This window comes from Pontibacter sp. 13R65, from assembly GCF_047525655.1.
Taxonomy (GTDB): domain Bacteria; phylum Bacteroidota; class Bacteroidia; order Cytophagales; family Hymenobacteraceae; genus Pontibacter.
On sequence record NZ_JBLIQL010000006.1, the window covers coordinates 230,687 to 288,357 of the forward strand.

At 45.5% G+C, this 57,671-nt stretch carries 52 protein-coding genes and 1 tRNA gene (2 of these 53 running past the window's edge); 23 read left to right on the plus strand and 30 right to left on the minus strand.

Annotated features, from left to right (window positions below; translation table 11 throughout):
- Positions 1-58, minus strand: the start of a protein-coding gene (locus ACMA1I_RS10100; protein WP_337068198.1) for a GMC oxidoreductase. 1,379 nt of this gene lie to the left of the window's left edge; 58 of the gene's 1,437 nt are visible here — the first part of the coding sequence; it begins with the start codon at positions 56-58; its stop codon lies off the left edge, out of view.
- A 327-nt stretch (positions 59-385) separates the two neighbouring features.
- Positions 386-1,405, minus strand: a complete 1,020-nt coding sequence (locus ACMA1I_RS10105; RefSeq protein ID WP_337068199.1) for a UbiA family prenyltransferase — start codon at positions 1,403-1,405, stop codon at positions 386-388.
- Between the two features lie 672 nt (positions 1,406-2,077).
- Between ACMA1I_RS10105 and ACMA1I_RS10110 the strand changes: the two genes are divergently transcribed.
- Positions 2,078-2,764 (plus strand): HAD family hydrolase, encoded by a 687-nt coding sequence (locus tag ACMA1I_RS10110; protein ID WP_337068200.1) that lies wholly within the window; start codon positions 2,078-2,080, stop codon positions 2,762-2,764.
- Between the two features lie 196 nt (positions 2,765-2,960).
- Here the strand turns inward: ACMA1I_RS10110 and ACMA1I_RS10115 are convergent, their stop codons facing one another.
- Complete coding sequence (locus ACMA1I_RS10115) at positions 2,961-6,209, minus strand: PQQ-dependent sugar dehydrogenase (protein WP_337068201.1); 3,249 nt, start codon at positions 6,207-6,209, stop codon at positions 2,961-2,963.
- Positions 6,210-7,069: 860 nt separating this feature from the next.
- Between ACMA1I_RS10115 and ACMA1I_RS10120 the strand changes: the two genes are divergently transcribed.
- Positions 7,070-8,290: an S-adenosylmethionine:tRNA ribosyltransferase-isomerase gene (locus tag ACMA1I_RS10120; protein WP_337068202.1), complete on the plus strand. Its 1,221-nt coding sequence runs from the start codon at positions 7,070-7,072 to the stop codon at positions 8,288-8,290.
- A gap of 288 nt (positions 8,291-8,578) precedes the next feature.
- Here ACMA1I_RS10120 and ACMA1I_RS10125 read toward each other — a convergent pair whose 3' ends face one another.
- Entirely contained in the window at positions 8,579-9,976 is a 1,398-nt protein-coding gene (locus ACMA1I_RS10125; RefSeq protein ID WP_414703895.1) for a M20/M25/M40 family metallo-hydrolase, read from the minus strand.
- Positions 9,977-10,430: 454 nt separating this feature from the next.
- Positions 10,431-11,387, minus strand: a complete 957-nt coding sequence (locus ACMA1I_RS10130) for a DUF1028 domain-containing protein (protein WP_337068203.1) — start codon at positions 11,385-11,387, stop codon at positions 10,431-10,433.
- 208 nt (positions 11,388-11,595) lie between these two features.
- Between ACMA1I_RS10130 and ACMA1I_RS10135 the strand changes: the two genes are divergently transcribed.
- A complete protein-coding gene (locus ACMA1I_RS10135) occupies positions 11,596-12,396 on the plus strand; it encodes an NYN domain-containing protein (RefSeq protein WP_337068204.1) in 801 nt (266 codons plus the stop codon).
- 567 nt (positions 12,397-12,963) lie between these two features.
- Entirely contained in the window at positions 12,964-14,148 is a 1,185-nt protein-coding gene (locus ACMA1I_RS10140; protein WP_337068205.1) for a proline dehydrogenase family protein, read from the plus strand.
- A gap of 364 nt (positions 14,149-14,512) precedes the next feature.
- Here the strand turns inward: ACMA1I_RS10140 and ACMA1I_RS10145 are convergent, their stop codons facing one another.
- Positions 14,513-14,707, minus strand: coding sequence for a hypothetical protein (locus tag ACMA1I_RS10145; RefSeq protein WP_337068206.1), 195 nt, complete (start codon positions 14,705-14,707; stop codon positions 14,513-14,515).
- Positions 14,708-14,850: 143 nt separating this feature from the next.
- Between ACMA1I_RS10145 and ACMA1I_RS10150 the strand changes: the two genes are divergently transcribed.
- The 6 genes from ACMA1I_RS10150 (at position 14,851) to ACMA1I_RS10175 (ending at position 19,969) form a co-directional block, all read left to right on the plus strand.
- On the plus strand, positions 14,851-15,423 hold the full coding sequence (locus tag ACMA1I_RS10150) for a sigma-70 family RNA polymerase sigma factor (protein WP_337068207.1): 573 nt from the start codon (positions 14,851-14,853) through the stop codon (positions 15,421-15,423).
- 49 nt (positions 15,424-15,472) lie between these two features.
- On the plus strand, positions 15,473-16,564 hold the full coding sequence (locus ACMA1I_RS10155) for a serine protease (RefSeq protein WP_337068208.1): 1,092 nt from the start codon (positions 15,473-15,475) through the stop codon (positions 16,562-16,564).
- 568 nt (positions 16,565-17,132) lie between these two features.
- Positions 17,133-17,831: a fasciclin domain-containing protein gene (locus tag ACMA1I_RS10160; RefSeq protein WP_337068209.1), complete on the plus strand. Its 699-nt coding sequence runs from the start codon at positions 17,133-17,135 to the stop codon at positions 17,829-17,831.
- A gap of 197 nt (positions 17,832-18,028) precedes the next feature.
- Positions 18,029-18,559: a hypothetical protein gene (locus tag ACMA1I_RS10165; protein WP_337068210.1), complete on the plus strand. Its 531-nt coding sequence runs from the start codon at positions 18,029-18,031 to the stop codon at positions 18,557-18,559.
- Positions 18,560-18,880: 321 nt separating this feature from the next.
- The gene (locus ACMA1I_RS10170; protein WP_337068211.1) at positions 18,881-19,309 is read left to right on the plus strand and encodes a hypothetical protein; all 429 of its coding nucleotides are present in this window, start codon (positions 18,881-18,883) and stop codon (positions 19,307-19,309) included.
- Between the two features lie 48 nt (positions 19,310-19,357).
- Positions 19,358-19,969: a DUF4142 domain-containing protein gene (locus ACMA1I_RS10175; RefSeq protein WP_337068212.1), complete on the plus strand. Its 612-nt coding sequence runs from the start codon at positions 19,358-19,360 to the stop codon at positions 19,967-19,969.
- A gap of 51 nt (positions 19,970-20,020) precedes the next feature.
- On the opposite strand, the gene ACMA1I_RS10180 is transcribed toward ACMA1I_RS10175, so the two are convergent.
- Entirely contained in the window at positions 20,021-20,572 is a 552-nt protein-coding gene (locus tag ACMA1I_RS10180; RefSeq protein WP_337068213.1) for an arylesterase, read from the minus strand.
- 163 nt (positions 20,573-20,735) lie between these two features.
- A complete protein-coding gene (locus ACMA1I_RS10185; protein WP_337068214.1) occupies positions 20,736-21,188 on the minus strand; it encodes a PA2169 family four-helix-bundle protein in 453 nt (150 codons plus the stop codon).
- Positions 21,189-21,496: 308 nt separating this feature from the next.
- On the opposite strand from ACMA1I_RS10185, the gene ACMA1I_RS10190 reads away from it, so the two are divergent.
- Positions 21,497-23,578, plus strand: coding sequence for a carboxy terminal-processing peptidase (locus tag ACMA1I_RS10190; RefSeq protein ID WP_414703896.1), 2,082 nt, complete (start codon positions 21,497-21,499; stop codon positions 23,576-23,578).
- 267 nt (positions 23,579-23,845) lie between these two features.
- Here ACMA1I_RS10190 and ACMA1I_RS10195 read toward each other — a convergent pair whose 3' ends face one another.
- From ACMA1I_RS10195 to ACMA1I_RS10205, 3 genes are all read right to left on the minus strand, one after another.
- A complete protein-coding gene (locus ACMA1I_RS10195) occupies positions 23,846-24,244 on the minus strand; it encodes a hypothetical protein (RefSeq protein ID WP_337068216.1) in 399 nt (132 codons plus the stop codon).
- Positions 24,245-24,633: 389 nt separating this feature from the next.
- The gene (locus ACMA1I_RS10200; RefSeq protein ID WP_337068217.1) at positions 24,634-28,080 is read right to left on the minus strand and encodes a T9SS-dependent choice-of-anchor J family protein; all 3,447 of its coding nucleotides are present in this window, start codon (positions 28,078-28,080) and stop codon (positions 24,634-24,636) included.
- Between the two features lie 595 nt (positions 28,081-28,675).
- Positions 28,676-29,866, minus strand: a complete 1,191-nt coding sequence (locus ACMA1I_RS10205) for a trans-sulfuration enzyme family protein (RefSeq protein ID WP_414703897.1) — start codon at positions 29,864-29,866, stop codon at positions 28,676-28,678.
- Positions 29,867-30,074: 208 nt separating this feature from the next.
- On the opposite strand from ACMA1I_RS10205, the gene ACMA1I_RS10210 reads away from it, so the two are divergent.
- Positions 30,075-31,103, plus strand: coding sequence for a hypothetical protein (locus ACMA1I_RS10210; RefSeq protein WP_337068219.1), 1,029 nt, complete (start codon positions 30,075-30,077; stop codon positions 31,101-31,103).
- 227 nt (positions 31,104-31,330) lie between these two features.
- Here the strand turns inward: ACMA1I_RS10210 and ACMA1I_RS10215 are convergent, their stop codons facing one another.
- Both ACMA1I_RS10215 and ACMA1I_RS10220 read right to left on the minus strand, forming a co-directional pair.
- A complete protein-coding gene (locus ACMA1I_RS10215) occupies positions 31,331-31,831 on the minus strand; it encodes a hypothetical protein (RefSeq protein ID WP_337068220.1) in 501 nt (166 codons plus the stop codon).
- 18 nt (positions 31,832-31,849) lie between these two features.
- A complete protein-coding gene (locus tag ACMA1I_RS10220; protein ID WP_337068221.1) occupies positions 31,850-32,326 on the minus strand; it encodes a hypothetical protein in 477 nt (158 codons plus the stop codon).
- Positions 32,327-32,644: 318 nt separating this feature from the next.
- On the opposite strand from ACMA1I_RS10220, the gene ACMA1I_RS10225 reads away from it, so the two are divergent.
- Together ACMA1I_RS10225 and ACMA1I_RS10230 are read left to right on the plus strand one after the other, a co-directional pair.
- Positions 32,645-34,558, plus strand: a complete 1,914-nt coding sequence (locus ACMA1I_RS10225; RefSeq protein WP_414703898.1) for a peptidylprolyl isomerase — start codon at positions 32,645-32,647, stop codon at positions 34,556-34,558.
- Positions 34,559-34,723: 165 nt separating this feature from the next.
- Complete coding sequence (locus ACMA1I_RS10230) at positions 34,724-35,686, plus strand: NAD-dependent epimerase/dehydratase family protein (protein WP_337068223.1); 963 nt, start codon at positions 34,724-34,726, stop codon at positions 35,684-35,686.
- A gap of 77 nt (positions 35,687-35,763) precedes the next feature.
- Here the strand turns inward: ACMA1I_RS10230 and ACMA1I_RS10235 are convergent, their stop codons facing one another.
- Both ACMA1I_RS10235 and ACMA1I_RS10240 read right to left on the minus strand, forming a co-directional pair.
- Entirely contained in the window at positions 35,764-36,228 is a 465-nt protein-coding gene (locus ACMA1I_RS10235; RefSeq protein WP_337068224.1) for a small multi-drug export protein, read from the minus strand.
- A 245-nt stretch (positions 36,229-36,473) separates the two neighbouring features.
- Positions 36,474-37,496, minus strand: coding sequence for an AraC family transcriptional regulator (locus tag ACMA1I_RS10240; protein WP_337068225.1), 1,023 nt, complete (start codon positions 37,494-37,496; stop codon positions 36,474-36,476).
- Between the two features lie 103 nt (positions 37,497-37,599).
- Between ACMA1I_RS10240 and ACMA1I_RS10245 the strand changes: the two genes are divergently transcribed.
- Together ACMA1I_RS10245 and lysS are read left to right on the plus strand one after the other, a co-directional pair.
- The gene (locus tag ACMA1I_RS10245; RefSeq protein ID WP_337068226.1) at positions 37,600-37,986 is read left to right on the plus strand and encodes a DUF6334 family protein; all 387 of its coding nucleotides are present in this window, start codon (positions 37,600-37,602) and stop codon (positions 37,984-37,986) included.
- 297 nt (positions 37,987-38,283) lie between these two features.
- Positions 38,284-39,810 (plus strand): lysine--tRNA ligase, encoded by a 1,527-nt coding sequence (lysS, locus tag ACMA1I_RS10250; protein ID WP_337068227.1) that lies wholly within the window; start codon positions 38,284-38,286, stop codon positions 39,808-39,810.
- 77 nt (positions 39,811-39,887) lie between these two features.
- Here the strand turns inward: lysS and ACMA1I_RS10255 are convergent, their stop codons facing one another.
- From ACMA1I_RS10255 to ACMA1I_RS10265, 3 genes are all read right to left on the minus strand, one after another.
- Positions 39,888-40,340: a YtxH domain-containing protein gene (locus ACMA1I_RS10255; RefSeq protein WP_337068228.1), complete on the minus strand. Its 453-nt coding sequence runs from the start codon at positions 40,338-40,340 to the stop codon at positions 39,888-39,890.
- Between the two features lie 248 nt (positions 40,341-40,588).
- A complete protein-coding gene (locus ACMA1I_RS10260; protein ID WP_337068229.1) occupies positions 40,589-41,044 on the minus strand; it encodes a YtxH domain-containing protein in 456 nt (151 codons plus the stop codon).
- A 170-nt stretch (positions 41,045-41,214) separates the two neighbouring features.
- Positions 41,215-41,604, minus strand: coding sequence for a CsbD family protein (locus tag ACMA1I_RS10265; protein WP_337068230.1), 390 nt, complete (start codon positions 41,602-41,604; stop codon positions 41,215-41,217).
- Positions 41,605-41,835: 231 nt separating this feature from the next.
- Between ACMA1I_RS10265 and ACMA1I_RS10270 the strand changes: the two genes are divergently transcribed.
- A complete protein-coding gene (locus ACMA1I_RS10270; protein WP_337068231.1) occupies positions 41,836-42,060 on the plus strand; it encodes a Kazal-type serine protease inhibitor family protein in 225 nt (74 codons plus the stop codon).
- Between the two features lie 324 nt (positions 42,061-42,384).
- Here the strand turns inward: ACMA1I_RS10270 and ACMA1I_RS10275 are convergent, their stop codons facing one another.
- From ACMA1I_RS10275 to ACMA1I_RS10315, 9 genes are all read right to left on the minus strand, one after another.
- Positions 42,385-43,197 (minus strand): enoyl-ACP reductase, encoded by an 813-nt coding sequence (locus tag ACMA1I_RS10275; protein ID WP_337068232.1) that lies wholly within the window; start codon positions 43,195-43,197, stop codon positions 42,385-42,387.
- A gap of 140 nt (positions 43,198-43,337) precedes the next feature.
- Positions 43,338-45,017 (minus strand): DNA repair protein RecN, encoded by a 1,680-nt coding sequence (gene recN, locus ACMA1I_RS10280; RefSeq protein WP_337068233.1) that lies wholly within the window; start codon positions 45,015-45,017, stop codon positions 43,338-43,340.
- 3 nt (positions 45,018-45,020) lie between these two features.
- On the minus strand, positions 45,021-45,251 hold the full coding sequence (locus ACMA1I_RS10285; protein ID WP_337068234.1) for a hypothetical protein: 231 nt from the start codon (positions 45,249-45,251) through the stop codon (positions 45,021-45,023).
- Between the two features lie 71 nt (positions 45,252-45,322).
- Positions 45,323-46,228 (minus strand): DUF4835 family protein, encoded by a 906-nt coding sequence (locus tag ACMA1I_RS10290; protein ID WP_337068235.1) that lies wholly within the window; start codon positions 46,226-46,228, stop codon positions 45,323-45,325.
- Positions 46,221-46,880 (minus strand): bifunctional phosphopantothenoylcysteine decarboxylase/phosphopantothenate--cysteine ligase CoaBC, encoded by a 660-nt coding sequence (gene coaBC / locus ACMA1I_RS10295; protein WP_337068236.1) that lies wholly within the window; start codon positions 46,878-46,880, stop codon positions 46,221-46,223. Before coaBC ends, ACMA1I_RS10290 begins: the two co-directional genes overlap by 8 nt.
- Positions 46,864-47,424, minus strand: coding sequence for a flavoprotein (locus ACMA1I_RS10300; protein WP_337068237.1), 561 nt, complete (start codon positions 47,422-47,424; stop codon positions 46,864-46,866). Before ACMA1I_RS10300 ends, coaBC begins: the two co-directional genes overlap by 17 nt.
- 9 nt (positions 47,425-47,433) lie before the next feature.
- Positions 47,434-47,760 (minus strand): DNA-directed RNA polymerase subunit omega, encoded by a 327-nt coding sequence (locus ACMA1I_RS10305; RefSeq protein ID WP_147920104.1) that lies wholly within the window; start codon positions 47,758-47,760, stop codon positions 47,434-47,436.
- 10 nt (positions 47,761-47,770) lie between these two features.
- A complete protein-coding gene (locus ACMA1I_RS10310; RefSeq protein ID WP_337068238.1) occupies positions 47,771-48,601 on the minus strand; it encodes an outer membrane protein assembly factor BamD in 831 nt (276 codons plus the stop codon).
- Positions 48,602-48,852: 251 nt separating this feature from the next.
- Positions 48,853-50,463: an OstA-like protein gene (locus ACMA1I_RS10315; RefSeq protein WP_337068239.1), complete on the minus strand. Its 1,611-nt coding sequence runs from the start codon at positions 50,461-50,463 to the stop codon at positions 48,853-48,855.
- Between the two features lie 225 nt (positions 50,464-50,688).
- Between ACMA1I_RS10315 and tilS the strand changes: the two genes are divergently transcribed.
- Positions 50,689-52,014 (plus strand): tRNA lysidine(34) synthetase TilS, encoded by a 1,326-nt coding sequence (tilS, locus tag ACMA1I_RS10320; RefSeq protein WP_337068240.1) that lies wholly within the window; start codon positions 50,689-50,691, stop codon positions 52,012-52,014.
- A gap of 237 nt (positions 52,015-52,251) precedes the next feature.
- Here tilS and ACMA1I_RS10325 read toward each other — a convergent pair whose 3' ends face one another.
- The 3 genes from ACMA1I_RS10325 to ACMA1I_RS10335 all read right to left on the minus strand — a co-directional run bounded on the left by ACMA1I_RS10325 (position 52,252) and on the right by ACMA1I_RS10335 (position 54,171).
- Positions 52,252-52,821, minus strand: a complete 570-nt coding sequence (locus tag ACMA1I_RS10325; protein ID WP_337068241.1) for a histidine phosphatase family protein — start codon at positions 52,819-52,821, stop codon at positions 52,252-52,254.
- 452 nt (positions 52,822-53,273) lie between these two features.
- A tRNA-Leu gene (locus tag ACMA1I_RS10330) sits at positions 53,274-53,355 on the minus strand.
- Positions 53,356-53,448: 93 nt separating this feature from the next.
- Positions 53,449-54,171, minus strand: a complete 723-nt coding sequence (locus ACMA1I_RS10335) for a phosphatase PAP2 family protein (RefSeq protein WP_337068242.1) — start codon at positions 54,169-54,171, stop codon at positions 53,449-53,451.
- A gap of 113 nt (positions 54,172-54,284) precedes the next feature.
- On the opposite strand from ACMA1I_RS10335, the gene thpR reads away from it, so the two are divergent.
- From thpR to ACMA1I_RS10360, 5 genes are all read left to right on the plus strand, one after another.
- Positions 54,285-54,830 (plus strand): RNA 2',3'-cyclic phosphodiesterase, encoded by a 546-nt coding sequence (thpR, locus tag ACMA1I_RS10340; protein ID WP_337068243.1) that lies wholly within the window; start codon positions 54,285-54,287, stop codon positions 54,828-54,830.
- A 68-nt stretch (positions 54,831-54,898) separates the two neighbouring features.
- Positions 54,899-55,390, plus strand: coding sequence for a CinA family protein (locus ACMA1I_RS10345; RefSeq protein WP_337068244.1), 492 nt, complete (start codon positions 54,899-54,901; stop codon positions 55,388-55,390).
- Positions 55,391-55,612: 222 nt separating this feature from the next.
- Positions 55,613-56,191 (plus strand): class I SAM-dependent methyltransferase, encoded by a 579-nt coding sequence (locus tag ACMA1I_RS10350; RefSeq protein WP_337068245.1) that lies wholly within the window; start codon positions 55,613-55,615, stop codon positions 56,189-56,191.
- Positions 56,192-56,435: 244 nt separating this feature from the next.
- A complete protein-coding gene (locus ACMA1I_RS10355; RefSeq protein WP_337068246.1) occupies positions 56,436-57,092 on the plus strand; it encodes a hypothetical protein in 657 nt (218 codons plus the stop codon).
- Positions 57,093-57,462: 370 nt separating this feature from the next.
- Positions 57,463-57,671, plus strand: the 5' end (the start) of a protein-coding gene (locus tag ACMA1I_RS10360) for an MBL fold metallo-hydrolase (protein WP_337068248.1). Its footprint extends 811 nt past the window's final position; 209 of the gene's 1,020 nt are visible here — the first part of the coding sequence; its start codon is at positions 57,463-57,465; the stop codon falls past the right edge of the window.

Here is a 57,671-nt window from a genome sequence, read left to right on the forward strand (position 1 = left end):
AAAATGTTGATGCGAAACCAGTACCAACCACTACTAAATCGTAAGACGTATGCTTCATTGAAAAGAGTATAATTCTACAAATGTGTAACTGCCAATTAATTAAAATAATCAAAGGCCTTGTGAAACATGTGCGTCAACTAGGGATTACTGTACATAGGCTCAAAACCTAAAATGCATGGTTAAAATTATTCTAATAAAATTGGCCTTCCAGAGGCTTCATCATACTTACATCCCCTAGATTTTTATCTAATAAAAAACCAGAGAAAGCCTATCGCAATAAAGCCTTGTAATTCTATTGCGACATTTTAGCTCCGGATCTTTAAATAATTACCTTCTAGTCAATAGAACCATGGCTCGACCTATAATTCGGCACATATATCCCTTGTTAAAACGACTGCTTCAGAAACCAGTTGAGCTCCGGAATATTCACATACACTAGCCCCATGAGCAAAAGAGTAAACAGAATTACGTACAGCATAAACGACTTTTCTTTATGCAGCTTTTCAGGGCCCTGTACTACCGAATCTTTGCGTAGCCCTATCTTAAGATACCAGGCAAACAGCAGCGCAAAGAATGGGAAGCTAATCAGAAGCTCAATTTTGTTTTTGATAAGGAAAATACCTAAAAAAAAGGCAGATGTAATAGCGTAGAAGAACATCGAAATAAGCAGATTGTTCTCGGTGTACCGTTGAAAAGATTTGCGGTACAAACCAGCCAGTTCAGGGTTGTTGATATAACGGTATTCCGCAAAACGTTTTGTCGCCATCAGAAAGGCACCTCCCATCCAGTAAGCCAGTATAATGCTGCTTGGCGGAATAAAGGCCCATGCCGGATCTAAGAGGCTGGCAGGCAGCAAAGAAGCAGGCACAAATATAAACCAGCCCAAAGCAAGCCTGATCGGGTTATTTACTGATTCAGAAAGCACATCGAGGTACACACGCTCTTTGGTGCGGAACGGCCTAACATTGTACATGATGCCCATAAAAAGCAGAAATGCCTCTAACACCAGAAACTGCATCGAAATAAAATACGATAGAGCCAGACCAAGAGCAGCCAGCAGAATATACTCAGAATAAACGACCAGCGGGTTCAGCACAGTTACAACAGCCGATCGTTTCTTTTTTTCCGGATGGAAGCGATCGAATTCGGCATCCAGGTATTCGTTTATAGTATAATTTGCAGAAGCAATAAGGCAGGTACTAATAATACCCACCACAATTCGTAAAAGTAAAGTGGCATCCAGGGCAGTATTATATACCAGCAGAGCAAACAGCATTCCCGGAAACATAAAGATGTTCTTAAACCAATGATCGGGACGGGCTATAGCCACGTATTCTTTTACGCCAGCAGGCTTAAGAACTAATTTCTGCGCAGAGGGTTTAGGCAACCCAATAACTGTTTCCATGCCATTATAAATATTAGTTATCGTTTATTTTGATTCTTCTACCTATATCGTCGGTTCTTCCGGCTAGAGCGCAACATGATATTTACCCATAAAAGAATCAAAATCATGCCAACACCCTATATATTATAAAACAAATACATAAATACTTGTGATTAGCGTATTTTAGATTGTACTTAATCCTATAGTAATATCAAGCTTGAAATATTTATGCTTACTTACAATCGCAGCATTCCCATTCTGGCTCTATCTTTCCCATAATGATCCATTCTATTAGTAGAGTACATGTCTGTTCGTAACTAAATTCTTGGCTGGAGTTGCGACTAAACCTAAAGCCGCTCTTAACAAAAGGCTATTACTATACTAAACGATACGAAGTAAATTGCCATTTCCAATTGGTCTGTGGCAAATTAAACCATGAACCATTTGGTAAGTCGTAAGGCTAAAGCTGCGTTAATGAAGCTTAGAGTAACATTCAGGCTACATTTCGCCACCTAAAATACCTATAAGGCAACGGAATGGCTAAATACAGAACTGTCGTAAAGGCTATGTACTGAAGATGGGCTACCTGCAAAAATTAAGTTTGTTTTAAGGTGATGCTAATATTTGTACAGTACTTGCATAGACCTATACAATACCTATCTTCTTTATTAGAGGCCTATTATTTACAAGTTCATGGAATCCAGAATTGATTTACAAAAAACGAAAGCAGTGATCTTCGATGTAGATGGCACCTTGTATACTCAATCGAGGTTAAGGAAAAAAATGCTGTTCGCTTTGTTAAGATATTATGCAAAAAGGCCATGGCGTATAAATGATTTAGCAATTCTCCACCATTTCAGGGCCGAAAGAGAAAAAAGAGCAGGTTATGCAATTGGTAACCTGGAGCAAGCCCAGTATGAGTGGTGTGCCGACAAAGGAGATTATACAATTTCGAGAATCAAGCAGGTTGTAGACTTCTGGATGTTTAACTTTCCGAATAAATACCTGCACGCTTGTATGTACCCTGGTGTAAAGGCTTTTATAGACACCCTACGGCAGCATCAAATTAAAATAGGGATTTACTCAGACTATAAGGCTGCAGACAAACTCAAAGCCATGCATATAGAGGCCGACATTGTGGTATGTTCTACAGATGAAAAAGTAGATCAGCTAAAGCCTAGCCCTGAGGGCTTGTTACATATCGCACAGAAGCTTGGCCTGAAGCCGGAAGAATGTCTTTTTATCGGTGACCGGCAGGAACTGGATGGTGAGTGCGCCATAAGAGCTAACATGCCTTACCTTATTGTAGATAAAAAGCCTTTCAGTAAATTTGATTTTTACCATAAACTGACATTGCCTTTAGCCCAACTGGTAGCATAAGTTAGCCTCAACTTAAGAAGGCCTGTTTCTTGCACGGATGCAAGAAACAGGCCTTCTTAAGTTGAGGAACGCTTACATTTGAGCTAGCTGGTTACATAAACAATAGCATTTATTTATCAGAGCACAACAGATATAAACCCCGGTTCTACCATTGCAACAATGGGAAGATTAGCTGCATTGCCACTCAGGGGCCTGCTCATAAACTGGCCACGTACCCACCGGCCTTTTTCTGATGAAATTCTATCCATCGTAAGCGTAGCAGGTTATCTTTTACTTGTGTTTTACTGCCAAAAACAAAATATAAGTCATGCTTACCCGTTGGGTCATTTATGGAAGCGTGCGAAGATTTCCAGCTATTCCAGTTACCGGTAGGTTTCAATTCAATCCGACTCAACACTTTGCCCTTCAAGGAACCTACCCGCACTTCTACGTAGCCCTCCTTCTCCATTGCCGCATAACTCAATGACAGCTGCCTTACCGTACGGAGATCTATTTGCTTTAAAACAAGATAATCGCCATGGTTGATCTGGCTTAAATAATGCACACCTTCTCCTGCTGGAACTTTGTCTAATCCATGGTATTCATCAAACTCGAGGGCTCCAATGCGAGGGTGCCGCAGCACAATTTTACCTGCCCCAGTTAATGCATCAACCTTTGGTCCGCCTTTGTCGGTATAAGTAGCTTTAAACAGATATTTCCCATCAGTTCCATTTCCGTGATGCCTGTTCAGGACAAGGCTACCTGTGGCCGGCAACGAACGCACTTTTGGTGTAGTTTTATTTAACGACAGTATGTACTGAACAATGGTAGTAGCATCTTGCTTTGTAAGCCGCGGATGCGCATTCATTGAAATATCTCCCCAGGCTCCCCCTCCACCCTTTATAACTTTAACAGCTAATTTTTCGACGGTGGCATCGTTTACCTTATATTTTTTCGCCACATCTAAAAATGCAGGGCCAATGGCTTTGTGATCCAGGGTGTGGCACGACATGCAATCGTTCTCGTTGATTAATTTGTTGGCAAGTCCTGCCCCCAGATCCTCTAGTTGCTGGTTTTCTATTAACAAACCTGGCAAGTCATTGCCCTGAGGCAGGTAATCGAGGCTAACAACTAACCTGTTTACATCCACCTCTTTGTCTTCGTGGTCGGTTACTGAAACCTGGTAGTCAAAAGCCTGGTTATCCTGCCAATAAAACGACTGGTTAGAAGAAGACATAATCTTAACCACAGGTGCAGAATTGCCTACCTGTAATTTAAGTGCACGCTGTGAACTCATTCCCTTCTTATCGGTAACTGTAAGTACTGCCATGTATTGCCCAGGCTCAGTAAATGTAAACTCAGGATCAGGAGATTTCTGGCCAAATGGCTTTCCATTCAGTGTCCATTGTATTTTTAAGACATCACCATTATCATAATCAAAAGAACCTTTGCTGGAAAACTTTACAGTTAATGGTACACCACCTATCGTTTCGCTGGCTGAAGCCACGGCAACCGGAGGCCTATTGCCTTTGTTATACTCGATACGAGCCAACTTTCCACCTTTTTTTAACATGCCCCAAGGGTCGCCAAACTCCAGCACATATAAGGCTCCGTCGGGGCCAAAATCCATATCTATCGGGTTATCGAAAGCTACTTTGGGCATAAACGCTTCTATTCGTTTATAGCGGTAATCTCCGTCCATGTAAACTGCCTTTATCCAGTTGCGGGACCAGTCCCCTATAAAAAGCACCTTGTCATAGTATTCCGGAAATTTTATACCGGAAGTTGAGGCTGCATCATAATGGTACACAGGCCCGCCAAGGGCGCAACGTGCTCCTTCCCCCAACTCAGGAAACTCTTGTGACGGCGTGTAAGGGTAGTAAATAAATGCCGGTGCTGCAGGCGGAAGATTTCTGGCACCTGTATTATTGACAGATTTGTTTATGGGTGCCCCCGGATCAAATAAGGGTCCGATTTTACCAGTAGCAAAATCAAAAGCCGCGTACGGGTAGTTATCGCCTATAAAGTACGGCCAGCCGTTATTACAAGCTTGTTTAACCTGATTTATCTCGTCATAACCCTGTGAACCACGCGTGCTGTCTTTACCGGCATCAGGGCCTACTTCTCCCCAATATAAAATACCTGACGGCTTGTCTACTGCAATTCTAAAGGGATTCCGGCAACCCATCACATAAATCTCTGGCCGCCCCTCTGATCCATCTTTCGGAAACAGGTTATCGTCAGGGATCGAATATGAGCCATCAGGCTGAGGAGTGATGCGCAGAATTTTTCCTCTTAAATCGTGGGTATTAGCGGCAGATCGTTGTGCGTCGTTAAAATTATGTCCGGGCCGCTCATCTATAGGGGCATATCCGCCGGAATGAAGCGCTACCGAATTGTCGCCAGTACTTATGTAAAGATTACCTTTGGCATCAAATGCAAGAGATCCGCCCAAATGGCCACTTTGATTTATCTCCAACGGCACTTTCAAGAGCACTTTTTCTGAGGACAAGTCGACACCTCCGGCTACCATCGTAAACCGAGACACAAACATGACAGCCCCTCTTGACTTGGGTGGTGTATAAAAAAGATAAATTTGTTTATTATCTGCAAAATCAGGATCGATTGCAAGCCCCTGTAAGCCATGTCCAGACTCTGTGGCGTCTACAGGCAGTCTGGCTATTTTTTTAGTTACTTTTGAGGCAGGATCAAATTCAAAAATATTTCCTTCACGTTCTATAACCAGCACAAGCCCTGTACTGGAAATAGCCAGTTCCATGGGCTCTTTCAGATCATCGTACAGCACGGCATAATGGTAGCGGCTTAGTTCCTGCAGATGCTTTGAATCTGCACCAGCACCACCAAGTACAAAACGAATAACGGCAGCAAGTTGCTCCTTAAATTTTTGCCCATCCGCAGCCTCCTTGTTTATTTTGGCATTTAATATCGATACTCTGCCACCGGTGTAGGTAAAGCTTCTGAAAAAGTCTCCAGCACTATCTTCCGGATTGCTTATGGAAGCTAACATTACATCCGGCCCGGAAGATTCTTTACCAGTTTCATACATACCGGCATACCAGCGCCAGCTACTCGTATCAGTTGGCTCAGCCTGTATGCCAATAAACCCTCCACCATGCTCAAGGTAGCTTTTAAAGCTGCTTTGTTGCTCCTCACCTAAGATAAAGGTTCGCATATCTAGAAAAATTACAGCACCGTACTCCTGCAGCTTAGCTGTATTCAAAACGGAAGGGTCGCTTGTAAACTCTACCAAAACTGACTGTTGTGATGCCTGCTCCTGAATTTCTTGCAGGTAAAACTGGCTCTGTTCATGCTTGCTGAAATCTGCCGAATGCAATACCAGTATCTTTTGCTGTTGCGCTTGCTGTGTACAAGATAAGAGGCACATTAACATCAGAAAAGCCAGTAGCCGTGGCATGAAAATTGACTTGAAATGTACTGATTTCATTAGGTGGGTGTGTAAATGAAATGTTATTAGATTTATAGATATTAGCCAATCAGACCTCTAATTATGCCTTTCAACTTATTTTGCAGGTAATAAACTATCTGATAGAGCTCTTATTAAATTTTTTGAGCAGCAGATCAGCACTAAGGAGTAGAATAAAGTGGAGAAAGCTTTTGTAAAGAGCAATCTCCAATGCAAGGATAACTGTAGTTTGACACTAACATAATGATAGCCTTCTTACATTTTCATCAAAAAAGAGTAGAGCAGCATGTACACTTGCTTTATTTGGCTATAGTTAAAGATTCATTTTGATAAAAATTGGTCGAGTAAAAAGCTTCCAAGCTCATATAAGACTATAGTGAATAATAACTAGAAAAATTAATGTCAGACAAAATAGGAGAAAGCTCTACCTATCCTCTTTATCCGGGTTCAAGTCATTCCATCTCCCCCCCTTCTCCCAGCTCTGCACCAGATTCTAAATTCTAGCACAAAGCTCTTTTGAAGTTTGTACAAAGGAATTTATTACATAATAAATTATTGGGGCATTAGTAGTAGGCAGGTTAAATTGGAGATTAGGAACTGCGGTAATTCTAAACCACACGAAAAGCAGCTACAATAGTTAAGAGCGAATTGTAGCAAAATTAATGACTATTTAAATTATAATCTTTATCCAATAAAATTTAAACCTCATTTTTTAATAAAACAATACAATTATAGTATATATTTTTTAATTATAATATATACCACCCATCATTTAATTAAATTTTTAATTTAGCCAAATCTAAAATATTTGCCCTGTCTTTCCCTTACTAAAAATATGAGTAGTAGTAGCTACCTTTGCAAATAACTATTACCATAATTGCATGATTAACCCAAAACAGCTGGCCATTAAAGATTTTGTGTATGAGCTGCCAGAAGAACGCATTGCCAAGTTTCCGCTTCCGCAGCGCGACCAGTCTAAACTGCTGCACTACCAGGGCGGCCAGATAACCGATTATAAGTTTACAGACATTCCGCAACTACTGCCGCAGCAAACCCTGCTGGTTTTTAACAACACTAAAGTAGTGCAGGCAAGGCTGCTGTTTCAGAAAGAAACGGGAGGGTTGATCGAAATCTTCTGTCTTGAACCAATTGCTCCGCACCGCGAAATACAGAGGGCCATGCAGCAAACCAGCCAAAGTACCTGGAAGTGCTTGGTAGGCAATAACAAACGCTGGAAAGGCGAAAAGCTGCACCTGCACTTCGAGGGGGGCACTCTCTCCGCAGAGCGGCTCTCGCAGCAGGAAGGCCATTTCCTGATTGGGTTTACTTGGTTGCCGGAGGAGCTTGCCTTTGCGGAAGTGCTGGAGCGGTGTGGTCGTTTGCCGCTGCCCCCTTACCTCAACCGCGACCTCACCCCCGACGACAAAACCCGCTACCAGACCATTTATGCACAACAACAGGGAGCAGTAGCTGCCCCAACTGCCGGCCTGCATTTCACAGACGAGGTACTGCAACAGCTTCGGGAGCAACATATTGGAACAGCTTACCTAACGCTGCATGTTGGAGCCGGCACGTTTAAACCTGTAAAAGCCGACACCATGGAAGCGCACGACATGCACGCCGAGCAACTAATGGTATCGAAGCAGGTAGTGGAGCAGGTGCTGCAGCAGTTGGGTAACCCTATTATACCGGTTGGCACCACCAGCATGCGCAGCCTCGAAAGCCTGTACTGGCTGGGTGTACTCCTGCTACAGAACCCGGCCCTGGCACCCGATGCACTACTCATAAACCAGTGGCTCCCTTACGAAACAGCCACACCACCCGCCGCCCCTATAGCACTGCAAGCCATTCTGAGGTACCTGGAACAGCAGCAGTCTGATTACTTGCACGCCAGTACCCAAATTATTATCGCGCCTGGTTACGAGTTCAAAATCTGCTCCGGCCTTGTCACCAACTTTCATCAGCCGGAGAGCACGCTGCTGTTGCTGGTGTCGGCACTGGTAGGGGAAAGCTGGCGCACTATTTACAAGCACGCCTTAAACAACAACTACCGCTTCCTGAGCTACGGTGACAGTTCTTTGCTGATGCGCGAGAATAGTTGATTTTGGGTAAACCGAATTCAACTATTCTTTTTGATAAAAGTCCTTCATTAGCAGCCAGGTTTCAAAAGGGGCTTTTGCCCTCCGGAAGGCTGTTTTCATTAGAATAATTACTAATGATTTTGGTCTACTGAGCTTGAAAGACTGATTTATTGAAAACACTTACATTGTTAACACTTTAGAGAAGCGACTTAAAAAGTAAGCGCCTGCCTTTGCTAAAGTGCAAAAGCAGGCGCCGCTAAATGAGAAGAAGTGAATTCTGCTGAAAATATTATCGATTACCAGCTACGATTAAAACCCATACTCTGCCAGCAAATACACCAGTGCTGCCATAGAAGCGGCTCCTAATTGCATCTCACGGCGGTTTACGTTTTCGAACACGTCTATTTCGGTGTGGTGGTAGTCGAAGTAACGCTGCGAATCTGGCCGGAAACCGATTAGAGCAACCGTTCCCTGGCCTTTTAAGGGACCAATATCAGCGCCGCCGCCATCGCGGTTCAGGTCGTGGAGCCCGTATCGCGTCAGGAGTTTATGCCAGCTCATGGCTTTGGCAAACTGGGCATCGGTGCCATCTATGCCGAAGCCACGTGGCGTAAACCCCCCTGCATCAGACTCAATGGCAGCAATATGCTTCTCGTTGTTTTTTTTGGCCAGCTCCGCGTATTTCAGTCCGCCTCTGAGGCCATTTTCTTCGTTCATAAATAAAACTGCCCGCACCGTACGCTTTGGTTTCAGGTTCAGTTCCTTCAGCATGCGCAGCACATCAATAGATTGCATACAGCCTGTGCCATCGTCGTGTGCGCCTTCTCCCAAGTCCCACGAATCGAGGTGACCGCCTACTACTATTATCTCTTCTGGTTTCTCGCTTCCTTTTATCTCGCCTATTACATTGTAAGAAAGCACGTCAGGCAGTGTTTCGCAGGTCATGCGCATATAGAATTTCAATTCCGGGTCGTCTTGCAGCAGGTCGCTGAGCTGGTTCGCATGCTTCGTGCTAATAGCGGCAGCCGGAATTTTGGCAATACCCTCCTGGTAACGGGTGCTGCCGGTGTGCGGCACATCCTGCACCTCGTTGGCCATAGAGCGCACCAGTACTCCTACAGCCCCTAGTTTAGCAGCTGCAACCGGGCCGCCACCGCGCTGGTCTACAGCACCACCATATGCTTGCATGGTATTAAGGTGAGTATTATCAAAGGCCCTGTTGAAGAACACGATTTTGCCTTGCACTTTTTTCTTTCCCAGCTTTTCGAGTTCTTCAAAACTCTTTACCTCTACTACCTGTGCGCTTATACCTTTTGCACCTGTACCCACAGAGCCACCCAGGGCTGCAATGTTCATCTCGGCAGCACCTGCTCTGGAGTTGGTTACACGCCCAATTTCTTTTTCGCCTCGCACCCAATGCGGTACCATTACCTCCTGCAGGTACACACGGTCTAGCCCCATTTTATTCATTACCTGGCGGCTCCACTCTACTGCCGCCGCCGCTTGTGGAGAACCGCTAAGGCGATGGCCAATTTTTTTGGTAAGGTAACGCAGGTTCTCATAGCTCTCGTAGCTGGTGAGGGCGTTGTCATAAATTTTTCGGATGGTAACAGAATCGGTGGCATAGTTTTGCTGGGCCATGGCAGGCAAAGCCAAAACAGCAGCCACTGCTAGCAGCGCTGAGCGGAGTGTAGTTTTAAATAGCATGAGGTAAGGGGTCGGAAATTTTAATGGTATAACTTCAAAACGGAATATACTAATGATTTTGAAAATGCTCCTGATTTTTTCCTGTAGTAATTTTAAGTTTGATCCCGAGCACAACTTTTTAATTGTGCAGCCAGATCAAAACCATGCTTTAACTACTTCAAATTATTAAAACAGAGACAGTCCTATGTTGGCCAATAGCCTAAGTGCCTCAAGTACACAAAGGCCTCCGGAACCTCTTTTTCATTAGCATAATTTGGTTGCTGAATGTTAGCTGCTGAATGGTTAAACTGATAAATCTTTCTTCGACTATAGCTTCTGTTTTAACAACTTATTCTTAAATACTTCAGTGATCTTCTGTTTTATGCCCTGTGTTTTTTATCACTCAAAAAGCCTCTGAAAAGGCAATTTTATTTAAAATAAACCGGAGAAACCATGTATCTGTTACACAGCCTTTCTACTCCAACGCCAGCACCCGGACTAATTCCTTCTCCGGTAGCATCAGCATACCAACTTCTGGCAGCCGCGAGGTAAGGTCGCGCCATTTTTTGTCTTTGCGGTACACTTCTTTCAGCAGCTTCAGCGCTCCGTTTACATTGCCGTTGTTGGCCAGCGTAATGGCGTGCCAGTACTTCATTTCCTGGTTCTGCGGATACATTGCCTGGGCTTTGCTGTATTCTGCTACGGCCTCTGCCATTTGCCCCTGCTCCATAGCCTCGTCGCCATTGTTCATGTGTTCATAGGCTCTGTAGATTTTGAGCAGCCGGGCAAGTTCCTCCAGCGGATGCGCATGATCGTCTACACGCAAGTCTATGGTTTTATCGTTCCAGGGTTGGGAGCCTGCCTTGTCCGGCACCACCACCAGGGCTGCAGATTGTTTGCCTCTTATGTCGCCGCCTTCTTTCTCTGCGGCCTCCATTGCCAGCAGCACACGCTCCGCCAGGGGCTTGCCTGCGCTGGTTTCAAAAGCTTTGGCCATGGCCTGCCACACCTTTGGGTGAAGCATCATGTTTGCCTGCACCGAAAATTGTTTGCCCGTAAGATGACCAGCGTACCGGATGCACTGACTGCCCGTATGGGCCGCCACCCGCCCTTGCGCATCCAGCAGGGCTACCTGCCGCACTTCCCGCCCCTCGTCGTCGGCAAGTAAAATGTCCAGTGCCTCCTCCGGCGATTTTCCTTCTTTCAGGAGCGCCAGCCCCCGCACACCAAACGATTTGTTTACAAAAGACTGAGTGGCCACCACACCAACACCTGCCTCTGCCCAGGGTACAGCTGTGCCAGCAGAAAACCAGTGGCTCTGTACGCCCACAGCCATTTCGCCTGCCACAGGATCCCGGGCTATAATCGAGTAGGTATGCGCCAGCGGCTCTTTCGATTTTACTACCTGTGCCTTCTTGTGTTGTCGTGCCATAGAATTCTGTGGTGTATCTGGCCCCTTTTTAACTAAAAAGAGACTTTAGGTGAATTTGGAATAAAACTAACGTAATTTAACAGATACGGCACCGGCAGCAGTTTCTACTTAACTTGCACCGTATACAAAACTTTACTTTATAAGTATAAAATTTAAAATATATAGCTCAAAATGGTTAATAGCACACAACCATTTAAAGCCATCTGATATGAAAGACCCTTATTCTGAAAAAAAACCGCAGCGCATGGCCATGCTTATAGATGGCGACAATGCGCAGCCCAACCTTATTGTTAAACTTCTGTCGGAAGTAGGCAAGTATGGTCCAATTACGATACGCCGCATATACGGCGACTGGACTACGCCCCAGATGAACGGCTGGAAAGACTGCCTGAACAACCACGCCATTCAGCCAATACAGCAGTTCAGATATACAGTGGGTAAGAACGCAACCGACAGCGCTCTGATTATAGATGCCATGGACCTGCTCCACAGTGCCCTTGTAGATGGCTTCTGCATTGTTTCTTCCGACAGCGACTACACCCGCCTCGCTACGCGCATACGCGAATCGGGCAATTTTGTGATGGGCATAGGCCAACGCAAAACACCTAAGCCTTTTGTGAATGCCTGTAACATTTTTATTTATACCGAAAACCTGACAGAAAACATTGACGAGCAGAAGATTGCCATTGCCGACAAAAACACACCTGCCGGCCAGGAAAACCTGAGACCGAACCCAATTCCCATGCTTAAAGAAGCCTTTAGTATGGCAGTAGGCGAAGACGGTTGGGCACACCTGGGAACCATGGGCATGGCCTTGCGCCAGTTAGATCCTGCCTTCGACCCAAGGACCTTTGGTTTTAGCCAGCTCATACAACTGATAAAAGCACACAAAGAGCTTTTCAGCATCCGGAAAGAAGACGACAAAGGTTCTTCAGCTGTGTACATTCAAAGAAAACCAAGTCGGCGCACCTCCAGCAGTCGCACCCGCAAACCGGCTCAGAGCAAATAATACCCCAGACTTGGCAGGAGTGTATCCTGGCAGGTGTTATTTTTATGCTCCCGAGAGCCCAGGCACTTTCACCACTTTACAACCCGGGGCAGTAACATGTAGTTACTGCCCCGGGTATTCCTCCCGCGACGGCCGCACTACAAACGTAAGCGTCAACAGTCAACACATTTGCAACTACAGCATCACACCAGCCCTAATTTGGCAAAAACAATTTCATTTTATTGAAATTTTAACATTTAAGATCTCCTGTTGGATACTTTCCAAAGACTGCAATTCAATTATAAACACGTAGGCAACAACAATGCTCACCAAAAAATCGGGGCCTATTCCACGCATTAACGAAAAGCCGAATACCAATAATTTCTTGCCTAAATTCATTCTATAGCACATCCTACATTGCTACCTTCTACCAAAAGCAGAAAGGCCTTTGAAGACAGAAAATTTAAATAGGAGAAGGCGGAAGCCTGAACACATAATTTATATTTTCTTGAAATGGAATTTCAACATATCAGTTTTGTTATAAAACCGTAGCCAACCAGTATCTTTGCGTACCCTAGCATAACTTTAATGAACCCTACATCAATCGTATCTTTCGACAACACTGCTGTTGCCTTTTCCTCTAAATCGGATGCTGAATTGCTTAAAATGTACTGGATGTTTAAATCCATGAATAGCAACGCGTTTGTAAAAATAGGAGGCGGTTTACTTAACACAGCCATTAAACTGCATCTGCCTGTTAAGTTTATCGTGAAGCCCACTATTTTCAATCATTTTTGTGGTGGCGAAACCATAGAAGAATCAGGTAAGGCGATACAGGCTCTGGGCAACTATAACATCGGCACCATTCTCGACTATTCTGTGGAGGGAGAAGGCGACGAAAAGAGTTTCGATACCACACGTGATGAAATTCTTCGCACAGTGGCCAGAGCAAAAGGCAACAAGAACATTCCTTTTTCTGTGTTTAAAGTAACCGGCCTTATAGATATAGACCTGCTGGAAAAGGTACAGCAAAAAAAAGAACTAAGTGCAGCAGAAAGAGGTGCTTTTGAACGTGGCCGCGACCGTGTAGATGCTATCTGCAGAAGCTGCCACGAAGCCGGCGTGCGTGTTTTTGTGGATGCCGAAGAAAGCTGGATCCAGGACACGATAGATCACCTGGCTTACCAAATGATGGAGCAATACAACACCGAGAAGGCCATTGTGTATAACACTTATCAGCTCTACCGCCACGACCGGCTGAAGGTAATACAGCGCGATTATGAGCAGGCCGTACGCCAGGGGTACTACCTTGGAGCCAAATTGGTGAGAGGAGCCTACATGGAAAAAGAACGCGAACGCGCCAAAGCGCAAAACTATCCGAGCCCTATTAATCCAACCAAGCAGGCATCGGACGAGCTGTTTGATGCGGCACTCCGGTTCTGCATGCAGCACCTCGACAGAATAGCGATCTGCAATGGCACACACAACGAAAAAAGCTGTTACCTGCTGTTAGACCTTATGGCAGAGCAAAACATTGATCCTTCTGATGAGCGCATCTATTTTGCGCAACTCTTTGGCATGAGCGATAACTTATCTTTTAACCTGGCAAATGCCGGATATAATGTAGCCAAGTATGTACCCTATGGTCCCGTAGATGCGGTAATGCCCTATTTATTGCGTCGCGCCAACGAGAACACAGCCATTGCAGGCCAGAGCAGCCGCGAGTTCAGTCTCATCCGGAAAGAGATGGAACGCAGGAAAGCCAAAGCCTAAAGACCTAAACTGGCAAAACACCTCCGGAAGGCCTTTTTCATTAGCAGAATTTAGTTGTTGGCAGCTAATTGTTAATGGCTGAAAAGATAGGTACTTCATGAGCGGATTTAAATCTGTGCAAGCAAGACCTTGCAGCGTGCACAACACTTGAGAGTTTTTAGGAGAACCAGAAAATATACCCTCTAATGCCTGGCCTCTAAAACACCTAAAATGCCTACGGAAGGGCGTTTTCATTAGAAGAATTAGAAGCCACTGAATAACTTTATCAGAAGTCTAAACACACAAAAAGGCTCTGTACCGGAATACAGAGCCTTTTTGTGTGTATTTAGAACTATAAGTAAACTATTGCAGTTCTGTTTTTAAATTACTCAACTGGAGCAACAGTAGTATCAACAGCAGCAGCAGTAGTGTCAACTTCAACTTCTTCTACAGGAGCAACTTCTTCTTCAGTTGTTACTTCAGTTTCAGTAGCTTCAGTTTCAGTAGTAGCAGCATCGTTGCAAGCAGAGAAAGAAACAACAGCAAGAGCAACTACGGCGATTTTGAATAAATTTTTCATTTTGTGTTTGTAATTAAGTGTTTAGTTTCGATTTTGAACTTCATACAGAAATCGGAAAGAGGTAACCCAGCATTTCTAAAAAAAAAATTATTTTTTTTCTGTGGGTTACAAAAAGCCCTCCGGCGTATTAAAACTTGAATGGAATGAAGAATACTTTGTATGAGACGGATGAGGCGATAATAGCAGGTATTCGTAAGGACGATGACAGAGCCCTTGCCTACCTCTACAAACTTCATTTCCCCATGATATCTCATTTTATCCTCAACAACAGCGGAACAGATGACGAAGCCAAGGATATATACCAGGAAGCCGTTATTGTGTTTTATGAGAAGATCAGGGAAAACAGCCTGGAACTTAGCTGTCAGATAAAAACGTACCTGTACTCGGTTTGCAGGCGACTCTGGCTAAAGCGGCTCGCCGAAAAAGGCAGGTTTGCCGTGAAGGTAGACGATGCAGAAAACTACCTGCCGGTTGAGGAAGATGTTTCGCAGCACGAAGAGAACGAGCGCCAGTTCGACCTGATGGGCGATGCACTGGCACAACTTGGGGAGCCTTGCCGCAGCCTGATAGAAGATTATTACATAAACATGCAGAACATGCAGGACATAACGGAGAAGTTCGGCTACACGAACTCCGACACTGCCAAAAACCAGAAGTACAAGTGCCTGCAACGCTTAAAGAAGATATTTTTTTCGGCCTACAAGCCGCAAGTTTAACAACCCAAATGGGGTTTACGCCTTTTAAAGGAATTTAGCAACCACAACCATGTTCGACTACAGCATATATGAGCAGATAGAACGCTACCTAAATAATGGCATGGTAGCAGAGGAGAAAGCGGCTTTTGAGGCGCTTTTGCAGGCAGACTCCAGGCTGGCAGAAAAAGTACGCGAGCACCGAACGCTTCTGAAGGCTATGCGCCAGCACGGGCAGCGGCAGTCGCTTAAGCACAAACTGAACCTGATCCATGCCGAAATGGAAGCAACTGCGGAGGCAGAGGCTACACCATCGCTGTTTAAGACTTTCTGGAACAAGCACCGCCAAACTATGGCAGTAGCCGCCAGTGTATCTTTGCTCTCGGTTTTTGGCACGCTATGGAGCGTTCAACAGCTTAAAGAACCTGTGCAGCAGCAAACAGCCCGCTACGTGGAGTTACGACGCGAAGTAGAACGTATTAAAAAAGAGCAGCGTGCCATTATAGATAACATTATAGGCACTGAAGCCGAGAAACCGGCACCTCGTGCAGCCCGGTTTAGCGGTACTGGCTTTGCTGTTTCTTCAGATGGGTACATTGTTACCAACTCGCACGTAATAGAAGGTGCCGATTCAGTCATGATCGAGAACAAGGCAGGTCTACGTTATAAAGTAACCGCCGTGTACCGCGACAAGAGCCACGATCTTGCCATTCTGAAAATAGAAGATCCGGCTTTCGAAGGGTTAGGTAAATTACCATATACATTTAAAACTACGGAGTCTGATTTAGGCGAGAAAGTGTTTACACTAGGTTATCCGCGCGAAGACATCGTATTTGGCGAAGGCTCCCTCAGCTCCTCTTCGGGCTTCGAAGGCGATACCACAGCCTACCAGATCTCCATTCCTCTTAACCCGGGTAATAGCGGCGGCCCTTTACTCGACGACAAAGGCAACCTGATCGGTATCATTAGCGGTAAACAAGCCGGCCAGGAAGGCGCCGCTTTTGCTGTTAAATCCGCTTACCTTCTCAAAGTACTTGGCGATATGGCTGGCACCGACTCTACTGAAGTATCCTTACCACGTTACAATTCCCTTACAGGCAACAGCAGGCCTCACCAGCTCAAAAAGCTGAAGGATTATGTATTCGTAGTAAAAGTTTATAATTGATTTTTAAACACCCACAAGAAAAGAAGGCGCACAAACCGCCTTCTTTTTTTTGCCCTGTTGCGCTTTCCTCCAATCACGTGCTCCAGGCCCACCACCACCTCATAAAAAGCTGCTCAGCTGCTCCTTCTTTTTACTGGCTCCGCTTCTGCTAGTTTTATCAGAGATAATAATCTAGTGCCATCTCCTGCTTACCTGTTCTATTATTTTATTAAGAATCCTGATTTAAAAAACCGATTATTTGCACTTTTCACACCTCCCACTCTTCTACTCTTCCCGTACTAATTTTATTTATGCCATAAAAGTGCCTAATACAGATGCCAACACTTCATTTTATTTAGCACAAAGGTTATAAAAATAAGCATAAAAATAACTCAGTATAAGTAGGTTTAAAAATTACTTCATAAAAAAGTTAACATTTTTATTTTTTTTCAGTTTAATAATACAGAAGTCATTAAAAACAATTTCTAACCAGAAATGCCTAATGACCTTTTATTATTATTTTAAGATAGAAACTATGAAAAAGAGAATGTTAAAACCCCTAGCAGCTGTTGCTGTAATATCAATGACTATGTTTAGTTGTGCAAGTTCTACCGACCAGATGAATAGCACAGCCATGAGTGATACCAACATGAGCGAAACGCAGACAATGGCAGGATCTGACGATCAGATGACTGACAGCAACATGAGTGGCACTAACACAGAGGCTACCATGACGGATGCTGCTGCCACAGGTACTGAGTCTATGCGACAGGAGTCTGATGTAAATAGCGAAAGCCTGACTCTTACAGACGACATCGCTTACGGAGACATGTTTAGCGAAATAGACGACACTAAGCAAATGGGTGTGCTCGATTTGGCTAAAACAAGCAGCAACCTGTCTACTTTCGTTAAATTAGTGGAACACGCAGACATGGCATCTGCCCTGGAAGCAGAAGGACCATTCACTGTTTTTGCCCCAACTAACGAAGCTTTTGCCGCTCTACCTAATGGCAAACTAGATTACCTGATGAAGCCAGAAAATAAAGCTGAGCTGATTCAGACGCTGCAATCACATTTTCTGGGTGCTGATGTATCCTCGGTTCAATTCTCAAGCACACAACGCATCGGAGCCGGAGACAACATGTACATCCCGATTGATGTAACTGCTAATACAACAACTATCGGTGGTGCCACGATTGTAAAACCAGATGTTAAAGCTTCTAACGGTGTTATTCACGTGGTAGACGGAATTATCACACCAGTTGCAGATACAGGTATAACCCGATAGCTAATCCGAAACAACAAACTGTAGAGATCCCTACCTTTTCAGGTAGGGATTTTTATGAAACCTATATAAGTACAGAGGCAGCTGAATTAGTAACAATTTAGAGAACTTAGCCTCGAAACCAATAACATTAATAGTCGTTTAAGATAAAACATAAATCAAAACAGACTTATTGTACTCATTAACAAAACTATAAAACTATGACAAACGACAGAGATAACGCAGGTATGATGACAGCAATGTTCAGAGACCGAGACAGTGCAGAAAGAGCTTATAACGAACTTCGCACGCGCGGTTACGACAAAGACGACATAAATGTAGTTATGTCGGACGATGCGCGTAAGCGCCACTTCGGTGACAACGAAGAGAACACTGAACTAGGAAACAAGTCACTTGAAGGAGCCGGAGCAGGATCTGCCATTGGTGGTACTTTGGGTGCCATTGTTGGTGCTGTAGCTGCCATTGGTACTTCCATAGCGATTCCTGGCTTAGGTCTTATAGTGGCTGGCCCGCTAGCAGCAGGTTTGGCTGGCGCAGGTGCCGGCGGCTTAACTGGTGGCCTCATTGGTGCACTGGTTGGTGCAGGTATACCAGAAGAACGTGCTAAAGTGTATGAATCCGGTATCAAAGAAGGTAATATCGTATTAGGCTTTAAGCCACAGACACAGGAAGATGCTCGTTATTTTGAAAGCCACTTTCAGAATAACAGAGGAGAGCATATTTACTACTAATAATACAAGGCTCCTGGCTTAAAAACAGGGTCCTAAACAATAAGAGGCGGCTCCACAAAGGGGTTGCCTCTTTTTGTTTAGGACCCTGTTTGAACACAAAATAAAACGCAGTATCGACTCATTAAAAAAAAAATTAAACAGCGCTTTATTTACAATTTTTTAACACCAAACAATAACAACTCATAATCACCTATATGTAAAGTATTTACAAAGCATATATTAAATGATTAAATAAAACTTTTTCAAATCCATTGTGCAGTATTTATTTTGTTATATATTGCAATATTCTATTAAAAGATAGAGCAGTTAGTACAAAAGTCTATGGATAAATTAAACCACATTTTACTAGTAAGCAACGATCCTATTCATACCATGTTCTCTCAAATTATTCTGGAAGATGCTAATGCGAGCGATCTGATAACAGTTTGCGAAAGCGCGCCAGAAGCTCTTGAGTTTCTAGATAATTTCCGAGCTGGACTTGGAACACCTTTCCCAGACCTCATCTTGTTAGACATCAACTTATCAGGTAAGGAAGAATTCTATTTTCTGGAGGAATACCACATGCTTAACTACCATTTAACACAACCGGCAATTATATCCATTTTCGCAACTCCTAATCATATCAAGCAGGCAGAACAGGCATGCCAATACATTGCCGTAGCCGGATTTATTCCAAAACCTTTGTCATTAACCAACCTATATAAGGTACTGACAGTAGCCTTCTCTTATAACCTTAGTAAACAATTTTGAAGAGTTTCGTATGCATTAGGTAAACACTATACCTAAAGTTCAGAAACTATGCGAAAATACATTATCGTAGCCAGTGCAGTGCTCGGCACCCTTAGCTTTGTCGCCTGCGACTCTGGCACTAACACCAATACGGAGCAACAAACCGCCAACGGCCAGGTAAACGAAGCCGTTGCAGGCGACATCGACTCCCTCACCGCTGAGAAGAGAGACATCATTCCTTTTATGGCGAAAGCTAGTCTGTTACAGATAGAAATGGGAAATCTGGCAGCAGAAAAAGGACAATCAGACCAGGTTAAACAATATGGTAAGCAAATGGCGGATCTCTATTCTTCTAAAAAAGGAGAATTGCATGACTTTGCCGGCACCTACGGAGTCTCACTCCCCGAATCACTGGATGAGGACCAGCAGAAAGAGATACAAAAACTCCGCGAAACAAAACCCGAAGAATTTGACATGGCTTATTGGGATAAAGCTATAGAAGCCCATAAAGACGCCGTTGATGAGTTTGACTCTAACCTGAAACCAGAAGACGAAGCTCTTGCAAACCCCTTCGGAGTTTGGGCTAGAAACACAAAAAAAGAGAAGCAGGCACAAATGGAGCAAGCTATGCGCTTTCGGCTAGAACAGAAAGATATCCTTAGAAAACGATCAGGCCTATAACCTGACACAAGGGCACGCATAATAAAATAATTTAGGCGTGCCCTTGTTTGTTTACAAGAGCTCCTTTAGCAATATCCAGGTATGTTCAGCTAGCAGTTTCTGCCCTTCTGCATTAGGATGGATGCCATCCGGTAGGTTCAGGTGGCGCATTCCTACTACTCCTTCGAGTAAAAAAGGAATAAAACGGATGTTGTTTTTAAGTGCAAGCTCCCTGAACAATACTCTAAACTCTGCCGCGTAACGCCCGGGCACAATATCCGGTATTTCCATGCCTGCCAAGATTATTTTAGCATCCAGGCATTTCTTCTTCACTTTGTTAATTATTTCCTGCAGGTTCTGGGAGGTTTCTCTAGCCGGAATACCGCGCAAGCCATCGTTCGCCCCAAGTGCCAGCACAAAAATATCGATAGGCTGATCCAACCATCTATCAATCCGATGCACACCTCCTGCAGTAGTATCTCCACTAAGCCCGGCATTTAGGACCTGGTAATCGTTATAGCCCTGCTCCCGCAGCCGTTGCTGAATAAGTGCAGGATAGGCCTGAGAAGTCATTAAGCCATACCCGGCCGTGAGGCTATCACCAAAAAACAAAATCCTTTTCATAATTCTCCTCCTCTACTCGCTCCTATTTTAATTTAAAGGTTCTTATTTAAAAAAGAGAGGGCCGATAAATGCCCTCTCTGGTAACTGTTGTACGTATTGTAACTGCTTTACCGCCTGCTGCCAAATAAAATTTAATTTTACTCAAAGAGTTTATTTTGCAGCTTTAGTTGCCGGAGCTTTTCATATTTTTCAACTGCTCACACGCTTGTAGCGAAGCCTGCTTTTGCCGCTCTACCGCCTGCCGGATATCAGCTGGCAATACATCCTCAGCAAGGGCCTCGTTATATGCTTTTTGCGCCCATTCTTCGCCGTATAGATTCGAATTGATAATCGCTTCTTCGTTGCTGCCTGTCAGCGTAGCTTTCAGGTCCATCCATTGTCGGTAAAATTTGCCTTTCAGGGTTGTATCTGTTTCTTTACTCCCTCCGTTGCTGCTTATGAGGTTGTTGAGCTCAGCGGCAAATTTCCGGCTCTGGCTCGACAACTCGCGGTAAAAGGAGGCATGGGCCGGTTCTTTTGTTTCTGTGGCCGCGTGCTCATAACCCTCTACCCTGTCAATTACAAATTCGGTAAGTTCCTGTAGTATCTGCACTACTGCTTCATCTGTTTTTTTCATAGCTATTGCATTAGTTTCCTCTCCTGGAAACGAAATTCCAGGATTATCGGTTATCTACTAACACACTTCCATACAATTGCCGTAAGCACCTCCGTTGCTGTTGCTACAACGGTTCCAAGGTTTGCAAGGCGTCAAACAGACAATCGCTAAAACCTGCCGCTGCTTTTGCAATGTGGCTACATTTATTTACATTACACCCTAATGCTCCTTTTTGATTGCCGCATATAATCTACGGCATCACTTTTGCGTATTACTAATAAGTTCAACTTACAAAACAGATGCTATCCTTGACAACCAGAATAAAAATATTGCTGTCAGTACTTGCTGTTATTCTTGTAACAGGCTCGTTTATACTCTACAGCAAAAACTATACGCCAGAAGGCAAGAACGAAATATTAATTCAGGCGCTGATGCAAGGCCTGAACAGTGTGCATTACCAGCCCGAAAAAGTAGATGATGCATTTTCTAAAAAAGTGTTTAACCTGTATCTGCAGCGACTTGACTACAACAAAAAGTTTTTACTAGAGCCAGATGTGGCTTTGCTGCGCAAGTACGAAACCCAAATCGACGATCAGCTGAAAATGGGCTCTTATGAGCTGTTTGACGTGTCGGCAGATTTAATAGAGAAACGCACCCAGGAGGCAGCCTCTTTTTACAAAGAACTACTTAATGCTCCTTTCGATTTCGAAAAAGAGGAATCGATAGAGCTGGATGGCAAGAAACTGGCTTATGCCAAAGATGCGGCTGCTCTGAAAGAAGCATGGCGCAAGCAGCTTAAGTACCAAACGCTGGTACAGCTAACTGGCTTGCAGGAGCGCCAGGATGCTGCCCTGAAAAGCGACCCTAAAACAGAGAAAAAATCTTTTGCTCAGCTCGAAGAGGAAGCCCGCAAAAAGGTGCTGAAATCTTACGACGAGCTATACAAGCGCCTGGGCAAAATAACCAGAGACGAGCGCCGCTCCACTTACATTAACGCCATTACTAACGTATACGACCCGCATACCAACTACCTGTTGCCTAAAGCCAAATCTCAGTTCGATGTAGAATTTACAGGTACCCTAGAAGGTATTGGTGCTTCGCTGCAGGAAAAAGACGGGCAGATAAAAGTAATGGAGATTGTACCTGGCAGCCCTTCTTACCGCCAGGGCGAACTGAAACCAGGTGATGCCATTGTAAAGGTGGCACAAGCCGAACAGGAGCCTGTGCTGGTAGAAGGCATGCGCCTGGACGATGCCATTCAGCTGATAAGAGGAAAGAAAGGCACAGAAGTCCGCCTGACTGTTAGAAAGCCCGATGGCAGCTCCAAAGTAATTCCGATTGTGCGCGACCTGATTATTATTGAAGAAACGTTTGCACAATCTGCTCTCATCGAAGATTCAAAGAAAATAGGCTATATCAACTTGCCTGGATTCTACGCCAACTTCGACCGTAAAGAAGGTGGCCGCAACAGCGGTGCCGATGTGAAGAAAGAAGTAGAAAAGCTGAAAGCAGCCGGTGCCGAAGGCTTGGTGCTGGACCTGCGTAACAATGGTGGTGGCTCTTTGGCAGATGCTATTGAGATGGCTGGCCTGTTTATAGACCAGGGCCCGGTTGTACAGGTTAAAACCAAATCAGGCAAAGTGGCAGTACTCGACGATCCGGGTCCGCAGGTGCAGTTTGGTGGCCCGTTGGTGGTATTGGTAAACGGCAACAGTGCTTCGGCCTCCGAAATTCTGGCAGCCGCTATGCAAGACTACAAACGCGCTGTAATTGTAGGTAGCCCAACGTACGGAAAAGGAACCGTGCAACAGTTCTTCGAGCTAGACGACGCGTTGTCATCTCAGTACGATGCCTTCAAACCATTTGGTGCCTTAAAGCTTACGACGCAAAAATTCTACAGAATAAATGGTGGAACCACACAGCTAAGAGGTGTTAGACCAGACGTTGAACTGCCAGATACATATAGCTACCTGGAAATGGGCGAGAAAGATCAGGAATACCCGCTGCCATTCGACGAGATTGCACCGGCCAAATATAAGCCCTGGACCAACAGCAAAATCAATATTGCGAAGATTCAGGCTAACAGCCGCAAGCGAATTGCCAGCAACGAGAGCTTTAATCTGATAGAAGAAAGCGCGAAACGCTTAAAGCAACTTTCCGACAATACTACCCGCTCGCTAAAGTATACTACCTATTTAGCAGAGGAGAAAAAAGCGGAAGCCGAAGCAAAACGATTTGAGGAAGCTCAGAAAGAAGTTCCGGTACTGCAAGTATCTCGGTTGCCACAAGATCTCAATGCGCTTAAAGGCGATACAGGTAAAGTTGCCCGCAACAATGCCTTCCTTAAATCGCTTAAAACAGATATATATGTAGAAGAAGCTGTTGCTATCATAAACAACGATCTGCTTTAAGATTATTTCTTCTGAAACAGGAAAGCCGACTACGCTGTAGCCGGCTTTTTTGTGTCTTTTGTTAATATCTAATCTCTGCTTTAAGCTGAAATTATTCTAATAAAACTGCCCTTCCAGAGGCATTTTTGTTCTCGCAAAGGCCAGGCCTGGATTTGGCAGGCTATAGGAATTAATGCATAGTCGGCAGCGCTACGGTGGCATTACAATCTGCCACACCTGAAGCAAGGTAGCAACTTAACAGCAGGCAGCCGATGAGGCAGCTGTATATTAAACAGCACCTGCCTTAGCCTTACGTTTGGCAACAAAGCCAGCCACATACACACCTAATGCCGCCACACCAGATAAGGTCATCAGGCCAAACACCGTGGCCCTTCTATTTAGAACAGACGGATCAAATTTTTGCCTTGTCTCTGCATTAGGCAACAGCGCCTGCGTTAACAGTTTACCTGTCATTACTGATAAGAGGGCCGTTACACCTACGGCAGCATGGGCTACCTGTTGGTTACCTGTCTTCAGGCCTGGAGTCATGGTTAAAAGTGAAGCACCTACAGCAGGTGGTATGAGCGCTGTTTTAGGTCTGTTCTCATTTAAAAAATAGCTGGCCACTCCTGCCCCTATCAGCACAGAAGCATGGATGTTGTTCATGAGATGCGGTTTGTCTATCATGGTTATCTTAGTTTACAGGTTGATGAATACGTGAAGCCCTCATACGAAAAGCAGGCATTTTACCTCCGGAAGGCCTTTTTCATTAGAATAATTTCTTACTTCTACCAGCTAGCTTCTAACCGTCAAGTGCACCAATTAAAAGGTGCAGCTACTCCTTCTGTTAACCTTCTGGCGTACTCATCTTGTTTACCTACTCTCACTCCGGCAGGTTACCTCCACATGTCAGAAAACTGTAAAACCAAGGCAGAAAAAAACAGGCTGCCTTTTATGAGGCAGCCTGTTTTCAGTTTAAAGTAGCATGTCAATGCTTTACTATTACAAGAGCTTACTGTTTGGTTAAACTGATTCAGAAGTAACTATAACAGAAAGCGCTTTGTCTTATTATGAGCTTACTGCTTCATAACCTTTGCCTGAAACAGCTCTTTTCCAGCTTCTACTTTTATAATAAACATCCCGTTTGGCGTGTTGGCTAATTTAGCGTTCAGCGATTTTTGTACGCTCTCCTGGCTTCCGGCTGCTTCAAATACCTTGCGTCCATCAACAGACCAGACAGACAGGCTAACTTTTGGCAAGGCTGCCACATGCTCCGGCAAGCTGAAACGCAGCTCCTGGTTACCGGCAGCAGGGTTCGGATACACCTGGAACATACCCTTGGCAGCCTCTGCTGTGCTGGTTACATTATTGTCGATAATGGTGAGGGTAAAGGTGCTGTTAGCAACCAAAATACCTAAATCGGTACTTACCCTTTCTATAAAGAAGTTGGCTACCTCCTCGCCTTCGGTCTGCGCATCATCTACAACCGTTACATCGAACTTCAAGCTTGTTTCGTTCGCAGGTACTGTTACCGTAACCTTACCTGAAGCTAAAGCAGGACTTGTTGTAAAGTCTGCCCCATTGGCAGTAGAAGTTTCAGAATTTAATGCCAGTGTAACCGTGTGGTCTTTTTGCTGCGCTTCAGACAGTGTTAGCGTAACCGCTGTGGGCACTGCTTCTCCTTCGGTGGCGGTAGCCGTAGCTGTTGTAAAGCTAACGGTAGGCGTGTTGGTAAAAGTAAAGCGGGCAGAAAGCGGCAGGTGGTCCGAGGTTGTTCTTCTGAAGCTGGGAATACTGGTCAGGAACTGGTTCTCGATTTTAATGGACTGGTCTACATACTCATCTGCCAAAGGGTTAGAGATAAGAATATGATCCAGGAAGCTTTGATAAGCACCAGAAGCATAGGTATAAGCGCCAGTAGTACTCAGGTCGTAGGTTATAGCCTTGTATTTTTCCGTATCATCTACAAAAACTTTGTAGGAAGAAGGTAAATTGTTTACTACAGATATATCTACATCATCATTAAAATCGCCTAGCAGCACCAGGTTCACATTCGGGTACTGCGCATCCAGAGAGTCTTTCAGCACTTTAACATCGTAGTCCCGCATGTTGTAACGAGACACATCCGTTCCGGAGTTGGCTCTTGCATGGATGTTTACCAGGTGAAGGCGTTGTGCCACTCCGTTCATCACAGCATCTACCTGAACCATATAAGGCAAACGGCCACTAGCCCAGAAGCTATCGCTGGAACTTGGATAGTTTGGCAGTGTTTGGCCAGCCAGAATATCCTGGTAAAGCTTGTTCAGAAGCACTTTCTCACTTTTTACAGTTACTACGTCTTCTTTATAAACAATGTAAAGCTTCTGCGGATCTAACGTACCGGAACCTTCTTTTTGAGAGTAAGAATATACCTCGGAGTTAACATAGTCATATCCTTCCATTTCGCCTACCAATTGTCTCATCAGGTCATCGTTCGAAACTTCCTGAAAGGCAAAGATATCAGCGTTTAGCGTCTGCATTACTTTCTTGGCATTCTGATACTGCAGTTCTACATCAGATGGGCCGGTAGAGCTGGAGCCAAACCACTCCATATTCCAGGTCACGATGTCGAGTGTATTATTTCTGGCGAGAGAAGAGCCGCTCAGACTTCCTTTTGTCTCCGTGTAGTCACCGCTGGTAAAGGTAAGGCTACCAGACAACACCAAGGCAGCTTCGGAAGGCACGAAACGGATAAAAACTGTCTGATCCTGAGCAGCCTCGGTGGCAGTATAAGTCAAAGATTTAACAAAGGTCTCACCGTCTTTTGAGATTTCGTAGTCACCTGCAACCGATACAACCACATCTTCGTCCTGCCCGATCCCTTTAAATGTAAAAGTTCTTGGTTCAGAAACATTCGGCATTTCCACCACACCGAAATCAAAATCGAGGTTGCTGGTAATAAAGATGTTTTCTGCATCTGTAACATCCACATCGTCTAAGGTCCAGCGGGCTGCCTGGTTTGCTTCTGCTTTAGAGGTATAAACAAAGGCAACATACACCTCGCCTTGTTTGTAGGCAGATAAGTCAACTGTGGAGAGGGTCCAGGCGTTTGCGTTTGCTTCCGGAAAATAGCCATTCAGTTCGGTCCAGGTAGCATCTTTGGGATTACCTGTTCCAGAGAAATCTGTTGACACCATCAGTTTCAGACCCGGGCCGTTAAATTCTGCACGGCTCCAGAATGTAAGCACAGGAGCGTGTTCAAAACCAGCAAGGTCAAGAACAGGTGAAATCAGCCAGTCTTCGTTTTCTCTGGCAGCACCGCTGTAGCCATTTATATTTACACCGTTTGTATTAACACCATCAGAGTTTGGCCGACCAAATGTGGTACAGTTCCAAACCTGTTCTCCGGTAACACTGTACTGCATCCAGCCACCAGGCATGTTAGTGACACCATTGGCGCAGTTATTAAAATTCTGGCTATAAGGGCTTACTCCTGTTGCCGAAACAGCTACAGATACCGGGTTAAACTCAGCACTAGAGTGTGTAATTGTTCCACTTAAAGGACCAACTACGGTGGCGCCTATCCGAACATATACCGTTTGGTTAGCAGCAAGCTCATCGGCAGCAAAAGTCAGTTCTTTGGCAAAACCTCCTGTTTCTGATTTAGAAATCTCAAAATCGCCGGCAACCGTTACTGTTACAGGCGAAGAAATATTTCTGGGAGCTAAAACATAAGAGGTTGTGGCAGTGCTTCCGGTAACTACATCGCCCAAAGCAACCGAGTTCGGAGCAGTAAGGCCTGGTTCTGTACTTGAAGAAGACGCAAATGAAACCTTTATGTCATCTATTGCCAGCGCTTGGGCAAAAGAAGTGGTTGCTCCAGAAGTTACAGAATAGCTCCAGGCCAGGTAAAAGTCAGAACCGGCAGGTATCTCAATCTCCAGTTTCTGGTTGTCAATCCGTTTAACATCTCCGGGAGCTACAGCATAACCTTCTGTAACCTCATCGGCAGGAAAACTAGTCGCAAAATTGCTACCCGCGGATGTCCAGGAGGTACCGTTTAAAGAATAGTACAGCTGCACCGAATAACCGGCAGCATTTGTTCCTCTTCTGTACTTTTCTATGGTATAAGAAATGTCTAATCCCTCAATGCTTACAGCATCTTCGTTCCTAAAATGAGCATACAGGTTTCCGGATTTTGTTGCAGAACCTGAAGAAAGAAACCCAATAGCTTGATCGGTACCTTCAGTTCCTGCAAAGTTATAGATCCCATTTCCTGCATTGCTTGCCATGTTAGCACCACCTGCTCTTTCAGTTGCAGTGACAACAGCGGCTTCTCCAAAAGGCACAACCGTTCTGACCGTGCCACTTTTAGAAACTTTCCAACCTGAAGGGAGGGTTGCAGTGGCTGTTCTGCCTATAGTATTAAAATTTTCTTCCTGCGTGCTACCATTTTTTACCAGTATTTGCCCCAGAGCATCACTGCTCCCCAGGCAACAACCGAGAAGTGCAAGCGCACCAAGCTTTTGTAAATGTCTAAACATTATTAAGATCGTTTAAGTGAAGAATATGAAAGAAATTGTATACTATAAAATAGCCAAGCCTTTGTGAAGCCAATTTTTGACGCTGCCAATTGCTTGAAAAGGAACCCGACATAAACCTTTTACAGCCAAGCAGACCAGCTAACTTGGCATTATAATCAGGAGCTACAAAAATACAAAAGCAGCCGCAGCCATAGGTTAAGAGAACATTAACAATAGTATATTTATTATATTATTTGGTAAACTAGGCATGAGCTAGATAGAAGGTTACATAATACTGCACCCACAAAATATAAGGAAAAACAAAAGATTGTTAACATTTTTGCAGAATACGAGATGTTTTATAAGCACCTTGTAACAAAATTTTTTCTTTTCAGCACATCACATTCTAATTCACACAACTGACAGAAATTGAATTAATACAATACTAAAATCATTCTCAACCTCTTGCTGTAGCTACTTAACTGCTGCTCCCTCAACCTTAAATATTGCCCGTGAGAATCCTCTCTTCACACCAATATCACATAGCTCTTACACGATTCGGGATGTTGTTCTATCAAATTATTCCAATGAAAAAGCCCTTCCGGAGCTTTTCGTACTAAATCTTGTCCAGGGCTTGTTCGATATCCCGAATCAGGTAATCTGCGTCTTCCAAGCCAACATAAAAGCGCACTAGGTTAAACGGCAGTGTCGGCTTAAGCTTACCCGAAGCATAAGAAGCCGCAATCGGGAATATAAGCGACTCATGCCCACCCCAAGAGGCCGCCATCAGGAAGTGCTGCAGGCTGTTACAGAAAAGCTCTACTTTCTGGATATCATCCGTTTTCAGGAGAATAGAAAACTGGCCTGTATTGTTGCGGAGCTGCTTTTGTGCCAGTTCATACTGCGGGTGCGAAGGCAGAAACGGAAACAACACCCGCTCCACCTTGGCATGCCTCTCCAGCCAAGCCACCACATGGCGAGTGGTTTCGGCTACACGAGCCATGCGCACAGGCAAAGTCCGCAGCCCTCGCAGCAGCAGCCAGGCATCGTGCGGCGAAAGCACAGCGCCAAGGGTCATAAACTCTGAGGCAAAAGTCCGGTTGATCATTTCTCTGCTGCCACACACTATCCCGCCCATGGTGTCGGAATGGCCGCCAATGTATTTTGTTGCAGAGTGCAGCACCATATCTACACCCATAGCAAGCGGATTCTGGTTTATGGGACTGGCAAAGCTGTTGTCGATAATGGTTATGAGGCCGTATTCTTTGGCTATGGCCACTACTGCTTCAATATCCTGAAGCTCAAAAGTATAGGAGTTGGGACTTTCCAGATACAGGACCTTGGTATTTGGTCTGATGGCCTGCCGGTACTGGTCGGCCAGAGTGCCATCTACCATGCTTACCTCTACTCCAAAGCGAGGCAAAAACTGCCGCATCAGCGCGTTGGTCCATGAGTAGGGCTTCTTTACGCTGACTACATGATCTCCAGCCCTTACCTGCGACAAGACGGCTGCCGAAACGGCTGCCATACCACTTCCAAAAGCAATGGCATGTTCTGCACCTTCTAAAGCTGCAATTTTTATTTCCAGCATAGTTACGGTTGGGTTATTTCCGCGCGTGTAGAGGGTGGCTTCTGGTTCATGCAGCATCTTTTGCCGCAGATCCTCCACCGTGCTGCTGGCAAAATTACTGGTTTGAATAATGGGTGGTGCCACAGCGCTAAAGTAACGCTCCCGCTCCTCTCCCAGCTCATTTATAATGTACGAAATATCCATACCTTTCTTAGAGAGTACTATATTGTAGTACATACTTTTCATTACAGCTCCGGGTTTTACAAATAGGTATATTCTTATATACAACTACTTCCTTTATAAGGGAAAATCTTAAAAATATATTACTAATATTTTTAGTATTAACTAACCATATAACTGATTTACAATACAATACACTTGTTTTATTTAGCTAATTTTTTTAGTTTTAATGCAACTAAGATAGCTTACCTTTTGTTAAATTAGTATGAAAGAGAAAGAAGAAAATAATATCATTTCCTTATTTCCAGAAGAGCCGAAACAGCTGGATAAGGAATGGCAGAAGTCAATTCCGGCTCAGGTTTTTCTGAACTACTTCTTCGCCATAAACTACCATATAAAGAACTATGATGCAGGAGGGCTAGAGCATGTTCCTTACTTTAGAGAGGTACCTGCCCAGCTTCCTGAACAAGATATAGAAGCAGTAAAGCAGTTGCTCCTGAAAAGCTGGAACACAGAATATGCCATGCGTGCTACTGCTGAGCTTGGAGATGAGGCTTACATTCGGAATGCCCTGCACTGGACGTTTCCGCAAGCTTACTACACGGTTTTTGCCGGTTTGCAGGCCTTTTTATATACCCGCCAGATAAAGTCAGGCAACGAAGGGCTGCTGATGCGGGAGGCCGGGCGGCTGGTCGTTAAAAACGCGTATCCGCAGCCAATTGGTTTTTATGCAGCCGGCCACTACGACGATTTTAATGTGAGGCGCCTGCCTTTGGCGCATTATAAGCCAGGTTTGCAAATGGCCGGAAAAGAGTTGGAGGCGCAGTCACAGATAGGGCAGTTTTTGCGTACTACCCGTCGCATTAAGGCTAAACTAGTAAGGCAACAGGTGCAGGCAAATCCGACAACAGCTATCAGAAGCAATCGCACAGGCGAAGTACTGCAAAAATTTGGTCCACAGCACTGGCAGCAGCTTACCTGGCGCCTGGGCTATACTACTGTTTTCGACCTGCTATCGAGGCTGCGCATTTCGTCATCGCACCGCGAGATTGAGCGGTTTGTGCAGTCTGGCATCGACTTTAAATTGTTTCATGAGTCGCTGCTGGAGATAGTGAGCTACCTCAACGGTATTCATGAGTGTTATGTGGCGCAGGCAATGGGGCTGCAGCAATACGAAGCCTTTGTGCAGCAACTGCCCGTGTACCTGCAACAGTCTTTCGCAACAGCACGATTGGAGCAGAAGGTGCGCCCACTCCTGCAAAACACAACAGCAGGCATGAGCGTGGCAGCTTAAAAAGAAGCTATAAGTGTTGTTACCGCCCTTGTCTGGTTAATCCAGACAAGGGCATTTTTGTGTAGTTGCCTTATACCATCGCAGCCAGAGAAGCTGGCTCAATTACTAAAATAAGTTAAATTACTCTAATAAAAATGGCCTTCCGGAGGCAAAAAGCCTCTAGGCATTTCATGGTGAGCAACTAAAAATTTTAAAGCGAATCAGCGGCAGAGACTGTTAATGCAGCATCAAGAAGAGGAAGAGGTTACAAACTTACCCATCTGGACCTCATTTACTGTAATCCTTTTCTCCATAGCAGCAAGCCTGATGGCTGTTTGAACATGATGCGCCAACTCCGGGGTTTGGATGGCACTTGTCCGCATTGTAACCAACTGGCCGTCTTTCTTGCAAAAAACTACCTGATGGCGCGAGATGTTTACACTCGCTACATCTTGCCAGAGCAGACTTTGCTCCTTGCCATAAAGGGTTACCCGAAACCTGATCTGGTCGGGGCTCATCGAAAAAAAAGCCTCTTTTAAAGGAATTTTGTCGAGGCCAATACACAGAAAAGCCACGCCTGCCGACACAACTGAGGCAGCGGCCAAACCCCAGCCCAGGCGGCCTTCTTCTCGAATCCATATCTCATTAGTTAAGGCGTAGGCTCCCCCTGTTAAGAAGAAAAGTCCCGACCTTGAAAAGAACAGCTTGGTCTTATCCAGCTGTTTGTGGGGGTAAAGGTTTATATACATATGTTAGTTAAAAGCAACCTAAACCACAACCATAATGTCTTTTCGCCTTGCAATCTTTTTTAACTTTCTTTTAGCCTGTTGCAGAACAGTCGGACTTTGAATTTTATCTAATCCAATTTCATGTTGCTCATCGTTTTTGAGCACAAACAAAAGTCGCTCCTGCTCAAAACGAATCACATCCACCTCTTCCCATTCGAACTCCTGTTCCTTTTGCTGAAGAAAAGTACGGTAGCGCACACCACCAGATGTCAAAGTAAAATGTAACCGGTACTGTGGCCTGTACTGGTACCATAAATGCTTGCAGAAATAAGCAGCAAAAAATAAATTCGACATAAAAATAAGCAAGCCTACCAGAAAGCCGTTGGAATAAGCCAGGTAAAGCAGCAGAATCAAATTAACAGCCACGGCAGCAAATATGGCAAGAGTTAAACGCTGCTCTGCTTTCGGCTCCAGCGTATAGGCATTCTCAAACAGTTTTAAGCTAAAGTTCGCCATACCCTCGGATTTTGATTAGAATTAAACATACGTAGAAAAAAACAATTTTCAAAACACTTGCGCTCTAAAGAAACAACTTAAGTTAAAGCCTACCTCTGCTAGTATACTACACTCCTTTCTACTGGGTTTAGGTCAGAAATTGCCAAAAGCAAGCTTTAAAGCCGTTGCAAGCACTTACGGATCAACTGTTGCAGCAGGGGGCACAAACAAATAGAGCTGCTATAGAGCCAGATCATTCTCTTTTTTTTCCTATATTAACTTTTTGTAAAAAATGACTTCATGCGTCTTAAATTATCTATAGTATTAGCAGGTTTTGCTATGATAGTTTCCTGCAGGCAACAACCACAGCAAAGCAGCACGCCTGCCCCGGCTCCAAACAAGTTTCATGATTCTGAACTGATAACTCTCTACACGTTGCAGGATGAGCGGAACACGGCTAAACTGCTCCCCTACCTGAACCACGCCACGCCACAAGTAAGACAGGAAGCAGCATTGGCTTTTGCCTCGGTACAGGATACATTGGCGCTGCCGCCCCTACTCGCTATGCTCTCCGATACTACCACAGCGGTTCGTGCAGCTGCTGCCTATGCCATTGGCCAAATAGGTCACCAGAAAGCAGAATCGGAAATTATGCTGCACATGGCGCACGAAGCGCAACCTACAGTACAGGCTGCACTTTTGGAGACGCTTGGCAAAGTGGCCACTACTGCCGGCGTAGAGTACCTGGCCACTTACCCAGCGTTGAACACCACAGCCCAAGCCGGGCAGGCATGGGGACTGTACCGCGCAGGGCTGCGGCAGCAGCACAGCATCAGAACGACCGTAAAGGCAGTACAGTTGCTCTCGCTTAATCACACAAATGAGGTAAGGCTGGCAGCGGCACACTACCTGGCCCGTACCCCCCGAATAGATCTTACCCAGTTCCGGAAACCAATTCTGAATGCCGCCACCTCCGACGAAGCCCCTGAAGTACGTATGGCACTCGCACAAGCAATGGCCAAAGTCAGAACCCGCGACAAAGCCAGTTTTTTATCAGGCATTGCCCAGAGCGACCCCGATTACCGGGTTCGCCTTAATGCAATTCGCTCTATGGCAGGTATAGAAGATTTTGAGGAAATAAAGACTGCCGTGCTGGCTGCCTTACAAGACAAAAGCATACAGGTTGCGGTTGCTACGGCAGAGTTTCTGCAGGCCAATGCACGGTATGTTAATGCAGCCGCATTACAAAAGCCCCTTAGCCTGGTAAAAGATGAACGCGTGAAGGCAGGCCTTATGTGGGTAATGCTGCACAACAGCGTGGTAAAAAGCAGGCTTAGTAGCCAGTATAAGCAACTCTACAGCACCACACAAAACCCATATGCCAAGGCGCACCTGCTCAAAGCTCTTTCAGCAGATTATAACAACTTCCACTTTATAGCCTCCGAGATTTTTGCCGCACCACAGCCTGTAGTGGCTACTTACGGGCTGGAGGCATTGGCATCTATGCGCCAGCAACCCGACTTTCCGCAGAGGCTGGAGCAGGAGTTTGCGGCCCTGTTTAAAAAAGCTGTTTCCTCAGGCGATGTGGCCCTCACAGGCATAGCGGCAGGTGTCATCCGCGATCCGAAGCTTCATTTCAGGGAAGCCTACACCGACTACAGCTTTCTAAAGCAGGCGCAACAAAAACTGCAGCTCCCCCGCGACATGGAAACCAATATAGAACTGCAAAAGACGATTGACTTCCTGAGTGGCAAAACCACTACACAAACTCCTCAAAATCCTTTTACACACCCTATTAACTGGCAGCTGGTTAAATCCATTGCTGCAGACCAACAGGTGCTCATAAAAACAGGTAAAGGAGACATACTGCTACAGTTGTTGGTTGAGGATGCCCCGGGCTCTGTGGCCAACTTTGTAGAGCTTACGCAAAAGGCCTTTTTTAATGGACTAAGCTTCCATAGGGTGGTTCCGAACTTTGTGGTGCAGGGTGGCGATAAGCGTGGCGACGGCTGGGGCAGCTCCGACTATTCTATCAGGTCTGAGTTTGCTCCTTTAAGCTTTAGGGAAGGCTTTGTAGGCATGGCCTCAGCAGGCAAAGACACCGAAAGCAACCAATGGTTTATCACGCACTCTCCTGCTCCGCACTTAGATGGCCGCTATACCATTTTTGCTAAAGTGGTGCAAGGCATGGAGGTTGTGCATCAATTGGTGGTGGGAGATGTCATGCTTAGTGTGGAACTGGTTCGGGAATAGGTAATGACACTAGGGCTTACATGGGTGCAGAAACCTCCGGAAGGGCAATTTCATTTAAATAATTTAATAGCAGGTTTGCGCGATCGGTCAAGAGGTTTGCGGAATCTGTCATAAATGAATTGTCCTATCTGCCAGACCTTTGTAAGGTACTAATTAGACAAAGACATGGCACAGGCAAAACATCATTATTTGGTTCTTGGAGCAACAGGCAGCATCGGTTATGCCTTTACCCAGGAATTGCTGGCACAGCAGGAACAGGTTACCCTGCTGGTTAGAAACATCCGGAAAGCCCATAAACTATTTGGTGCCCACCCCACATTAAAAATAGTAGAGGGCGACGCCAATAACCTCCAACTCCTGAAAGAGCTGGGAGCCGGCGTTACTCATATTTTCCATGGCATTAATTACCCATACCCTGAGTGGCAAGGTAACATGCACAGGGTAACAGGCAACATTATAGAAGCAGCCGCTGTCTCTAAGGCCACCATTCTTTTTCCGGGGAATATTTACAACTATGGCCTCACCAAAAACATTACCGAAAGCAGCCCCCAAGCTCCCTGCTCCCGAAAAGGCAGAATTAGGGCGGAGCTGGAACAGATGCTGCAAAAGGCTGCCGAGGCCGGCACTTGCCAGGTCATAAACGTCCGCCTCCCCGATTTTTGGGGGCCCAATGTAGTAAACGAGGGCATAGCACCCATTTTTAAAGGAGCATTAGCAGGCAAAGCAATGCCCTGGCTTATCCGGAATGATATACCGCACCAACTTGTGTACACACCCGATGCAGCGGCGGCCATTTATCAGCTGTCTAAGCTGCCACAGGAGGGGCCATATGCACTTTATAATTTCGCGGGGGAAGTTGTTCCTTCTATAAAGGCATGGCAGGAGCAGATTGCCACTGTGGCAGGTAGCCAACCTAAACACCGCCTCTATGGCAAAAGGCTCGTCAATATGCTTAGCCTGGCTATGCCCCTAATGAAAGAAATAAAAGAAATGGCTTACCTCTGGGACAATACTCTCCTCCTTCACGACAACAAACTTCGCCAGGCTCTACCCCAGTTAAACCTTACGCCCATGCCGAAGGCCATCGCTGAAACATTAGACTGGTTCCGTGCAAACCAGCAGGCGTAGCATTAAAAAAGGTCCTGCCAACAGAAGTGCTTCTGCTGCCAGGACCTTTTTTAATGTCTTACTTACTACGAAAAAGCTTAGAGCAGCTGAAGTCCTTTAGACCCCAGGTACATGCCAACGGCCATAATCACGCAGGAGCTAATAACCCCTAAACTTATAGCCAAAAAGGCTTTCTTGCGATCAATCTTTAACACATTGGCCGCTATTGTTCCCATATAGGCACCTGTTCCAGGCAACGGAATCATTACAAAAAGCATTAGCCCCCAGAAACCATATTTCTGATTATCGGCACCTACACCTCTTTTTGCCCGCTTCGACAATTTAACCACGCTTTTGCGGTACATACGGTTTGGCCAGAATTTCTGGTTAAAAGTGTCAATCAACCACATAAAAATTGGGAAGATTAACAAATTGGCTATTAAACCAATTAAAAATGCCCAGCCAATATGAACATCGTTCAGAATGGCATACGGAATGCCTGCACGCGCTTCGCCAAAAGGCGACATGCTTAGCAGAAAGGCAATGAAGAGTACTTCAAACATGGATTCTTTAAAAGAAAAGCAAAGTTCAATATATTCGCTAACAAAATTCGTGCTAATTCTAAAATAAATAATTGCTTCATCCGAAAAAATAACACGATACAGGGACGGCACATCACGCTCCCTCTCCGAGAGAGGAGCTCAGACAGAACATATCCGGAAGCAATTGTAGTTCAATACCTATGGGCTTTCACAAAATAAACAAGGAGTTGCAGCGCTGAACTGATTTTGTGTAAGGAGCAGAGGAGCTAGGCAAGTGTATTGCGCTGCCGGTACTGGGCAGGCGGAAGTCCGGTCCACTTTTTAAAGGAGCGGGAGAAGACGCTGGGTTCTGAAAATCCTAACAGGTAAGCAATATCAGAGATAGTGTTTTGGTTATCGAGAAGGTGTTTTAGCGCCATTTCTTTCCGGACTTCGTCGAGCAGGGCTTGGTACGTTACACCTTCCTCTCTCAATTTATTTTGCAGACTGCGCACACTCATGGCCAGATTCCGCGATACCATGTTAACGCTTGGTTCCTCTCCTTTCAGAAGCTGTGTGATTTCGCGCTGTACCCGCTCCCGCACAGTTTTAGGCTCTTTCAGTTTCTGCAGGTACTCCTGCGCATACTTCTCGAAAACAAGATTCAGCTCCTGGTTCGCCGTTACCACTGGTAGTTGCAGGCAGGTGGCATCGAGCACAAAACCACTGTGAGGCGCACCAAAAACCAACCTTGCCGGCGAAAAGAGTCGTTCGTGTGTAGCAATGTTTTGCGGCTTCGGGTACACAAACAAAACCTCCTGCAGCGGCACCGCTTGCCCCACCAGCGCCTCAAAAGCATGTTTATAGATTACAAGTTCGCAATCGAGCGCATGACGCGGGTTCTCCAGAAAAGAGCTGATTACCTGCAGTTTTACGAGAGCCTGCTTTCCCTGCACCTCCAGGCTCGTCCGGATGGCTTCACACACAATGTCCTGGTAGCGGCACAGCTTCAGCAACGACTCGTGCAGTGTGGCAGCATTCATCATTACATAAGCAATAATGCCTGCCGAAGTAGGATTAACGGCCTCGCCTACATGCAGCGCCAGGTCAGGATCGTGTGTGGCGGCAATGGCAGCCGACCAAAGAGCCTGCATGCGCTCCACAGGCACCCGCCCATTTATGTCCTGCAGCTGCGCCATGTTCAGCCCTGCCTGCTGGCAAAGCAAGTCAGTATCTGCCCCTTTGAGGCGGAGCACGTGCAGGAGCAGGTTTACGGATGGGGCGCTGAGGGTGTGAATTTCTTGATCCATGGTAGCAGTAGCAGTTATGCTAAGATAATAAAAAATACCTGAGTCAGGCGCAGCAATAGTATAGCTGGTGATATCTTTATAATTTGCCTTTTTACTTATAACTATGGCAACAGAGGCAGACCTCGACGAATTAACCGGGAAAGAAGTGACCAAAGCCTACGCACTACTCGACCCGGAAACCAACTGGATTGTGAACACGGTCTTTCAGGTAGAAGATAGCTTTTTGGTTTTAACGATAGACCCCGAACAGGACGAAATACTGATTGCCGTACACACGGCAGCCACCTTAGCTACTGCCGTACCACACGATCAGCTCCTGCAAAAGCCTATTGCCAACCAGAAAAAAAGCATCGCCTACATCTGGCGGCTTATAAACCAACGAGGCTACCAGGATGGTGTTCAGATTGAGTTCGACGATTTTCATCGGCTAAATGTGCAGATAATGGCAGAAGGTTCGCGCCTGCTGCTCACTGTGTTTAACAGGACCTAAGGCTTATTACCCTGAAAATACCTCTGGAAGGCCGTTTTCATTAGAAGAATTAAAGTTGTTGCTTACTAATTGTTAAATGGTTTGCGGTAAGTTATAACTCATAACCTTTAACTCTTCATTCTCCACGCGTTCCGATTCCTGAAAGCTTAAGAAAGGGGCTGTATTTTCCTGAAAGAACAGTGTTTTTTGGCACCTGCACTTACTTCTGGCAAACAATAAGCAATTAAGTATTTAAAAGCTCCCGAATATTTATCAATTTTACAGCTTGTTTATAAAACCACCATTAGCAGATATAGCATGCAACTGAGCGAACAGGAACTACGCAGACGCCATGAGCGCGAAGAGCTGGAGAAATTAGGTATTAACCCTTACCCATCTGAGCTTTTTGAAGTTACTGCCACAGCCAAAGAGATAAAGCAAAATTTCGATAAAGAGCAGAACAATTACCAGGAAGTAAGCCTGGCTGGCCGACTGATGAGCCGCCGCATTATGGGCAAAGCCTCTTTTGCGGAGCTTATGGATAGCTCTGGCCGCATCCAGATCTACGTATCGCGCGACGATATTGCACCCGGCGATAACAAAGACCTGTACAACACGGTGTTCAAAAAGATGCTGGATATCGGCGACTTTATCGGAATTAAAGGATATGCTTTTGTAACGCAAGTAGGCGAGATTTCGGTGCACGTAACAGAACTGAAGCTGCTCACCAAGTCGCTGAAGCCGCTGCCTATTGTGAAGCGTGAGATCGATGAGAACGGAAAAGAGATTGTACACGATGGTTTTACGGACCCTGAACTGCGTTACCGCCAGCGATACGTAGACCTGATCGTGAACCCGCACGTGCGCGAAACCTTTAGGAAGCGTACGCAGCTGGTAAATACTATGCGCAGCTTCCTGAATGACAAAGGCTACCTGGAAGTAGAAACACCTATTCTGCAGCCATTGTACGGTGGTGCCGCTGCCCGCCCTTTTAAGACGCACCACAACACCCTGGACATGACGCTGTACCTGCGCATTGCCAACGAGCTGTACCTCAAGCGCCTGATTGTAGGTGGCTTTGATGGTGTGTTTGAGTTTGCCAAAGACTTCCGCAACGAAGGCATGAGCCGCTTCCACAATCCAGAGTTTACGCAGGTTGAACTTTATGTCGCCTACAAAGACTATAACTGGATGATGGATTTGGTAGAAGAGATGGTGGAGAAGGTAGCACTTGCCCTGCATGGCCAAACGCAGGTGCAGGTAGGCGAAAATACTATTGATTTCCAGCGCCCCTGGAAACGCTTTACCATGTTCGAAGCCATTGAGCACTTCACTAAAATAGATATTTCGGAGATGGAGGAGCCGGAGCTGCGCGCCACCGCCGAAAAATTAGGCATCAAGGTAGATCCTAAATTAGGTAAAGGCAAGATCATCGACGAGATTTTCGGAGAGACGTGCGAGCCAAACCTGATTCAGCCAACTTTTATTACTGATTATCCGGTAGAAATGAGCCCGTTGGCCAAAAAGCACCGCAGCAAGCCAGGTTTGGTAGAGCGTTTCGAAGCCATTTGCAACGGCAAGGAAATCTGCAACGCCTTCTCTGAGCTAAACGACCCGATAGACCAGCGCGCCCGCTTTGAGGAGCAACTGGAACTTGGTAAACGTGGCGACACGGAAGCCATGGTACTGGACGAAGATTTTCTGCGTGCTTTAGAATACGGTATGCCACCAACGGCTGGTTTAGGCATTGGCATAGATCGTTTGTCTATGATCATGACCAACTCCCACTCTATACAGGATGTGCTGTTCTTCCCACAGATGAAACCAGAAAAATCAGAAGAATAAGCCAGAAATTACACTTTGTATAAAAAAGAAAAGGCTTGCTGTATACAGCAAGCCTTTTCTTTTTTTACTGAGAAATGCTATTTCAGCATGCCTGGCAAACCTGTACTGTTTCCTTCTCCTTCTCTTACAATAGCGCCGCTGCTACGGGTGTTCACCATAGTGTCGTGGTGCGTGTTTAAGTCTTCGTATGGGCTTCTATGCACTTTAGTTTTATCTTGCTTGGCGGCTGTCCAGCTATTCAATCTTTCTTTGGTGCTGGTAAAGGAGCTACTTACCTGCGATCCAAACCTAGAGGCCGTGTCGGCAACTTTTTTACGGGCATCTCTTCCTTTTTCAGGCGCTAACAGCATACCTGCTAATACGCCAACACTCGCACCAGCCAGTAGGCCTACTGCCAGTTTTGCAGCACCATTGCTGGAATTATTATCCATGTCAGGAGTTGTTTCTCTTTGCTTCATCTGGCGAACAGATGAGTTTGTGAAGTTACCTTTAGATTCTCCTAATGTTCTGCATTCCATTTGTGTCTTCATTTAAGTAGGTTTGATTAATTGTGTATCGGTTTAACTAATTATAAACGGCAGGTAGCCGCTAAAGTTGAACCTAATTCTCAAACTCCTGAAAGCAAGAAGGTTCCTACCCAAAAATGAGCAGGAACCTCCTTCAGAAACAAGCTCTTACATAACCCGGTCTGGCTACAGCTTAGGCTGTAAAAGGTCGGAGTTGGAAAAATATGTTTCAGTTAAAATATAGACCTTGCCTTTACAAAAGTAAAGGTAGCTTATTGGTTAGAACCACCTGGTCTAGATCCGGCACCAGAAGTAGAGCTTCCGCCAGAAGTAGAACCTCCACCAGAAGAAGAACCTCCACCAGTAGTAGAGCTTCCGCCAGAAGTTGAGCCAGTAGAACCGGCACCACTTGCAGAACCAGCAGACGAACCAGTAGAGCCTGAACCAGAAGATTTATCTGATGAAGTTTTAGAGTCATCACCTTCAGAACCGTTCATGGCAGACGCTTTTTTGTTCAGGTTGTCCATTACGCCACTGCTCATGTTCTTGATTTCGTCTAAGCTTGTCTGCAGATTTTTCTCAAGATCACTGCTCAGTTTATTAGCCCATTTTTTTACGCTAGTTCTGGTAGCTTCTCCTGTGTCAGGGGCCATCAATAAGCCTGCTACAACACCTGCGCTGGCACCAGCCAACAAAGCTAATATGATCTTTCCGCTATTGTCTTTCATAGTAATTAATAATTAAAGTTGGTTATGTTTTCGATTTCAATATTAACTCTCTGTTTCCTCTAACGATCAAATATAGTATTATGTTATAGCTATATACAAAATATTAAAGATATAATATATTTAGCTAAAACACCTATCCTTGAGTGAGTTCAGGAAGTGTAAAAGTGATACTATAAATCAGAAATGAGTTTTACTATATCGTCTTTCGTTTTACCAAGTTTACGCTGTAAACGGCCAAACAATTCATCTTCTTTACCTTCTACGTATGTTAGATCGTCATCAGTAAGGTCGGCATAGTTTTGCTTCAACTGGCCCTTCACATCGTCCCAGGAGCCACGCATTGTCAGGCTGCTGCCTGTGTCGGTAACATTGCTATTCTCCAGGCTGTCCATCCAGCGCTTAACAGTTCGCTCTATGTCTTCGCCTGCTTTTGTGAGGCTGCGTTTTAAGCTACTGCGGGTAGTCTGGCCATTATCAGGAGCCATCAGAATTCCAGTAACAATACCAAGTCCTAAACCAGCAGCAGTTGCCAATAAGATTTTTCCTTTGTCGTCGTTCATATTAATTAAATTTGGGTTAAAGTAAAGTTGTTACGTGTTAACTCTTGCATAGCACAAAGCTGCAGGCATAAGAGCAAACAGTGCTAATTGCACGTCTTTAAGTTTCAATACGGCAGTAGCATTAGTTAGTTAAATAAACGCAACTTTTTAAAAGCTTTATTTTTAACGCTTTAGCAGCAAAAAGACTGATTATTAACCACTTTGTATATAAAAACCCTAATTTTTAATACTATGAGAAAATTTTGTATGGCTGCCTTTTTCGCACTTAGCACCGCCATGTTCTCCTGCAAAAATGCTGAACCTGCTTGTATAGACTCCACCAAGGCAAACCCTGACCAGGCTTGTACAATGCAATACGACCCGGTTTGCGGCTGCGACGGAAAAACCTATGGCAATGCCTGCGAAGCCGACAGAACCGGTGTAACTTCTTACCAGCCAGGAGCCTGCCCTGAGTAAGGTAGTAATTGTGTAAAGTGTTGATGACTAATGAGGCAATTTACAGGTGGTTGATGTAGAGGAGGAGAAAGAAAAATCTTGAACGAGTGAACGGGCGACTATCTTATTTTTCCTTTAAAAAGGACCTGGTGTCTTTACGCCCTATGCTTTGTGTCTTGTAAAAACCCTCTGGAAGGCCATTTTCATTAGAATAATTTGCAGTGCACTGCATGCTAATACTCTATAAAAAGGAAGAGCTTCTGATCTGCACCAGAAGCTCTTCCTTTTATAATTTAATAGATATTTGCTATTGCATCAATACATCAGCATATCAGCACTTGGAGACTATTTACTGATCAATTCTACAATCTCTTCTGAAATACCCATGCTCGAGAAACCTCCATCGTGCATCAGGTTCTGCATAGTAACCATTTTGGTAAGGTCAGAGAAAAGAGTAATGCAATAGTCGGCGCAAGCCTCGGCAGAAGCATTGCCTAGTGGCGACATTTTATCGGCATAATCATAAAACGCATCGAAACCGCCTACACCTGTACCAGCTGTTGTTTTGGTTGGAGACTGCGAAATAGTATTAACACGAACCTTTTTCTGGCGGCCTAAACGGTAGCCATAGTTACGGGCTATAGATTCCAGCACCGCTTTTGCCTGCGACATGTCTGTATAATCAGGGAAAACACGCTGGGCTGCAATATAAGAAAGGGCTACAATAGATCCCCACTCGTTCATTGCATCCTGCTTTTCGGCTACGTGCATTACTTTGTGGAAAGAAAGTGCCGAAATATCAAGCGTTTTCAGGAACCACTCGTAGTTCAGGTCACCATAAGTTTTGCCTTTACGAATGTTCGGGCTCATGCCGATAGAGTGCAGCACGAAATCTATTTTGCCGCCTAAAATCTCCTGCGCTTTAGTAAACAGATTTTCCAGATCTTCTACAGACGTAGCATCAGCCGGAATAATTTCTGCATTACACTCTTCAGCCAGTTTTTTGATCTCGCCCATACGCATAGCAAGGGGAGCATTGGTCAGCACAAACTCAGCACCTTCTTCTTTGGCACGCTTTGCTACTTTCCAGGCGATTGACTTTTCGTCCAGCGCGCCAAAAATGATTCCTTTTTTTCCTTTTAGTATATTATAGGACATATCGTTATTATATTTTTTGTTGCTGTTGTGTAAAAAACCGGCTCTATCGGAAATCAGGGAGCAATTTAGTAATATCTCTTCAGACTATGTCTAAAATTCGGCTTTGCCACTTAAAATTGTGTGTACGGGCCTCGCGCCACCTATAGCGAGAGTAGCTCCTTGGCACTCTGGAATGCATTAGAGCTTGGGTTTGCACCGGCTATCATATGAGCAATTTCGTTTACGCGCTCTTCGTTGCTGAGCCTTTTAATGCGGCTCACCGTACGGTCTTCGCGGTCGTGTTTATATACAAAATAATGGTAATCACCTTGTGCGGCAATCTGGGGCAAATGCGAAATGGCAATAATCTGGTGCTTCTGCGCCATCTGCTGCATCATCTTACCCACTTTCACAGCCACCTCTCCAGATATACCAGTATCTATTTCGTCGAAAACGATAGTTGGCAGCGCGGTTTTATCGGCTAGCATGTATTTAATGCTCAACATCAGACGCGAGAATTCACCACCCGATGCCGCTTTTACCAGGCTTTGGGGAGCAGATCCTTTGTTGGCGCTGAACAGAATACTGATCTCATCGGTACCTGTGGCAGTCGGAGCAGTTACCTTGTGCTGAATAACGATGCGCGCGTTAGGCATTCCGAGCTCCGCCAACAGAGTGTACAGCTCTTCTTCGAACCTATTAAAAACTGATTTGCGACGCTCCGAAAGAATCTGTGCTTTTTGCAGCACCTCTTTCTCGGCTGCTACCATCGCCTTCTGTGTTTCAGCAATTACAGCATCCAGGTTGAGCACGCTTTTCACTTTCTCCTCCAGTTCTTTTTGAATGGCTAAGAGGTCGGAGATGGTTTTAGCCTGGTGCTTACGCTGGAGCGTATAAATCAGGTTCAGGCGTTCCTGCACTTCTATGGCTCGTTCAGGATCTGCTTCTGTTTTACGCTCTGCATCTTCGAGTTCGCCAGCAATATCCTGCAGCTCTATCATGCAGCTTTCGGTGCGGCTGCGCAATTCTTCATAAGTATCCGAAAATTGCGCCAGCTGCCCAATCAGATAGGCTGTATCTTTCAGAGCAGAAGTAATGTTAAACTCAGATTCGGTCAAGTACTGCACTGCCTGCGACAGCTTCAGTTTAATGTCTTCGGCGTTTTCCAGTTGCTTTAGCTCGGCCTCCAGTGATTCTTGCTCTTCAGCCTCCAGGCGTGCTTCATCCAGTTCATTTAACAAAAACGTGTGGTAGTCCAACTCCTTCTGCGACTGCGCCAACTGGTTCTCTAACCGGGTAAACTCCGACTCCAGCTTTCGGTAGTGGCGGTAGGCGGTATGGTAAGCTTTCAGGTAAGAAGAGTTACCTGCGTAAATATCCAATGAGGTATTTCCAGCATACACGTCCAGAATATCGAGCTGGTAACTTGTATCGCCGAGCTGGAGCGTATCGTGCTGCGAGTGTATGTCCATCAGGTTATCGCCAATGGTCCTGATTACATCGAGCGTAACCGGTGTATCGTTTACAAAGGCGCGCGATTTACCACTAGGGCTTATCTCGCGTCGCAAAATGCATTGGTTATCAAAGTCGAGGTCTTCGGCTGCAAAGATTTCCTGCAGGTTGTAAGACGAAATATCGAACACGCCCTCAATCACACATTTTTCGCCTTGGTTAAACAGCAGTTTGCTATCGGCACGGTTGCCCATAAGCAGGCCGATAGCGCCCAACATAATAGATTTACCGGCACCTGTTTCACCAGTAATAATATTAAGCACAGGCGATGGTGTCATCTCCAGTTGCTCAATAAGGGCATAATTTTTTATTTTAAGATCTATCAGCATAAGCTAAAATGCCGCTTCTTTATCGTAGATAATTTCTTTTATTTGTTGCACCGGCAACACACGCCGTTCAAAGCATCGGTCCCACAGCTCCACATTTACGGAATCTATGGTGCGCAACTTCCCCTGCAGCACTACATTGGTTTGCAGCACCACCTGCACCACAGGCTGCAGAAGCAGTTCCTGCACCTGTGCCTGTATGTCTCTGTTAAAAACACGAGTTTGTCGTTTTCCCATAAATAGTTACGCTCTACAGCCACATGGTTTGGCCCACGTGAAGATACGTGCTTTACAGGAAATAAGGAAGGTTAGCGCTGCAGGAGCACCTGGTATTTTGTGCTGTTCGGTGCATCTACCTGGTTCAGGATAGCATAGGCCGCTTGTTTATCGGCGGGAGGAGCTGTCTTAAAAAAGTTGGTGAGCTCATCGGCCTTGGCGTCGAAAAAGGATCTGATAATGGCTGCTCCGGGCTTCAGTTTGGAGAGTGACTGTATATCCTGCAGCACTACCAAAACCGATTTCCGTGCTTTCTCAGGGTTTTCGGCCATCAGGTCGAGGCCCTGGCGGTGCATAGTATAAAGGCCCTCCCGGAAAGAAACAAACTGCGGGTCCTGCAGATTGTCCAGTATCCAGTAGCGGTTCCTGTTTCCTTCAAACGGTTTCCAGCCTGGGTAGGAGCCGCCCTGTGAGGTTGCCATGTTCAGAATGTTACGCGCTTTGTCATAAGCATTGGAGCCCCCCATCTTGCTGAAGCTGTCGCCATCTACTCCAATAATCAGGTAGGCGTAGAAAGACAGCATCGAAGACAGATTGGAAGTATAACTGTTTTCAGCATAATCGAGAGGCTGTGCATCGGTAAACTGAAAGGTCCAGTCTTTGTCTATAACAGAAAAAAGAATGCTTTCGTAGCCCGTGCCATAAGCTGGCCTCACAGATACAATCTGCACATTAGCCTTAAATACACCGATTTCAGGCATTTCGACCAGGTTTATAAGCATGCGGCACTTTATGCGTTCTTCGGCCCTGTAAGCCTGATCGGTCCAGCGGCGGTTGTTCATAAATTCGAAAATGCGGGTCTGCATCTCCGTAAACAGCTGCTTATCGGTGTACTGCACCTGTTCGCTGTTCACCACCACATCGCACTGCAGCTCCTGAGCTTTTGCGCTCACTGCCGCCACACACACACACAGCAAAACAAGTATTTTCTTAAGCATGTAACCGTTCCCAGATTAGGTTTACAATATCCTGCGCCACCTCCTGCTTTTGCTTTAAATCAAAGGCAGTAGTAGTATCAGGCTCTATAATCGTTATTTTATTTGTATCGTGCCTGAACCCTGCTCCCGGATCGTTCAGAGAGTTCAGCACAATCATATCGAGGTTCTTTTTCTCCAGCTTTGTGCGGGCGTTCAAGTCTTCGTCGTTTGTTTCGAGGGCAAAGCCTACAGAGAACTGTCCCTCCCGCTTCTGTTTACCAAATGCTGCTGCAATATCAACGTTCTTAACAAGTTCTATTGTTAATTCGCTCCCATCTTTCTTTATTTTTTTGTCGGCTACCACCTTTGGCTTATAATCAGCTACGGCGGCAGCAAACACTATAATATCTGCGGCAGCGGCGAACTGCTGCACAGCCTGGTACATTTCGTCGGCAGTGGTTACCGGGCTGACCTCTATGTTTAAATGAACTGCTTTTAGAGCAGTTGGGCCTGCTACTAAGCGCACTTTGGCTCCATGCTGCGCAAAGCACTCGGCCAGAGCATAGCCCATTTTACCAGTGGAGTGGTTGCCAATAAATCGAACCGGGTCTATGGGTTCGTAAGTTGGGCCTGCGGTGAGCAGCACCAGTTTTCCGTTAAACGATTTTTCCACTTCCTGAAAAGTAAGCTTCTAGTACCTGCACTATCTCCTCCGGCTCCGCCATGCGCCCCTGCCCCACCAGTCCGCTTGCCAATTCTCCGTAGCCTGCTTCTATCAAGTGGTTACCGTAAGCCTGCAATTTGCGGAAGTTATCCTGCACAGAGGGGTGCTGGTACATATCTAAATCCATGGCAGGAGCTACAAACACAGGGCAACGAGCTGAAAGATAAGTAGCACTGAGCAGGTTGTCGCAAAAGCCATTGGCAAATTTAGCAACGGTGTTGGCACTGGCTGGCGCAATCACCAGCGCATCGGCCCAAAGCCCAAGTTCCACGTGGTTGTTCCAGACACCTTGGCTGCCCTGCACAAACTCTGTAAGCACCGGGCGTTTGGAGAGTGTGGCCAATGTAAGCGGGGTTATAAAAGCAGAGGCAGAAGTAGTCAGGATAACCTGCACTTCTGCCTCTGCTTTTACTAGTAAGCGAACCAGTATGGCAGCCTTATAAGCTGCTATACTGCCGCAAACTCCTACTATGATCTTCTTGTTCCGGAGCATCCGGTACAGTTAGAATGATGTTATCTCAGTTTCGTCGTCAGGCGTACGCACGTATACTTTGCCTTCCAGAAATTCTTCTACAGCCAGGTTAGTTGGCTTAGGCAAACGCTCGTAATACTTCGAAATCTCAATTTGCTCTCTGTTTTCAAACACTTCTTCAAGGTTATCTACAGTGGTGGCAAACTCAGCAAGTTTCGAGTTTAACTCTTCTTTCAGCTTTACAGATATCTGGTTTGCTCTTTTAGAGATAACCGACACTGACTTGTATACATTGCCTGTTTGCTTTGCAAAGTCGGCCATATTTCTGGTAACGATAGATGCTGGTACTATTGCCATATATATAATGTTAATTGCCTTGTGATACTTGGGTTGGTTTTTTCAGTTTATCTAATTCAGATAACGTGTTTTCATAAACTTTTTCAGCATCGCGCAGATACTTGCCCTGCGGAAAAAGATCTATAAAGGACAGGTAATAATCTGCTGCTTCCGAGAAACGCTCCTGCTGCTTGTTAAGCACACTTTCCAAGGCGAACCGGTATTGTGCGTCGAGCCTCAGAAAAGCAGCTTCTTCGCTGTAAGGCGAACCGGCGTGCTCGTTTATAAAATTGGTGAGCGCCACTACCGCTGATTTGTAATACCGCAACTGGTAATACAGTCGGGCATTGTCAAATGCTTTACGGTCGAGCTTTACGTTTAACTCATTAATCATGTTATTGGTTTCCTCGGCAAACTGACTGTTTGGGAATCTTGCCTGAAACTCCAGCAGCGACTCCAGGGCCGTAACAGTTGTAGATTGATCCTGCTCATAGCCCGGGGAACTCATGTACTGCGACTTGGCATAAAGGAAAATGGCTTCTTCGGCAAACTCGCTACGGGGGTAGGTTTCGTAGAAAAGCTGAAACTGGTAGGCGCTAAGCAAAAATTCGCGTTGCATAAAATGCGTGTGGGCAAACAGGAACCTGGCACGCTCTCCTTCCGGCCGACCACCCAGCATAGGTAACACATCGTTGAGGAGTTGATTGGCGCGGTAGTAGTCCTCCTTCTCGTAAAACTTCAGCGCAGCCGCGTATTTCTCGTCTACGTTGGTGCTTTTTAATAGCTTTTGGTAGTTACTACAACCAGCGGTTACCAGCAACAGGCCAATAAGTACAATAATATGGGAAAAGCCTTTCTTCATGAACGGGCAAAATTATGGAATATCTGTGTGATTTACAAGTTTGATTCTGTATGCTGCTTTTTAACTGTAAGATAGTGGCTTTGAGTTCATAAAATTATCAACCAAGGCTATAATTCAAGTCTTCTGCGGTGGTCTGGCGCATATGCTCTCAAGTGGCAAAATACCTCCGGAAGGGCATTTTCATTCTAATAATTCGATTGCCCTTGCTAAACGACCTCTGCAATAGGACAAAGTCTACCAGACCATGCTCCTTACCTGGCTGCTGCTTTTTTCGCCTTTGCCGGTGGCGCTGGCTTAATCGTTTTCAGCGCGGCAGGCTGCACTGGTTGCGGCTGCACCACCGGCACTCGGGGCATGAACATGTCTTTCCGCTCGGGCCGCAGCCCCGACAGCCACTCAAAACCTTCCAGCGTCTTATCAGGCTCCTTCAGCTCGTGCGGTGGAATAAAACTTGCGTCGGGGCTAACCAGGAACGAGATCGTGTTCAATTTATTTTCTTCAGAGAACTTTAGCACCATGTTACTACAAATAGCTTTGTTCAGGCCTGTGAGCACCGAATCGCCTTCCAGCACAAAATAAAGACTTTCGCCGTTACCCTCCACATTCACTCTCCTGATGCGCCCTTCCTTGAAAAAAGCCACCATATCGCGGCCTTTGACCTGGTTAAAATTCTGAATGGAATCTTCCGAAGAAATAAAAGCATTACTGAACATGTACATCCGATCAATGGTCTTATTGCGCATGTGTATCCGGATGGTATCGGACACAATCTGGCTGTTATCGCTCCAGAGCACAGGGTTCCGGTTCATAAACATAACCGAGTCGGTGCGGTTGTAACTTAGCGAGTCGCACTTACCCTGCAGATCTGCCTTGTATATTTTTACGCCGTAGTAGGCATACAGCATGCTTGGCATTTCCGGCGTTTTTGATTCTCTGGAAATCAGCGTATCGGCCGACATAAAAAGTGTATCGCCTTCCATGAGCGTTTCCATTACAGGGTTGCCATATACTTTGGCCACACCTGTTTCGCGCCAGTAGCGGCCTACTTGCCCCCGAATAGTTACATCGTCTTTGAGAGAGCGCATGGTTACATTGTTTTGAGCATAACCATAGCCCGTGCCTTCGTTGTAGAATAGTTTTTCACCACCAATCCGATACTCTGGCGTTAGTATATAAGCATTGCGGCCAAAGTCAGAGATCCGTTTAATAGTATCGTAGGTACCTTCTTCAGCATAAAGGTCGCCCTGCTTGCCCTTGATAAAGGTTGGCCCCTGAAAATAAACGACTTTGGTTTCGCTGTTGTAGCGCATGCTCTCGGCTGTAATGTCGTAGTCTTGCGAGAAAACTTTTACATCCTGCCGGAAGGTGAACATCTTAGTATTGGTATCGTAAGTGCCCTGCCGACTTTGCAGGCGATTTTCGGGGTCTACAATAGTGCCACCTTCTGTGTATACTGCTGTACGTGTATTCAGATCATAATCGAGGCTGGGGGTGGTGAGGGTCATGCGGGGGTCTTTCATTACCACATTGCCAGTCATGCGGGCAGTACGTTTGTCACCGTCGTAAGTGGCCCTGTTCCCGGTCATGGTTACAGTATCGCCCTGGTTTATTCTAACCTGCCCAAAGGCCTCGAGCAACTCTGTACCATCGTATTTGTAAACCGAATCTGCAAACAGGAAAGTATCCTGCTGCTTAAACCGCACATTACCGAGGAGCTTTGTTATTCGTTGGCCATTAAAAATGCCACCCTTTAAACTGTCGGCGCTTTGCAGTTCAACTCTATCCTGCTTTGCCTGCTGCCCCAAAACGGCAAAAGACATCAGCATAAAGACAAGAGAAAACAGTATTTTTGTGAACTTCATTTATTTTAGATGCTAGATATTAGATACTAGATGTTAGATTTTTTAAGTGAGACAAAAAATTTCCTTAGAAGTAAGTGCCATGGATTTTTTTATCACTACTTAGCTGGATTGTGCTGACCAGGAAAAACAAATTTATGTATGCCACATTTCAAGTCTATAATCTAACATCTAATCTCTAACATCTTATTAAATTCAAAATTAGATAAAATTTACCATCTGCGTCTTATGCTTCAGAAAGTTTTAGGTTTCATACAATTGCATGCCCTTTGCCAGCCCGACAGCCGCATTCTGGCTACCGTAAGTGGTGGCATAGATTCGGTTGTGCTTTGCGAGGTACTGCACCAGCTAAAGTTCGACTTTGCCATTGCTCATTGCAACTTTGGCCTGCGCGCCGAAGAGTCTGAAGCTGACCAAGTATTCGTCAAAAAGCTGGCCAAAAAGTACGAGGTGCCCTTTTTTACAGAAAACTTTAGCACCACGGCCTTTGCCCAGCAAGAAAACATTTCGACCCAGATGGCAGCCCGCACCCTGCGCTACAACTGGTTTGAGCAGGTGCGTCAACAGGAAGGCTACGACTACATTGCCACCGCCCACCATAGCAACGATACTTCCGAAACCATATTGCTCCACCTCACCAAGGGCACCGGTATTGCAGGCCTGCACGGCATACCGCCTAAAAACGGACGTATTATCCGGCCGCTGCTCTCTCTTACAAAAGACGATATCTACGAATTTGTAACAGCCAACCAGATTATCTGGCGCGAAGACAGTTCTAATCAAAGCGTAAAGTACCAGCGTAACAAAATAAGGCACGATGTAATTCCTGTTTTAAAAGAGATTAACCCAAACCTGGAGGAAACCTTGCAGCAAACGGCTGAGCGTGTGAGTCATGCCGAAGCCATTGTAGCTGCCTACATTGCGAACCTCGAGCAGCAGGCCGTGCGGCAGGAAGAAGACGCTGTGTATATAGATTTAGCGCCTCTGCGCCAGGCAAACGGCTTGCCGGTGGTACTGCATGAACTGCTCAAACCTTACAACTTTAGCTATTCGGTGGTGCTGGAACTTACCAAGGCGCTAGATGGCCTCTCAGGCAAGCAATTCGACTCGCCCAGCCATACTCTGGTAAAAGACCGGGAGCAACTGGTGATAACGCCCCGGAACCTGAGCAGCTTTGGCAGTATACGTATACAAGAAGGGCAGCAAGAGGTACAGGAGCCACATGTTCGCCTCTCAATCTCTGAGTTTGAGGCAAGTAGTTATAAACTGAATACAAAACCTCATGTAGCTGCACTCGATGCCGATTTGCTTAAATTCCCGCTCAAACTGCGCCCTTGGCAAGAAGGCGACTGGTTTGTACCGCTCGGCATGAATGGAAAGAAAAAGATCAGCGACTTTCTGGTAGACAAAAAAGTACCCGCCAACCTGAAACAACAGGTGCTGGTGCTAACTTCGGAACAATCTGTTGTGTGGGTGGCAGGCCAGCGGGTAGACAACCGCTTTAAGGTAACTGAAAAAACACAGCGGGTGCTGGAAGTACGGTTAACAAAGTAGCATCAAGCAGTACAATCATCTCAAATTATTCTAATGAAAATGGCCTTCCAGAGGTATTTTTTGTTGCTGAAGGCTAATAAACGTTAACCCCCTTTTAACAGGAAGGCAGCTGCTCTTTATAAGAAACTTCGGGATTCCATTTTCCGGAAGCTTTTTGGTAAGAAGCAGCTGCCTTCCGCTTTCAAGCTAATCTAAACTATTCAGCAGCGCGTAACTGATCGGATTTAACGAAACAGCTTAATTGCTGTATTGACTCACCTCTAAAGTAGAGGCCTTGTCGGGCACCATGGTTACCTTAAAAATGTAATCGTATTCTGTTTCTGAGATAAACGAAATTTTAGGTTTAGCCCCCAACGCTTCTATGAGTGGCAGCAAGGTGTTAGAGTGGCCTGCTACTACCACAGTTTGCCCCAGGTGCTCCTGCAGCAACTTCCGCTTAAGGCTTACAAAGTCGTTCGTTTTATATTCTGAAATTTCCAGCTTTCGCTCCTCAGACAAAGGCTTTAGCGTGTTTTTGGTGCGTATGTACTTGGTGGCGTATAAACCACCTAATTCCACATCTTGCAGCAGCTCCCGCAAGGAGTCTGCCCTGGCTTTTCCCTCAGCACTCAGGTCAGGATCCTGGTCGGTAGGGTTAGAAACATCTTTCTCGGCATGCCGCACTACATAAACAGTGGTAGCAGTAGTAGAAGTATTGTTGGCTACCACGCTGCCTTGGCTGGCTCCAACCTCGGTTGCCGGTTGCTTACATAAAACTACCGCACCTAAAAGCAGAAACCACAAGGGTATTTGTAAGAGCTTTTTCATGCGCAACATTTTTATTGAGGTTTAAAGAAATTTAATACTAGCCTGATAAGCATATCAGCATTGCGGCTCCTACCAAAATTTTGCACAGAAGCAGCCTTTGCTCACTAAAAGGAACAAGCATTTCTACAAAGGCACTAACAAGAGAAAAATAGCGATTGTTTTCATTTTCCAGCGGTCATCTAAAAACCTCCGGCAAGCAGGGTGTGAGAGGAGCAAAAAGAGCCAATATCTAGAGAAAAGGACAAGCAGATATACACGCATAATCCTTTATCAATATATCAAATAAATTTAATAGTCAGGCAGAAACAAAGCATTTATTTCTCATAAAATTTTGATTACCAGAACATAAACTAATAAAACGACAGTGAATTAACCTGAAGAGATGCGCCTGGCACAAGAGAGGAGGCAAAAAAAAAGACCAGCCGGAAGGCTGGTCTTTTTAACATTTTCAGTGCGCACGGGGAGAGTCGAACTCCCACACCCGAAGGCACAGGCTTCTGAGACCTGCGCGTCTACCAATTCCGCCACGTGCGCGAATGCAGACTAAAAAATGTTCCCGCTCTGTGTGATTGGGAGTGCAAATCTACAACTGTTTTTTTGACATACAATATATTCTAAAAAATTATTTCATGGAGCATCTACAGGTTCTTCTTTCACCACCGGATCAATCTCTTTTTTGGAGAAACGTTCTATTTTTTGCAGGCTCCACAACCCAATTATAACCCACATAAAGCCCGCAGCAAAGCCTGCCATTACATCAGTAGCATAATGCACATGCAGGTAAATACGGCTAAACCCAATCATTATAATCAGAAAAGTAAGCAAGCCGATGGCCGTGAACCGCCATACCGGCCGCTCTACATGCTTCCAGGCCAGGTAAATAAGTAATCCATAAAAAGAGGCCGCTACCATAGAGTGCCCGCTCGGAAAACTTAAGCCCGATGCCTCTACCAGATGCGGAATGGCTGGTCTGGGCCTGTCGAACAGGTATTTCAGCACCAGGTTCAGAGTAATACTTCCAAGCGCCACCACCGGCACCTTTAGCGAGTACCAGCGGTGCTTCCGGACAAATAAAAAATAAGCAATTAGCAGGAGCGCTGCCGGTGTCAGAAACTGGCGCGAACCGAAAAAAGTGATGACCTCGATTAACTGTGTCAGGCCGGTGCTTGCAATGCTGTTGGCAAAGGCAAAAGCCGCGTTGTCGAAGTTCAGATTAGTGCCTTCTACTACTTGTTTGCTTACGTACAGAAACAAAATAACACAGACCAGGAAAAGCCCCCAGGCAAAAAACAGCTCAAGCGTAAAAAGCGCAAAAGCGGCAACTATTTTCTTATAAAAACTTCTGAACATAATCGAATGGTAAAAATACTCAACAGTACCCTGTATACGGTTGCCACCTACATACGTATTTCGGGGCAAGTAGGAGTAGTAAACGCAGCAGCACCTTCTTAACATACAGCATCATGAACGAAACCATACGCTTATTTGTAGCGGCTGCCGTACCAGCCTCACTAAAAGCCAGCTTGTTGCAACAGGCAGGGTCATACCAGCACGAGTCTATCCGGTTTGTGCCGGAGCAGAACCTGCACCTCACCTTATATTTTATTGGAAACACTGCGCCCGATGCACTGCCAGCCATAAAAGAAAAACTACAGCAGCTAGCCTCCCGGCACACATCGTTTTCGTTGCAGCTCCAGTGCCTGGAACCTGGGCCAAAGCCACGGGCTCCACGCCTCATCTGGGCACGCTTCGAACCGAACCAACAGTTTGAGAAGCTCAGCCAGGATATTACCTTGCAGCTTTCGGTGCAGCCACCCAAGCAGCAAAAGGCTATTCCGCATATAACGTTAGCGCGCTTCCGGAAAGACAAAGCCCTGCCTGATCATTTACCTGCCATCTTGCCGGCCGCACCAGTATCATTTGCTGTAGATGCAGTTTCGCTATGGCAATCGACGCTAAGCTCGCCGCACCCGATTTACAGCATACTAGAAACCTTCCCCTTATCTTAAACTTTAAGGCCTCAGAAACAGTAAGAGAAGCACCTATTCTGAACTTAAACATCTGAACAAACTGATATATGAACCAATCTGAGCTAACGGAATTGTTAACAGACCTGAAAGACAAAGGCCTTACAGTTGCTTTTGCAGAAAGTTGCACGGCTGGCATGCTGGCCTCCGAATTTGTAAAAGGCACAGGCAGTAGCGATGTATTAATAGGAAGCCTGGTGGTATACCAGCCGGAAGCTAAGAAAAAGCTACTTGGCGTAAGGCAGGAAACACTTGAGCTCTACAGCGCTGAGTCGCAGCAGGTAACCAACGAAATGGTAATGGGCCTGAAAAAAGCACTTGGTGCCGATATTTCTGTGGCCACTACCGGCCTGGCAGGTCCCGGTGGCTCTGAAACAACAGAAAAGCCAGTGGGTACTATGTTCGTATCTTTCCTGTACGACGGCAAAGCAGAAGAATATCGTGAGGTTTTTAAAGGCAATTCCCAGCAAATAAGAAAAGACCTGACAGACTACATTTTTCAGAAACTAAAATGGATCGTAGAGCAAAACTATAACCGCTAAGGTATAGCTGAAAAATAGTGAAACTACTAAATTAGCAACTGCCCCACCGGAAGAAGAAAAGGATATTTCAACCTCTGGAAGGCCGTTATCATTAGATTAATTTGGTTAGCCCTAAATTTTTTAAACAAAACCATTAACGCAAAACAAATACTGCCCCACAGTGGCTTCGACCTCATCGCACCCATTTATGACCGGTTAGCCCGGCTCGTATACGGCTCTTCGTTGCAAGAGGCGCAACAAGCGCTTCTGCCCTATATAGCGGAGCAGGACAGGGTTTTGCTGATTGGAGGCGGAAGTGGCTGGCTATTGGAACAAATACTGCTTCACCACCCAAAACTAAAGCTGCTTTACCTGGAGGCTTCCCCTAAGATGCTCCAGATGGCCCAAAATCGTTACCGGCGGCTCCAGGTCTCCGGCCATCAGGTAGAGTTCCGGCTGGGCACAGAGGCCCTCCTGCACGAAACCGATGTGTTTGACGTAATTTTCACGCCTTTTCTGCTCGACCTTTTTCTACCGCACCGCCTGCACCTGCTCATGAACCGACTGGCCAATTCGTTGGCACCAGAGGGTCTGTGGCTTTTCTCCGATTTCTGGCCTGTTGCTACTCCCCCACTCTGGTGGCAACAGCTGCTCCTGAAGAGCATGTACACTTTTTTTGGCATGGTGAGCCAGGTAAGAGCTCGGTCACTTCCGGATTTCAAGTCTCATTTTGAACAACTGCAACTAGAGGAGGTATACAGCAGCTCTTATGCTAAAGGCATGGTTCAGTCTAAGGTCTTCCAAAGAAAATCAAATCAATAGCAATCCAAATTTTCAGCTACCCCTTACCCTTTCAGAAGCAAAACAGCCTCTGGAAGCGCATTTTCATTAACATAATTCCTGCCCTATACAAAACTGAACAAACTTATAAGCCATCTGGCAGAAACTAAAAATACACCATCTGTAACTTATAAAATGATAATTTACGTTCTAAAGGATAGAAGGCATCATTTTGGCTTCTGAGTATTAATTTGTAAATTACTCATCAGAAAAGCATTACCTCGCCATGAGAAAAATATTATTGTCGATACTAGCCAGCAGCTTCCTTTTTGCCAGCCAGGCCATGGCCCAAACGGCCGGCAAAACAAGCCTGGAGCAATTACCTGAAATAGAGGGTGCAGAAACACCTGCTCCGGAGCCCGCCTCTGCTGTAAAAGAAAAGCCTTCTTTTTCAGGACCGCGCATGAGCTACGGGCTCTCCGCAGGTACTAGTTTCAGTAACTGGGGCGGCGCCTCTTACCTGGAGCCTTCGGCCCGTTACCAAATAACAGACCGCTTTAGAGGCTTCGCCAGCTTTACTTACATGAATGTAATGCCGCAGCAGTACAGCACCACTACCCCGGAAGGTGGCACTATGATGCGCCGCACCAATAGCAGCAGTCATTATATGGTAAGCGTAGGCGGGGAGTACCTGGTAAGTGAGCGCCTGCTGGTAAGTGGCAGTTTCTGGAAAGACCTTTCGAACCAATCGGGAAACAACTTTATGTACAACAACTTTATGAGTCCCGGCCGCCAAGGCATGGACTTTAGAGCCACTTATAAAATAACGCCAAATATTTCGGTTACTGGCGGCATTCGTTATAGCGAGGGAGGCTCTCCGTTTAATAACATGTATGGCCCGGGCTATGGTGGGTACCATCGGGGGCCTTTTGGCTATTACTAAAGCACCTTTTAAACATACATAGAAGCGCTTTCCTGGCAACGGGAAAGCGCTTTGCATTTAGGGCGGCTTGCATATATGCCTCCCCCAATGTACCTCTTTGGCAGATTCTGTCGTTTAGTTTATGAAGAACCTGAGCGAGGTTTATTTTCTGTACATAAAAGGACCAAAGCATCTCTCCTTAAAAGCTTGACAACATGCTTGTTTAGGCTTAAAACAAAAGGAAACTGATGCTGGTAAAACAGTCTGAAGTCAGATGCAATATGCTAAAAGGCAAAACTTTTAGCATATTAAACATCTACAGCAACAGGCATTACGATTCAGGAACATAAACTTAGCTCCCAGTACTTACAGACCAAACATACTTACAACTTTGCAGCAGCATAACAAAAAAACCAGGCACATCAGAAACGAGAAATTGCAAACGATTAAACCTGGTTACAGAGGCAACAAACTTATTGATGGGCTCTTTGCCAACGGAGATGAAATGTATCTGCCTTCGTTCGGCAATGTGCTGAAATGGAAGCTCTCTGCCAACCCACAGCGCGAAGAGAAGAAAGCCGACACCTTTGTGCCTGCCTT

Coding starts and splice junctions, on each gene's coding strand:
- ACMA1I_RS10105 (WP_337068199.1), bottom strand. CDS start 1,405: ATGGAAACAGTTATTGGGTTGCCTAAACCCTCTGCGCAGAAATTAGTT.
- ACMA1I_RS10110 (WP_337068200.1), top strand. CDS start 2,078: ATGGAATCCAGAATTGATTTACAAAAAACGAAAGCAGTGATCTTCGAT.
- ACMA1I_RS10115 (WP_337068201.1), bottom strand. CDS start 6,209: ATGAAATCAGTACATTTCAAGTCAATTTTCATGCCACGGCTACTGGCT.
- ACMA1I_RS10120 (WP_337068202.1), top strand. CDS start 7,070: ATGATTAACCCAAAACAGCTGGCCATTAAAGATTTTGTGTATGAGCTG.
- ACMA1I_RS10125 (WP_414703895.1), bottom strand. CDS start 9,976: ATGCTATTTAAAACTACACTCCGCTCAGCGCTGCTAGCAGTGGCTGCT.
- ACMA1I_RS10130 (WP_337068203.1), bottom strand. CDS start 11,387: ATGGCACGACAACACAAGAAGGCACAGGTAGTAAAATCGAAAGAGCCG.
- ACMA1I_RS10135 (WP_337068204.1), top strand. CDS start 11,596: ATGAAAGACCCTTATTCTGAAAAAAAACCGCAGCGCATGGCCATGCTT.
- ACMA1I_RS10140 (WP_337068205.1), top strand. CDS start 12,964: ATGAACCCTACATCAATCGTATCTTTCGACAACACTGCTGTTGCCTTT.
- ACMA1I_RS10145 (WP_337068206.1), bottom strand. CDS start 14,707: ATGAAAAATTTATTCAAAATCGCCGTAGTTGCTCTTGCTGTTGTTTCT.
- ACMA1I_RS10150 (WP_337068207.1), top strand. CDS start 14,851: ATGAAGAATACTTTGTATGAGACGGATGAGGCGATAATAGCAGGTATT.
- ACMA1I_RS10155 (WP_337068208.1), top strand. CDS start 15,473: ATGTTCGACTACAGCATATATGAGCAGATAGAACGCTACCTAAATAAT.
- ACMA1I_RS10160 (WP_337068209.1), top strand. CDS start 17,133: ATGTTTAGTTGTGCAAGTTCTACCGACCAGATGAATAGCACAGCCATG.
- ACMA1I_RS10165 (WP_337068210.1), top strand. CDS start 18,029: ATGACAAACGACAGAGATAACGCAGGTATGATGACAGCAATGTTCAGA.
- ACMA1I_RS10170 (WP_337068211.1), top strand. CDS start 18,881: ATGGATAAATTAAACCACATTTTACTAGTAAGCAACGATCCTATTCAT.
- ACMA1I_RS10175 (WP_337068212.1), top strand. CDS start 19,358: ATGCGAAAATACATTATCGTAGCCAGTGCAGTGCTCGGCACCCTTAGC.
- ACMA1I_RS10180 (WP_337068213.1), bottom strand. CDS start 20,572: ATGAAAAGGATTTTGTTTTTTGGTGATAGCCTCACGGCCGGGTATGGC.
- ACMA1I_RS10185 (WP_337068214.1), bottom strand. CDS start 21,188: ATGAAAAAAACAGATGAAGCAGTAGTGCAGATACTACAGGAACTTACC.
- ACMA1I_RS10195 (WP_337068216.1), bottom strand. CDS start 24,244: ATGATAGACAAACCGCATCTCATGAACAACATCCATGCTTCTGTGCTG.
- ACMA1I_RS10200 (WP_337068217.1), bottom strand. CDS start 28,080: ATGTTTAGACATTTACAAAAGCTTGGTGCGCTTGCACTTCTCGGTTGT.
- ACMA1I_RS10205 (WP_414703897.1), bottom strand. CDS start 29,866: ATGTACTACAATATAGTACTCTCTAAGAAAGGTATGGATATTTCGTAC.
- ACMA1I_RS10210 (WP_337068219.1), top strand. CDS start 30,075: ATGAAAGAGAAAGAAGAAAATAATATCATTTCCTTATTTCCAGAAGAG.
- ACMA1I_RS10215 (WP_337068220.1), bottom strand. CDS start 31,831: ATGTATATAAACCTTTACCCCCACAAACAGCTGGATAAGACCAAGCTG.
- ACMA1I_RS10220 (WP_337068221.1), bottom strand. CDS start 32,326: ATGGCGAACTTTAGCTTAAAACTGTTTGAGAATGCCTATACGCTGGAG.
- ACMA1I_RS10225 (WP_414703898.1), top strand. CDS start 32,645: ATGATAGTTTCCTGCAGGCAACAACCACAGCAAAGCAGCACGCCTGCC.
- ACMA1I_RS10230 (WP_337068223.1), top strand. CDS start 34,724: ATGGCACAGGCAAAACATCATTATTTGGTTCTTGGAGCAACAGGCAGC.
- ACMA1I_RS10235 (WP_337068224.1), bottom strand. CDS start 36,228: ATGTTTGAAGTACTCTTCATTGCCTTTCTGCTAAGCATGTCGCCTTTT.
- ACMA1I_RS10240 (WP_337068225.1), bottom strand. CDS start 37,496: ATGGATCAAGAAATTCACACCCTCAGCGCCCCATCCGTAAACCTGCTC.
- ACMA1I_RS10245 (WP_337068226.1), top strand. CDS start 37,600: ATGGCAACAGAGGCAGACCTCGACGAATTAACCGGGAAAGAAGTGACC.
- lysS (WP_337068227.1), top strand. CDS start 38,284: ATGCAACTGAGCGAACAGGAACTACGCAGACGCCATGAGCGCGAAGAG.
- ACMA1I_RS10255 (WP_337068228.1), bottom strand. CDS start 40,340: ATGAAGACACAAATGGAATGCAGAACATTAGGAGAATCTAAAGGTAAC.
- ACMA1I_RS10260 (WP_337068229.1), bottom strand. CDS start 41,044: ATGAAAGACAATAGCGGAAAGATCATATTAGCTTTGTTGGCTGGTGCC.
- ACMA1I_RS10265 (WP_337068230.1), bottom strand. CDS start 41,604: ATGAACGACGACAAAGGAAAAATCTTATTGGCAACTGCTGCTGGTTTA.
- ACMA1I_RS10270 (WP_337068231.1), top strand. CDS start 41,836: ATGAGAAAATTTTGTATGGCTGCCTTTTTCGCACTTAGCACCGCCATG.
- ACMA1I_RS10275 (WP_337068232.1), bottom strand. CDS start 43,197: ATGTCCTATAATATACTAAAAGGAAAAAAAGGAATCATTTTTGGCGCG.
- recN (WP_337068233.1), bottom strand. CDS start 45,017: ATGCTGATAGATCTTAAAATAAAAAATTATGCCCTTATTGAGCAACTG.
- ACMA1I_RS10285 (WP_337068234.1), bottom strand. CDS start 45,251: ATGGGAAAACGACAAACTCGTGTTTTTAACAGAGACATACAGGCACAG.
- ACMA1I_RS10290 (WP_337068235.1), bottom strand. CDS start 46,228: ATGCTTAAGAAAATACTTGTTTTGCTGTGTGTGTGTGTGGCGGCAGTG.
- ACMA1I_RS10300 (WP_337068237.1), bottom strand. CDS start 47,424: ATGCTCCGGAACAAGAAGATCATAGTAGGAGTTTGCGGCAGTATAGCA.
- ACMA1I_RS10305 (WP_147920104.1), bottom strand. CDS start 47,760: ATGGCAATAGTACCAGCATCTATCGTTACCAGAAATATGGCCGACTTT.
- ACMA1I_RS10310 (WP_337068238.1), bottom strand. CDS start 48,601: ATGAAGAAAGGCTTTTCCCATATTATTGTACTTATTGGCCTGTTGCTG.
- ACMA1I_RS10315 (WP_337068239.1), bottom strand. CDS start 50,463: ATGAAGTTCACAAAAATACTGTTTTCTCTTGTCTTTATGCTGATGTCT.
- tilS (WP_337068240.1), top strand. CDS start 50,689: ATGCTTCAGAAAGTTTTAGGTTTCATACAATTGCATGCCCTTTGCCAG.
- ACMA1I_RS10325 (WP_337068241.1), bottom strand. CDS start 52,821: ATGAAAAAGCTCTTACAAATACCCTTGTGGTTTCTGCTTTTAGGTGCG.
- ACMA1I_RS10335 (WP_337068242.1), bottom strand. CDS start 54,171: ATGTTCAGAAGTTTTTATAAGAAAATAGTTGCCGCTTTTGCGCTTTTT.
- thpR (WP_337068243.1), top strand. CDS start 54,285: ATGAACGAAACCATACGCTTATTTGTAGCGGCTGCCGTACCAGCCTCA.
- ACMA1I_RS10345 (WP_337068244.1), top strand. CDS start 54,899: ATGAACCAATCTGAGCTAACGGAATTGTTAACAGACCTGAAAGACAAA.
- ACMA1I_RS10355 (WP_337068246.1), top strand. CDS start 56,436: ATGAGAAAAATATTATTGTCGATACTAGCCAGCAGCTTCCTTTTTGCC.